The 43,574-nt window shown below is 64.7% G+C and carries 35 protein-coding genes, 3 tRNA genes and 2 pseudogenes; 20 read left to right on the top strand and 20 right to left on the bottom strand.

The annotated features are described in order from the left end of the window. From M7H45_RS08350 to tldD, 3 genes are all read left to right on the top strand, one after another. The coding region (locus tag M7H45_RS08350) for a COX15/CtaA family protein (RefSeq protein WP_298216001.1) at positions 1–1,004 on the top strand (1,004 nt) is incomplete at its 5' end. Continuing rightward, positions 1,001–2,047, top strand: coding sequence for a COX15/CtaA family protein (locus M7H45_RS08355; RefSeq protein ID WP_298216003.1), 1,047 nt, complete (start codon positions 1,001–1,003; stop codon positions 2,045–2,047). The genes M7H45_RS08350 and M7H45_RS08355, both read left to right, overlap by 4 nt. Positions 2,048–2,057: 10 nt before the next feature. Continuing rightward, entirely contained in the window at positions 2,058–3,494 is a 1,437-nt protein-coding gene (gene tldD / locus M7H45_RS08360; RefSeq protein WP_298216005.1) for a metalloprotease TldD, read from the top strand. A gap of 7 nt (positions 3,495–3,501) precedes the next feature. Here tldD and M7H45_RS08365 read toward each other — a convergent pair whose 3' ends face one another. The 3 genes from M7H45_RS08365 to M7H45_RS08375 form a co-directional block, all read right to left on the bottom strand. Next, positions 3,502–5,028: a methyl-accepting chemotaxis protein gene (locus M7H45_RS08365; RefSeq protein WP_298216007.1), complete on the bottom strand. Its 1,527-nt coding sequence runs from the start codon at positions 5,026–5,028 to the stop codon at positions 3,502–3,504. A 72-nt stretch (positions 5,029–5,100) separates the two neighbouring features. Beyond that, positions 5,101–6,849, bottom strand: coding sequence for an acyl-CoA dehydrogenase (locus M7H45_RS08370; protein ID WP_298216009.1), 1,749 nt, complete (start codon positions 6,847–6,849; stop codon positions 5,101–5,103). Between the two features lie 60 nt (positions 6,850–6,909). After that, complete coding sequence (locus M7H45_RS08375) at positions 6,910–7,818, bottom strand: helix-turn-helix transcriptional regulator (RefSeq protein ID WP_298216011.1); 909 nt, start codon at positions 7,816–7,818, stop codon at positions 6,910–6,912. Between the two features lie 161 nt (positions 7,819–7,979). Here M7H45_RS08375 and hslV point away from each other — a divergent pair, with 161 nt between their 5' ends. From hslV to M7H45_RS08395, 4 genes are read left to right on the top strand one after another with little or no spacing between them, the layout of a single operon-like run. After that, on the top strand, positions 7,980–8,531 hold the full coding sequence (gene hslV / locus M7H45_RS08380; protein WP_298216013.1) for an ATP-dependent protease subunit HslV: 552 nt from the start codon (positions 7,980–7,982) through the stop codon (positions 8,529–8,531). Then, positions 8,532–9,848 carry an ATP-dependent protease ATPase subunit HslU gene (gene hslU / locus M7H45_RS08385; protein ID WP_298216014.1) on the top strand — a complete coding sequence of 439 codons (1,317 nt, stop codon included), beginning with the start codon at positions 8,532–8,534 and terminating at the stop codon, positions 9,846–9,848. 51 nt (positions 9,849–9,899) lie between these two features. Continuing rightward, positions 9,900–10,376, top strand: coding sequence for a disulfide bond formation protein B (locus M7H45_RS08390; RefSeq protein WP_298216016.1), 477 nt, complete (start codon positions 9,900–9,902; stop codon positions 10,374–10,376). Continuing rightward, a complete protein-coding gene (locus tag M7H45_RS08395; RefSeq protein ID WP_298216018.1) occupies positions 10,373–10,882 on the top strand; it encodes a demethoxyubiquinone hydroxylase family protein in 510 nt (169 codons plus the stop codon). Before M7H45_RS08390 ends, M7H45_RS08395 begins: the two co-directional genes overlap by 4 nt. Before the next feature lie 19 nt (positions 10,883–10,901). Here M7H45_RS08395 and M7H45_RS08400 read toward each other — a convergent pair whose 3' ends face one another. From M7H45_RS08400 to M7H45_RS08410, 3 genes are read right to left on the bottom strand one after another with little or no spacing between them, the layout of a single operon-like run. After that, complete coding sequence (locus tag M7H45_RS08400) at positions 10,902–11,114, bottom strand: ribbon-helix-helix domain-containing protein (RefSeq protein WP_298216020.1); 213 nt, start codon at positions 11,112–11,114, stop codon at positions 10,902–10,904. Next, complete coding sequence (locus M7H45_RS08405; protein WP_298216022.1) at positions 11,098–13,677, bottom strand: MMPL family transporter; 2,580 nt, start codon at positions 13,675–13,677, stop codon at positions 11,098–11,100. Before M7H45_RS08405 ends, M7H45_RS08400 begins: the two co-directional genes overlap by 17 nt. A gap of 43 nt (positions 13,678–13,720) precedes the next feature. Continuing rightward, positions 13,721–14,029: a YggT family protein gene (locus M7H45_RS08410; protein WP_298216023.1), complete on the bottom strand. Its 309-nt coding sequence runs from the start codon at positions 14,027–14,029 to the stop codon at positions 13,721–13,723. A gap of 123 nt (positions 14,030–14,152) precedes the next feature. Between M7H45_RS08410 and M7H45_RS08415 the strand changes: the two genes are divergently transcribed. Both M7H45_RS08415 and M7H45_RS08420 read left to right on the top strand, forming a co-directional pair. Beyond that, a tRNA-Ala gene (locus tag M7H45_RS08415) sits at positions 14,153–14,228 on the top strand. 98 nt (positions 14,229–14,326) lie between these two features. Then, on the top strand, positions 14,327–14,941 hold the full coding sequence (locus tag M7H45_RS08420) for a hypothetical protein (RefSeq protein WP_298216026.1): 615 nt from the start codon (positions 14,327–14,329) through the stop codon (positions 14,939–14,941). Positions 14,942–15,019: 78 nt separating this feature from the next. On the opposite strand, the pseudogene M7H45_RS08425 reads toward M7H45_RS08420, so the two are convergent. Then, a pseudogene (locus tag M7H45_RS08425) lies at positions 15,020–15,244 on the bottom strand (ketopantoate reductase family protein); the annotation flags it as partial. After that, positions 15,243–15,344, bottom strand: a pseudogene (locus tag M7H45_RS08430) (ketopantoate reductase family protein); the annotation flags it as partial. The pseudogenes M7H45_RS08430 and M7H45_RS08425, both read right to left, overlap by 2 nt. A gap of 58 nt (positions 15,345–15,402) precedes the next feature. On the opposite strand from M7H45_RS08430, the gene M7H45_RS08435 reads away from it, so the two are divergent. After that, the gene (locus M7H45_RS08435; protein ID WP_298216028.1) at positions 15,403–16,632 is read left to right on the top strand and encodes a transcription antitermination factor NusB; all 1,230 of its coding nucleotides are present in this window, start codon (positions 15,403–15,405) and stop codon (positions 16,630–16,632) included. Positions 16,633–16,668: 36 nt separating this feature from the next. Here the strand turns inward: M7H45_RS08435 and M7H45_RS08440 are convergent, their stop codons facing one another. From M7H45_RS08440 to M7H45_RS08450, 3 genes are all read right to left on the bottom strand, one after another. After that, positions 16,669–17,565 (bottom strand): manganese catalase family protein, encoded by an 897-nt coding sequence (locus M7H45_RS08440; protein ID WP_298216030.1) that lies wholly within the window; start codon positions 17,563–17,565, stop codon positions 16,669–16,671. Between the two features lie 172 nt (positions 17,566–17,737). Beyond that, positions 17,738–18,493: a phosphoribosyltransferase gene (locus M7H45_RS08445; RefSeq protein WP_298216032.1), complete on the bottom strand. Its 756-nt coding sequence runs from the start codon at positions 18,491–18,493 to the stop codon at positions 17,738–17,740. 119 nt (positions 18,494–18,612) lie between these two features. Continuing rightward, positions 18,613–18,698, bottom strand: a tRNA-Tyr gene (locus M7H45_RS08450). A 66-nt stretch (positions 18,699–18,764) separates the two neighbouring features. Here M7H45_RS08450 and M7H45_RS08455 point away from each other — a divergent pair. Both M7H45_RS08455 and M7H45_RS08460 read left to right on the top strand, forming a co-directional pair. Further along, positions 18,765–19,640 carry an RNA methyltransferase gene (locus M7H45_RS08455; protein WP_298216033.1) on the top strand — a complete coding sequence of 292 codons (876 nt, stop codon included), beginning with the start codon at positions 18,765–18,767 and terminating at the stop codon, positions 19,638–19,640. Positions 19,641–19,740: 100 nt separating this feature from the next. Continuing rightward, the gene (locus M7H45_RS08460) at positions 19,741–20,103 is read left to right on the top strand and encodes a response regulator (protein WP_298216035.1); all 363 of its coding nucleotides are present in this window, start codon (positions 19,741–19,743) and stop codon (positions 20,101–20,103) included. 17 nt (positions 20,104–20,120) lie between these two features. Here the strand turns inward: M7H45_RS08460 and M7H45_RS08465 are convergent, their stop codons facing one another. Further along, on the bottom strand, positions 20,121–22,865 hold the full coding sequence (locus M7H45_RS08465; RefSeq protein ID WP_298216036.1) for an ATP-dependent DNA helicase: 2,745 nt from the start codon (positions 22,863–22,865) through the stop codon (positions 20,121–20,123). Positions 22,866–23,221: 356 nt separating this feature from the next. Between M7H45_RS08465 and M7H45_RS08470 the strand changes: the two genes are divergently transcribed. The 8 genes from M7H45_RS08470 (at position 23,222) to M7H45_RS08505 (ending at position 32,569) form a co-directional block, all read left to right on the top strand. After that, positions 23,222–24,796, top strand: a complete 1,575-nt coding sequence (locus M7H45_RS08470; RefSeq protein WP_298216037.1) for a 2-isopropylmalate synthase — start codon at positions 23,222–23,224, stop codon at positions 24,794–24,796. Positions 24,797–24,814: 18 nt separating this feature from the next. Beyond that, the gene (gene tehA / locus M7H45_RS08475; RefSeq protein WP_298216039.1) at positions 24,815–25,852 is read left to right on the top strand and encodes a dicarboxylate transporter/tellurite-resistance protein TehA; all 1,038 of its coding nucleotides are present in this window, start codon (positions 24,815–24,817) and stop codon (positions 25,850–25,852) included. A gap of 72 nt (positions 25,853–25,924) precedes the next feature. After that, positions 25,925–27,838 (top strand): molecular chaperone DnaK, encoded by a 1,914-nt coding sequence (gene dnaK, locus M7H45_RS08480; RefSeq protein WP_298216041.1) that lies wholly within the window; start codon positions 25,925–25,927, stop codon positions 27,836–27,838. Between the two features lie 88 nt (positions 27,839–27,926). Then, positions 27,927–29,057 carry a molecular chaperone DnaJ gene (gene dnaJ / locus M7H45_RS08485; RefSeq protein WP_298216043.1) on the top strand — a complete coding sequence of 377 codons (1,131 nt, stop codon included), beginning with the start codon at positions 27,927–27,929 and terminating at the stop codon, positions 29,055–29,057. 162 nt (positions 29,058–29,219) lie between these two features. Further along, positions 29,220–29,732: a glycine zipper family protein gene (locus tag M7H45_RS08490; protein WP_298216045.1), complete on the top strand. Its 513-nt coding sequence runs from the start codon at positions 29,220–29,222 to the stop codon at positions 29,730–29,732. Positions 29,733–29,844: 112 nt separating this feature from the next. Continuing rightward, positions 29,845–30,636 carry an energy transducer TonB gene (locus tag M7H45_RS08495; RefSeq protein ID WP_298216047.1) on the top strand — a complete coding sequence of 264 codons (792 nt, stop codon included), beginning with the start codon at positions 29,845–29,847 and terminating at the stop codon, positions 30,634–30,636. Positions 30,637–30,685: 49 nt separating this feature from the next. Next, positions 30,686–32,455 (top strand): single-stranded-DNA-specific exonuclease RecJ, encoded by a 1,770-nt coding sequence (gene recJ / locus M7H45_RS08500; protein ID WP_298216049.1) that lies wholly within the window; start codon positions 30,686–30,688, stop codon positions 32,453–32,455. Between the two features lie 38 nt (positions 32,456–32,493). Beyond that, a tRNA-Glu gene (locus M7H45_RS08505) sits at positions 32,494–32,569 on the top strand. A gap of 98 nt (positions 32,570–32,667) precedes the next feature. Here M7H45_RS08505 and M7H45_RS08510 read toward each other — a convergent pair. The 8 genes from M7H45_RS08510 to M7H45_RS08545 all read right to left on the bottom strand — a co-directional run. Next, positions 32,668–34,212, bottom strand: a complete 1,545-nt coding sequence (locus M7H45_RS08510) for an APC family permease (RefSeq protein WP_298216051.1) — start codon at positions 34,210–34,212, stop codon at positions 32,668–32,670. Between the two features lie 177 nt (positions 34,213–34,389). Next, positions 34,390–35,151 carry an enoyl-CoA hydratase/isomerase family protein gene (locus M7H45_RS08515; RefSeq protein WP_298216053.1) on the bottom strand — a complete coding sequence of 254 codons (762 nt, stop codon included), beginning with the start codon at positions 35,149–35,151 and terminating at the stop codon, positions 34,390–34,392. A 75-nt stretch (positions 35,152–35,226) separates the two neighbouring features. Then, a complete protein-coding gene (locus M7H45_RS08520; RefSeq protein WP_298216055.1) occupies positions 35,227–36,774 on the bottom strand; it encodes an AMP-binding protein in 1,548 nt (515 codons plus the stop codon). Positions 36,775–37,048: 274 nt separating this feature from the next. After that, positions 37,049–38,215, bottom strand: a complete 1,167-nt coding sequence (locus M7H45_RS08525) for an acyl-CoA dehydrogenase family protein (protein ID WP_298216056.1) — start codon at positions 38,213–38,215, stop codon at positions 37,049–37,051. Between the two features lie 153 nt (positions 38,216–38,368). Then, positions 38,369–39,166, bottom strand: coding sequence for an SDR family NAD(P)-dependent oxidoreductase (locus tag M7H45_RS08530; protein WP_298216058.1), 798 nt, complete (start codon positions 39,164–39,166; stop codon positions 38,369–38,371). Positions 39,167–39,325: 159 nt separating this feature from the next. After that, positions 39,326–40,183, bottom strand: coding sequence for an SDR family oxidoreductase (locus M7H45_RS08535; RefSeq protein ID WP_366145526.1), 858 nt, complete (start codon positions 40,181–40,183; stop codon positions 39,326–39,328). Continuing rightward, positions 40,180–42,114 carry an AMP-binding protein gene (locus M7H45_RS08540; protein ID WP_298216060.1) on the bottom strand — a complete coding sequence of 645 codons (1,935 nt, stop codon included), beginning with the start codon at positions 42,112–42,114 and terminating at the stop codon, positions 40,180–40,182. Before M7H45_RS08540 ends, M7H45_RS08535 begins: the two co-directional genes overlap by 4 nt. A gap of 94 nt (positions 42,115–42,208) precedes the next feature. Beyond that, the coding region (locus M7H45_RS08545) for an AMP-binding protein (protein WP_298216063.1) at positions 42,209–43,574 on the bottom strand (1,366 nt) is incomplete at its 5' end.

Here is a 43,574-nt window from a genome sequence, read left to right on the forward strand (position 1 = left end):
TCTCCGCCTGGCTCTACCTCCTCTGTTTCATGATCTGGATCATGGTCGGCATCGGCGGCTACACGCGCGAGACCGGCTCGGGCCTCTCCATCATGAACTGGGACCCCATCATCGGCGCCCTCCCGCCGATGACCGCCGCCGCCTGGAACGCCGTTTTCGCCAAGTACCAGACCATTTCGCAGTATCAGATCCTGCACAAGGGCATGGACCTCGCGGGCTTCAAGCAGCTGTTCTGGCCGGAATACATCCACCGCCTGTGGGGCCGGCTGATGGGCGTGGTGCTGCTGGTGCCGCTCATCGGCTTCGCGCTCACCGGGCGGATCGGGAAACGGCTGATCCCCTGGCTGATCCTGCTGTTCATCATGGGCGGGCTGCAGGGCGCCATCGGCTGGTTCATGGTCTCCTCGGGGTTCTTCGCGGGCAGCACGGCGGTTGAGCCGTGGCGGCTCTCGCTGCATTTCGGCGCCGCCATGCTGCTCTATGTCGCGGTGCTGTGGACGGCGCTGACCGTGCGCCACCCCACCCCCACCGACCCGTTTGAGCAGCGCGGCCTGCAGCGGCTGGCCAAGCTGGCCATTTTGCTGCTGTGCTGTACCATGTTCGCGGGCACCTTCGTCTCCGGCACGCACGCCATATCGGTGTTCGACCCCGCCAAGGATATCGGCATCGGCCTGCCGCCGCCGGGCTATCCGTATACCGAGTTCTTCGTCGACCGGGCGACCATCCTCTTCAACCACCAGGCGCTGGCAACCCTCACCACGCTGGTGCTGCTCATCACCGCCACCAAGGCCATGCGCGGCGGCGCCGACGCGCCGATCCGCGATGCGGGGCTGATGATCGCGGGGCTGGTGCTGCTGCAATTCACCCTGGGGGTGAGCGCCCTGGTCTCGAAGATGATCGATCTCGGCGTCGCCCACCAGATGAACGCGGTGCTGCTGCTGGCCGGGCTTCTGGTGCTGCTGTTCCGCCTGCGCGGCGCGGCGGGCAGAGCGGGCGCGGCATGAACCGGGACCGCGCGGTGGGCAATTGGCTGCTGCTGCTCGCCTTCATGGTTTTCGGCATGACGGTGGGGGGCGGCCATGCCCGCACCATTGGCGCGGGTTTCTCCATCCAGGTCTGGCGGCCCTTCACCGGCTTCATCCCGCCGCTCGGCCCGGGGGATTGGGGGCAGCTTTACGCCCTGTTCCAGAAAACGGCCCAATACCAGGCCCATCCCATCAGCCTCGCCCAGTATAAATCGCTCTTCTGGCCGATGTTTCTCGACCGCTGCTGGGGCCGGCTGATGGCGCTGGTCTTTCTCATCCCCTTCGCGGTGTTTCTCCTGCGCCGGCGCATCCCGCCCCGGCTCGCGCTATGGCTGGGGCTGATCTTCCTGGCGGGCTGCGCCCAGGCCGCCTATGGCTGGTACATGGTGCTGACCGGAATGCAGCCGGGGGTGGTTTCGCCGCCGCCCGGCTGGGCCGCGCCACACCTGCTTTCCGCCATGGCCATCCTGTTCCTGCTGCTCTGGACCGGCTTGACTCTGCGCAACCCGGAGCCAGAGCGGCTGGAGGGGGCGGCCACGCTGCGCGGCCTCGCCACCGCCACGGCGGCGCTCGTCTGGCTCACCATGGGGTTCGGCGCGCTGGTCGCCACCTCGGGCGCTCTCCATGTTTTCAACAGCTTCCCTACCATGGATGGCGCCTGGACGCCGCCCGGCCTTCTCGCGCAGAGCCCTCTCTGGACGAATTTCGTCACCAATAAAGCCACGGTGCAGTTTTGCCATCGGGGGCTGGCCACGCTGACGGCGCTGGTGGCGCTGGCCACCGCTGCCACCGGCTTGCGCATGCGCCTGCCCTCCGCCCTGCGCGATCTTTTTCTGCTGCTCGGCCTGCTGGTGGCATTGCAATATCTGCTCGGCATGGCCACGCTTGTCTTAGGCAATAACCAGCTCGGCTTCGTGCATGAGCTAAACGCCGTCCTGCTCTTCGCCACCGCCATCGCCGCCCGCCATGGGCTGCGCGGTGCCGTGGCGGCGCCCGCCCGGGCGCTGGCGGCGGCGGAATAGGAGATCCAACATGAACGACGCGCTCCGCAAGGCGGATGAGTTTTTCCATGGCGCCCATGGGCTGGATTTGGAGGCGGCGCACGCCAAGCTCGCTTTGGCGCTGGAAGGCGCCGATGACGGGGAACTCTATCTGGAATACCGGGAATCCGAGTCCATCTCTCTGGATGACGGCCATATCCGCGCCGCCAGCTTCGACACGCGGCGGGGCTTCGGCCTGCGCGCCGTGCTGGGCGAGGCCGCTTATTTCGCCCATGCGGGGGATTTATCCGCCCCGGCCCTGGCCCGCGCGGCGGAGACGATCCGCGCCGCCAAGGCCATGGAGCACAGCGTCACGGCGGCCGACCCGGCCTCGGCCCCGCCTCCTCTTTATGAGGGGGTGAACCCGCTGGGCGAGGCGCCGTTCGCGGCCCGCGCCGGGCTTCTCCGCGAGATCGACGAATTCGCGCGCGCCGCCGATCCACGCGTGGTGCAGGTGATGGCGAGCATCGCCGGCGAGTGGCAGGTGGTGGAGATCATCCGCGCCTCGGGCCTGCGCGTCGCCGATATACGCCCGCTCGTGCGGCTCAATGTCTCGGTGGTGATGGAGGAGAACGGCCGGCGCGAATCCGGTGGTCATGGCGCGGGCGGGCGGGCGGGTTATGCCCATTATGTCGCTCCCGAGTTCTGGCAGGCGGCGGTGCGCGAGGCGATCCGCCAGGCCGAGGTCAATCTGCGCGCCATTGCCGCGCCGGCGGGGGAAATGCCGGTGGTGCTGGGGCCGGGCTGGCCCGGCATTCTCCTGCATGAGGCGATCGGCCATGGGCTGGAGGGGGATTTCAACCGCAAGCAGACCTCCGCCTTTGCCGGGCTGCTGGGCAGCCGTATCGCCGCCCCCGGCGTGACGGTGGTGGATGATGGCACCATTCCCGGGCGGCGCGGCTCCCTCACCGTGGATGACGAGGGCACGCCCACCTCCCGCACCGTGCTAATCGAGGATGGCATCCTCACCGGCTTCCTGCAGGACCGGCAGAATGCCCGGCTGATGAACATGCGCCCGACGGGCAATGGGCGGCGGCAATCCTATGCCCACGCGCCGATGCCGCGCATGACCAACACGGTCATGCTGGGTGGCCACGATAAGAAAGAAGACATGATCGCCTCGGTCGAGCGTGGTCTCTACGCGGTGAATTTCGGCGGCGGGCAGGTGGATATCACCTCCGGCAAATTCGTGTTTTCCGCCTCGGAGGCTTACCTGATCGAGAATGGCCGGATTACCGCCCCGGTCAAGGGCGCGACGCTGATCGGCAACGGGCCGGACGCGCTGACCAAGGTTGAGATGATCGGTGACGACATGGCGCTCGACCCCGGCATCGGCACCTGCGGTAAGAATGGCCAGGGCGTGCCGGTGGGGGTGGGCCAGCCGACGATCAAGCTCTCCGGCCTCACCGTCGGCGGCACGGCGGCTTAGCGGCGCCCTATTCCGCCGCCATCCGCCGCCGCGCCGGGGTGGGCAGGCGGTTGAGTTGCGGCATGTCCACCGCCTCGCCGCCTTGCGGCAGCTTGAAGGTGGTGAGCGACCGGGCCAGCCGCTCGATCTCGCCACGCAGGGAATGAATCGCCGCCGTGGTCTCCTCAACGACGGCGGCGTTCTGCTGCACGCCGTTATTCATCTGGTTCAGCGCCTCGTTCACCTGCCCCAGCCCGCTGGACTGGCTGGCGGCAGCGGTCGCGATGCCCGAGATCAACGAATCAACCTGGCCGATGCCGCCGATCACCTCATCCAGCGCCGCGCTGGTCTTGCGCACCAGCTCCACGCCTTGGGAAACCTGGGTGGAGCTGGTGGAGATGAGCGATTTGATTGCCTTGGCGGCCTCCGCCGAGCGCTGGGCCAGAGCCCGCACTTCGGAGGCGACGACCGCGAAGCCCCGGCCGGCATCGCCCGCCCGCGCCGCCTCCACCCCGGCGTTCAACGCCAGGAGATTGGTCTGGAAGGCGATATCGTCGATCAACCCGATGATCTGGCCGATCTCGCGCGAGGAGGATTCGATCTGCCCCATCGCCGAGCCGGTCTCCGTCACCACGGTGCGGGAGCTCTCGGCGCCGGCATTGACCGAGTTGGTGGTTTTATTCGCCTCGGCCGCGCCATCCGCCATGCGCTTCACCCCTTCGGTCAGCTCATTGAGGGCGGTGGTGGATTCGAGCAGGCTCGCCGCCTGGTGCTCGGTGCGGCGGGATATGTTATCGGCGGCCTGGGCCAGCTCGTCTATGCTGGAATTGACCGTGCGGGCCGTGCCGAGCACCCCGCCGAGAGCACGGGCGAGGTTTTCCATCGCCTGGTTGAAATCCTCGCGCAGCTTTGCGTATTCCGGCGGCATCACGTCGCCGATGCGGTGGGTGAGGTCGCCCGCCGCCAGCGCCGCCATCGCCTCCCCCATCGCCTGCACCACGGCGTCGGCGTGCTCGCGCAGGCGTCTTTCCGCCCCCATACGGGTGCGGTTGGAAATCTCGCGATACACGTCCAGCGTCAATTCGAGATCGAACAGCCCGCCCTTGATCACGGCGGTGACTTCCTCGATCGCCTGGCGGCGCAGGGCGTTGCGGGCCTTGCCGAAGCGCGATTTTGGCCAGCGGGCTTCCAATACCGCATCGACCAAGATTCCCAGCAGAATGTTCTGACCCGCGATCAACCATTTGGGCTCGACGCCAGCGTTGATGTGAGTTTCGCCCACGCGCCGCGTCGCCATGAGATAGGCTTCGTCCATCCGCGCCTCGGAGATCAGACCCCAATGCGTATATTGCTTGGCGCGGGCGTGGCTGATCACCTCCTCCGAGGAAAAAAGCCGGGCGGTCTCCGGCGCGGCGCGGATCTGTGTATAGAGCGCGTCCAGCGCCCCGGGCAGCGCCGCCATGAGGATGGCCTTGGCGCCGCGCAACCGCTCCTGCAGGCGGTTGGTGTACCGGATGAAGTTCAGATTGGCGCCGAGCGCCTGGGGTTGGGACATATTTCTCCGCCTCGAAAAAGGGACGCGATCCCTTCTGTAGACGGAGAGATTTAAGAACGGATTAAACGGCGTTCAGAACAGCGCGGCGGGCAGCGCGACCAGCGGCGCGGCACCGCTTCTCACCGCCGCTCCCAGGGCTTGCGCCTGGGGCAGCATGCGGGTGACGAAGAAGCGGGCCAGAGCGGGCTTGGCCTCGCGGATTTCGGCCTCCTCCGCGCCGGGCGCGGCGGCGGCCATGCGTGCCCACATCCAGCCGAAGCAGACCAGGGCGAAGGCGCGCAAATAATCGGCGGAGGCCGCGCCGGTTTCTGCCGCATCCGCCGCGCGGGCGAGCACGGCATCCGTTAGGCCGCGCAACTCCGCCACTGCCGCGCGCACCGGGGCGGTGATTTCCTCCAGCCCCTCGATGGCGGCGAGTTCCGCCTCGACCCCCGCGAGGAAGCCGCGCACCACCTGGCCGTCATCCAGCTCCAGCTTGCGGCTGACCAGATCGAGGGCCTGCACGCCGTTGGTGCCCTCGTAAATCTGGGTGATGCGCGCGTCCCGCGCCAGCTGCTCCATGCCCCATTCATGAATGTAGCCATGGCCGCCAAACACCTGTTGTGCCAGCACCGCGCCCTCGAAGCCGAAATCCGTGAAGGCCGCCTTCACCACCGGGGTGAGCAGCGAGACCAGTTTCTCCGCCTGCTGGCGCGATTTTTCCTCGGCGTGGTGGCGGGAGATGTCGATTTGCATCGCCACCCAGATGGCGAGCGCCCGCCCCGCCTCGACGAAGGCGCGCACGGTGAGCAGCATCCGCCGCACATCCGGATGCTCGATGATCGGCGCCGGTCCCGTGCCGCCCGCGGGAGGCCGGCCTTGCAGGCGCTCCTTGGCATAGGCCGCGGCCTTGCCATAGGCGGCCTGGGCCACGCCCAGGCCCTGAATCCCGACGAACAGCCGCTCCGCGTTCATCATGGTGAACATCGCCGCCAGGCCGCGATGCGGCGTTCCCACCAGCCAGCCCTTGGCGCCGTCGTAATTGATCACGCAGGTCGGCTGGGCATGGATGCCCATTTTATGTTCGAGCGCCCCGACCGAGAACCCGTTGCGCGCCCCCAGCCCGCCCGTCCCGTCCGGCAAGAATTTCGGCACCAGGAACAGAGAGATGCCCTTGACCCCGGCGGGCGCGTCCGGCAGGCGGGCGAGCACCAGATGGATGATATTGCCGCCGAAATCGTGATCGCCGGAGGAGATGAAAATCTTCGTGCCGGTGATCGCGTAGGCGCCATCCGCCAGCGGCTCGGCCCTGGTGCGCAGCAGGCCGAGATCGGTGCCCGCGGCGGCCTCGGTCAGCGCCATCGCCCCGGTCCATTCGCCCGAGAGCATCTTGGGCAGGTAAACGCCCTTCAACTCATCATTGGCATGGGCGGAGATCGCCTCGGTGGCGCCGCGCGTCAGACCGGGAAACAGGCTGAAGGAAAGATTGGCGCCGGAGACCATTTCATCCACCAGCACCTGCAAGGTGTGCGGCAGGCCCTGGCCGCCATAGGCGGGCGCGCCGGAGAGCGCGCACCAGCCATTTTCCGCGTATTGGCGGTAGGCCTCGGCGAAGCCGGGCGGGGTCACCGGCTGGCCGTTCTCCAGCCTGCATCCCGCCTCGTCACCCTTGAGGTTGAGCGGCTCCAGCGTTTCGGCGCAGAAGCGCCCGGCCTCCTCCAGCAGCGCCAGAGCGAGCGCGGCGTCGAAGCCCTGTTCGGCGAAGAGGGCTTGCAGCGGCGCGAGGTCGAACACCGAATTCAAAAGAAAGCGAAGGTCGGACAGAGGAGGGACGTAGCTCATGCAAGGGGCTCTTCTTGGCTGGCGTGACTGGGTTTTGTATCCGTCCAACCGCCCCGCCGGTCAATCGCCCATCAGAATGGCGCCGCTCTTTTCTGCCGCGAGCCGGGCGAGCAGCATTCCGGCCAGCCCGGAGAAGGCCTCCTCCAGCGTTTTGCCGCTCGTATCGAACCCCATATCGGCCTTGGCGTAGAAGCCGGCCCGGCTTTCCAGGGTGAGGCGGATGTCGTCCACCCCGTTGCGGTTGCCCGGCAGCTGGCGCACATCGCCCTGGCTGAGAACGCGGTTGAAGTGGTCCTCCGGCGTTGCCCGCAGCCAGACGGTGAAGCAATGGGTCAGCAGCGTTTCGAAGGTCGCGGTGTCACCCACCAGCCCGCCCGCCGTGGCGATCACGCAGCTCGTATGGGTCTGCAAGGTCTCTTCCAGCGCCTGCCGCTCGTAGCGCCGGTAGGCGTTGGAGCCGTAAAGCGCCTGAATCTCAACCGGGGCGCAGCCCGCGAGGCGGGTGATCTCCGAGCGCAATTCGACGAAGGGGTAGCCGAGCCGGGCCGCCAGCATCTGGCCGAGGGTGGATTTACCCGCCCCGCGCAGCCCGATGAGGGCGATGCGCCGCTCCCGCAGCCGGGCGGCCTGGCCCACCCCGCCGCCGAATAATTCGGAAAGCGAGCGCAGGGCGCGCTCGATCTCGGCCGCGCCCCGCCCTTGCAGCAACCGGCGGATTGAAAGCCATTCCGGGGAGGAGGTGGTTTCGTCCCCCAGCAATTCGGCCAGCGGACAATTGAGCGCCTGCGCCACCTGGGCCAGCACCAGGATGGAGACATTGCCCGTGCCGGATTCGAGATTGGCGAGATGCCGCTCGGACACGTCCGCCTCGCCCGCCAGCACGCGGCGCGTCATCCCCCGCCGGGCGCGCAGCAATTTCACCCGCTGGCCCAGGCCGGAAAGCAGCTCGGTTTCGTCGGTCGGCGTCATGGACTCAAAGCTCATCCTGGCGGCTATCGGCGCGAATTAGCAGTTTTTTGCCGGAAGACAAAGGGGGCGCATGGCTGATTTGTAATATAATGCACAATTTATAGGCAGGCGCCCCTGAGCCGGCCCTTGCCCGCCCCTGGTGGCGGTGCCATGTCTGGCGCATGACAGAAAATTACGATCCGGTCGGCTGGCATGGCACGACCATTCTGTCCGTTCGCCGCAATGGCCAGGTTGTCGTGGCCGGGGACGGGCAGGTTTCTCTCGGCAACACGGTGGTGAAGGGCAATGCCCGCAAGGTGCGGCGCATCGGCAATGGGAGTGTGATCGCGGGGTTCGCCGGGGCCACCGCGGACGCCTTTACCCTGCTCGAACGGCTGGAGGCGAAGCTCGACCGCTTTCCCAACCAGCTGGAGCGCGCCTGTGTGGAGCTGGCCAAGGATTGGCGCACGGACCGCTATCTGCGCCGCCTCGAGGCGATGATGATCGTCGCCGATAAGGAGCGGGAATTCACCCTCACCGGTAATGGCGACGTGCTGGAGCCCAATGACGGCATCATCGCCATCGGCTCCGGCGGTAATTACGCCCTTGCCGCCGCGCGCGCCCTCATCACGCTTCCCGACCTCAGCGCCGAGGAGATCGCCCGCCGGGCGATGAAGATCGCCGCTGATATCTGCATCTACACCAACGAAAACCTGGTTATCGAAACAATCTAAATGGACACACCCGTTTTTTCCCCCCGCGAGACGGTCGCCGAGCTCGACCGCTTCATCATCGGCCAGAACGACGCCAAGCGCGCCGTGGCCATCGCCCTGCGCAACCGCTGGCGGCGCCAGCAATTGCCCGAGGAGATGCGCGACGAGGTGGTGCCGAAGAACATTCTGATGATCGGCCCCACCGGCTGCGGCAAGACCGAGATCGCCCGCCGCCTCGCCAAGCTGGCCCAGGCGCCCTTCCTCAAGGTCGAGGCGACCAAGTTCACCGAGGTCGGCTATGTCGGCCGCGACGTGGAGAGCATCGTGCGCGATCTGGTGGAGGCCTCCATCACCATGCTGCGCGAGCAGAGCCGCAAGGAGGTCGAGGCCAAGGCCGAGCAGGCGGCCGAGGAACGGTTGATCTCCGCCCTGGTGGGAGAGGGTTCCACCGCCGATACGCGGGTGAAGTTCCGCCGCATGTTGCGCAATGGGGAGTTGGACGACAAGGAAATCGAGATCGCCCTCACCGAGCCGCAAGGCGTGCCGGTCGGCATGATCGACCTGCCCAACATGCCGCCCGGCGGCATGATCAATCTCGGCGAGATGATGAAGAATATGTTCGGCCGCCAGGCCCAGAAGCGCAAGCTGCTGGTGCCGGAGGCCCGCCGGGCGCTCATCCGCGAGGAAGCGGACAAGCTCCTGGACACCGAGGCCCTCACCAAGGACGCAGTGCGTCATGCCGAGCAGAACGGCATCGTCTTCATCGACGAGATCGACAAGATCTGCGCCCGCAGCGAGCATGGTTTCCGTGGCGGCGATGTCTCGCGCGAGGGCGTGCAGCGCGACCTGCTGCCGCTGATCGAGGGCACCACCGTCTCCACCAAATACGGGCCGGTGAAGACCGATTTCATCCTGTTCATCGCCTCGGGGGCGTTCCATGTCGCCAAGCCCTCGGACCTGCTACCCGAGTTGCAGGGGCGGCTGCCGATCCGCGTCGAGCTGAATTCGCTCTCGCGGGAGGATTTCAAGCGGATCCTCACCGACACGGAGCATAGCCTGCTCAAGCAATATGTGGCGCTGCTGGCGACGGAGAAGGTGACGCTGGAATTCGCCGATGACGCGGTGGATGCCATCGCCTCGCTCGCCTTCGACATCAATGAGCGGGTCGAGAATATCGGCGCGCGGCGGCTCGCCACCGTTATCGAGCGGTTGCTGGAGGACATCTCCTATTCCGCCACCGACCGGGCGGGCGAGACCGTCATCATCGACGCGGCCTATGTGAATGAGAAGGTGGCGCCGCTGGCCGCCAAAGGCGATCTTTCGCGTTTCATTCTCTGACCAGGGGCGGGCGGTTTGGCGGCTGGGCGGAAAGGGAGCAGAAACCTGGGCATGAACGTTCGCTGGGCCGGTCTGGTCGCCATCTGCCTCGCCGCCGCCGGGCTGGCGGCGGCTTATGGCGCGCAGTACGGGCTGCATCTCGTCCCTTGCCCGCTCTGCCTGTGGGAGCGCTGGCCCTACAGGGTCACCCTTGGCCTGGGCCTGCTCGCTTTGCTGGCGGGCGGGCGGGGCGGGCGGCTCCTGCTGGGGCTGGCCGGGTGCGTCATGCTGGCGGGGGCGGGCATCGCCGGGCTGCATGCGGGTGTGGAATTCGGTTGGTGGCCCTCGCCCCTGCCGGAATGCAACGGTATTCTTGCCCCCGGCGCGGCCCTGCCCCTTGCCCCGGCGGTGCCATGCGACCGGCCGGTTTATCTGGTCAAGGGCCTGCCGGTTTCGATGGCGCAAATGGATTTCGTCTTCGCCCTGTTGTGCGGTCTGCTGCTGTTCGGCATGGCGTTTGGCGGTACGCGAAGGAGGCGGGGAAGATGAAAGAGGACATCAAGCGGTTCATCCGGGTGGATCACGCTGGGGAATACGGGGCCGAGCGGATCTATGCCGGGCAGCTCGCCGTGCTCGGGCGGGGCGCCAAAGGCGAGCTTCTCCGCCATATGCTCGCCCAGGAGACCGCGCATAAACAGGCCTTCGAGGCGTTGATGGCCGCCCGCCGCTCCCGCCCCACCGCCCTGCTGCCGCTCTGGCACGCCGCCGGTTTCGCCCTGGGCGCGCTCACCGCCGCTCTGGGCGAGAGGGCGGCGATGGCCTGCACCGTGGCGGTGGAGGAAACGATCGATGCCCATTATGCCCGCCAGCGCGACGCCCTGCCGGAGAGCGAGGCGGAGTTGAAGGACACGATCGAGCGCTTCCGGCGGGAGGAGCTGGAACACCGCGATATCGGCCTCGCCCATGGCGCCGAGCAGGCGCCGGCCTACAGGCTGCTTTCTCGCGCCATCCGGCTGGGTTGCCAAGCCGCCATCCGCCTCAGCGAGACCATTTAGAGTTAGAGCAACATCCGATCTAGGGCCTGCCGCCGCCGCTGCGCAGGGCAAAGACGCGCAGCGCCGAGGCCAAAGGCTGGTTAGGGGCGCGCCCGGCATCGAGGCGGGCGACGAGGACGGAAAGCGGGACGCCGTCCCGCGCGGCCACCGCCCGCAATACCGCCCAGAATTCCGGCTCCAGCGCCACGCTGGTGCGGTGGCCCGAGAGCGAGAAACTATGTTTTTCGAGCATTGCCGAGCGAATGCAGCAAGGCGGGCAGGAAGACGAAGGTGGAGATCAGCACCGCGCCGAGGCTGAGGAACAGCAGATCCCCCATGCTGGCGGTGCCGCGGTCGGCCGAGGCGGCGAGCGTGCCGAAGGCCGTGGCGGTGGTGAGGGCTGAGAACAGCACGGCGCGCGCGGTGGGCGAGGCGAGGAAAACCCGCACCCCGGCGCGGAAATTCATGACGAAATACACATTGAACGACACCCCGACGCCGAGCAGCAGCGGCAGGGCGATGATGTTGGCATAATTGATGGCGATGCCGGCCAGCTTGGTGAAGACGGCGGTGAGCAGGGCCGAGAGCGTCAAGGTCGCCAGCACCAGCAGGCTGTCACGAACATTGCGGAAGACCAGCAGCAGGATGACCGCGATGGCTACGAAGGCGAGCGACGCCGCCTCCCGGAACGAGGTCAGGATCGTCCCCGCCGTGGCGATGGTGGAAATGGCCGGGCCACCCGCATCTGGCACCACCTTGCGCACGGCATCGGCGAATTCGCGCATGCCCTTGGTGGTTTGCGCCGCCGCGGTGGGGAAGGCCTGCACCCGCACCCGCCCATCGGGCAGGAACCAATCCGCCTTGACCGAGGGGGGCAGGCTCGCCTCGGTGATGGGCTGGGCCTGGAGGCTATGGGCGAGGCGCTCCAATTCCATCGGCAGGAAGCGGGTGATGGCCCCGTTCATCGCCATCACATGCGCGTCATCCTCGCTCTGCAAATCGCGGAGCACGCCGGCGATTTTCAGCAACTCGCTATCCTTGGGCAGCTTGCCGGCGGCATCCTGGATATCCGCGATCGTCTTCGCCATGGCGTCGCGGATCTCTGCCGCCGTCACCGGTGTTTGCGGCGGGTTGGCGGCGGCGAGCAGAGTGGGGGCCAGAATGGTCTGGGCCTGGGCCAGCATCGCCAGCTTCTGGTCCTGGTCTTCGGGAACGAAGGTGGCGCCGGAGATGGCCTGCGCCACTTGCGGCAAAGCGCCGAGTTTATGCGCGGTCTCCCGAGCTGCTTCTAGATTGGGTGCGAGCGCCTCCGCGTAAAAGGGGTTGTTGCGCGGGTCGTTGAGCAGGCTTCTCAGCGTCCGCATGCTCTCGGTCTTCGGGTCTTTGGTGTCGAGCGGGTTGGCGTCGAAATTGAGCGTGATCGTGCAGGCGAGCCCCGCCAGCGCCAGCAAGGCGAAGAGCGAGAGCACGGCCCGGCGGTGGCGATGCAGGAAACGATCCGCCGCGGCGCCGCCCGGCAGGCTCACCGAGGCGGATTCCGGGCGTGGTTTGAACAGGCGCAGCAAGGCGGGCAGAAAGGTGATGGTGCAGAAAAAAGCGATGAACATGCCCACCCCGGCGATCTCGCCCAGCTCCGCCACGCCGATGAAGGCGGTGGGAACGAAGGCGAGAAACCCGCAGGCCGTGGCGGTGGCGGCCAGGGCGATCTGGCCCCCCGCCTCCCGCGCGGTTTCCTCAAGGGCGTCGCCCAGATCCGGCATTTGCAGCCGCACCGCGCGCAGCCGCACGCAATATTGGATGGCGAAATCCACCGCCAGGCCGATGAAGAGGATGGCGAAGGCGACCGAGATCAGATTGATGACCTTCACCGCCAGCGCGGCATAGGTCATCGTCAAGGCGAGGCCCATCACCAGGGTGAGCAGAATGGGCAGGATGAGCCGCCAGGAACGCAAGGCGAGATAAAGCCAAAGCGCGATGAAGGCGATGCTGATGATGGTGCCGAGAACGAGTCCATCCGTCAGCGAGGCGAATTGCTCATCGGAAAGCGGGATCTGGCCGGTATAATCCACCTTGGCGCGCCCGGCCTTCACATCCGGCAGGGTGGCGGCGATGCGCATCAGCGCCGCGGTGGCGGCGCCGCCCGGCTGCAAGGTGCCCTGCCTGAGCTTGGGATGGGCCAGCACGAATTCCGTGCCACCTTCCCCCATATTGCCCATGATGAGGCTTTGCCAGGAGAGCGGCGCGGGATGGCCAGCCGCCGCATCCTGCAAATTCTGCCGCACCCCGGCCAGGGCCCCGTTATAGGCGCTGATATCCGTCCCGGCCTGCACGCCCTTGGCGATCATGGAGAGGCCGGTGAACAGACCCACCGCCGAGGGCTGGGCCGCGAGCTGGCCAAGGAAAGGCTGCGCCGCGACGATCTGGTTGAGCAGGCTCGCCAGATCAGCGGGCGGCAGAAGCAACAAGCCCTCATCCTGGTAGAAAGGGTTTCCGGCCGGATAGGAGGAAGAGTAAAAATGGGCGCTATCGGCATTGAGGGCCGCGTTGAGCGCCGCCGCGGTTTCCGCCGCCTCCTCCGGGGTGGGCGCGCGCACCACCGCAACGATGAGATTGTTGAACTGAGGAAAATTACGGCTTTCCGCGATCTGCGCCTGCCGCCAGGGAAGCGTGTCCGCGAAGAGGTGGTCGGTATCCGTATCTATGGAGAGGTGACGGGCGGTATAGGCCAGCCCGGCGGCGGCCACCACGATAAACGCGAGAACGAAGCCTACGGCGTGGCGCCGCGCCGCATTAACGGTTCCAATTATAAATCGCACACTCACCCTCCGCTGGAACAGACCCCACATAGGTGGCGGGCGGCTAGTACGCCAGCCCCGACATGACGACGCGGGCGTAAAGATCGTTCAGGATCATCTGCAAGGCTTCGAGGAGGAGGATGGCGATCACCGGCGAGATGTCGACATTGCCAAAATAGGGCACGATACGGCGGATGGGGCGCAGGATTGGCTCGGTGACGCGGTTGAGAAAATCTCCCACCACATAAACGACCTGATTGCGGGGATTGGCGATGCCGAACGCCACCAGAATGCTGAGCACCGCCGCCGCGACGATGGCGAGAATCAATAAATGAATCACCTGGCTCACCAGCCAGAATATCGCCGCGACCATGATTTTCCCCGCAATGACGTGTCATCCCCACCTAGCGGCAGGCTGGGCCGGAGGCAATGTTGACTTCCCGGCGCAAATGCGCGACACGCCCCCGCACATGGAGCCGGGCCATCGCCAGGGGCCGGGGCTGTAGCTCAGTTGGTAGAGCGCATCGTTCGCAATGATGAGGTCAGGGGTTCGATTCCCCTCAGCTCCACCATGGCCAGACCTTTCAAGGCCGTTTAGGTTTGCGTGAACATCCGGGGACGGATATTGCGGTTTTGCCCCTCCTTCGAGGGTCAATAAAAGGAGATTCGCATGTCACGCTCCCTCTCAAGCCGCATGGTCGCCGGCGCTCTCGCCCTCTGCCTGGGCGCCCTGCCGGGAGTCGCCGCCGGCCCCGCCCGCGCGCAGCAGCCCCCTACGCTGCACAACGTCATACCGGGCTCGGAAATGGTTATGCTGCAGGCGCGCATCAAAACCATCGATCCGCAGACGCGGGCGATCACGCTGCAATCCCCGGATGGCCAGACGGTCAACCTCGTCGCCGGGCCGCTCGTGCGGCTCAACCTTCTCAAAGAAGGCGACATGGTCACCGCCCAGTATTACCGCTCCGTCGCCTTCATCATTCAGGGGCCAAAGCAAAGCAACGCCGCCCCGGCACCCGCCGATAGTTTCCGCGCCGTGCTCGCCCGTCCCGCTGAGGCGCCGGGCGGCATCGCCGTCACGGTCAAGCAGATTTCCGGCACGGTGATCGGCCTCAACCCGGCCGCGCATACTTTGGAGGTGGTGGACCCCTCCGGCGGCCCGGTCTACCGGATCGACGTGACCGATCCCGAGCGCCAGAACATTCTCAAAATGCTGAAAATCGGCGATACCGTCACCGCCGTCATCAGCGAGCAGCTGGCCGTTTCCATCACCCCGGCGAAGTGAGCGCGGGGGCGGTGAGGCTTCCACCATCCGCACGAGTGTGAGCAGCGCCTGATTGACGGGGGTGGGGATGCCCAGCTCCACCCCCAGCCGGACGACATCGCCATTGAGATAGCCGATCTCGGTAGGCCGCCCCCGCAATATATCTTGCGCGGTCGAGGAGATTTGGCCGGGCATGGCCCGGCCCACGGCCAGGGTGCGCTCCAGCTGGTCCGGCGGCAGGGCGATGCCGCAGGCGGCGGCGACCGCCGCCGAAACCGGATTGACGCTCAAGCGCCAGCCCCCGCGCCCGAGCCGCCTCGACATGGGCAGGCCGGGCGATCAGCTCCACCTCATGCCCCGCCTTGGCCAGCAGCGCGCCGAAATAGCATCCGACCGCCCCCGCCCCCATAACCGCGATGCGCATTCGCCCCTCCTGTCCAATCCCCTACCGCCCATGTTAAAGCCCCGATTTTGGAACCGCCATGCCCGACCCGACCCGCGACGCCGCCTTCTCACTTCTGCAAGCCGTACTGGCCAAGGGAAAGCCGCTGGACGCGGCGTTGGACGCCCTGCCGCGGCTGGAGCCACGCGACCGGGCGGCGGCGCACCGGCTGGCCGCCTGCGTGCTGCGCCATGCCGGTACGCTCGACGCGGTGCTGGAGCCCTATCTGCGGCGCGAGCCGCCGCCGGAATTGCGCAATATTCTCCGCATCGGCGCGGCTGGTTTGCTCTGTCTCGGCACCCCGCCCCATGCGGCCGTCGGCACCGCCGTGGAACTGACCCGCGCGCGCAGGCTGGCGCCCTTCGCGGGGCTGGTGAACGCGGTGCTGCGCAAGATCGCCGCCGCCGGCCCCGCAGTGCTGGAGGAGTTGGACATGCCCCGCCTGGACACGCCCGCCTGGGCCTGGGCGAGCTGGGGGGAAAACGCGCGCGTCATTGCCGCCGCCCATGCGCGGGAGGCGCCGCTCGATCTCTCACTGCGCCCGGGCGCCGCCCCGCCGCCAGGGGGAGAAATGCTGCCAACCGGCTCGCTGCGGTTTCCCCCCGGTACGGCGGTCACGGAGCTGCCCGGCTTCGCGGCGGGGGATTTCTGGGTGCAGGACGCCGCCGCCGCCCTGCCGGCCCGGCTGCTGGCGCCCGCTCCCGGCGAGCCGGTCCTCGACCTCTGCGCCGCGCCGGGCGGCAAGACCGCCCAGCTTTGCGCCATGGGCGCGGCGGTAACGGCGGTGGAGCGCGATGAGGCGCGCATGGCCAGGCTGCGCGCCAACCTCGCCCGGCTGGGCTACGATCCCGAGCTCGTGACGGCGGACGCGACGCTCTGGCGGCCAAGCCAGACCTTCCCCGCCATCCTGCTGGACGCGCCCTGCAGCGCCACCGGCACCATCCGCCGCCACCCGGAACTGCTCCATTTGCGCAAACCCCGCGACATAGCGGCGATGACCCGGGCGCAGGACGCGTTGCTCGACGCCGCCGCCGCCTTGCTCAGCCCCGTCGGGCGGCTGATCTATGCCGTGTGTTCCTTGCAGCCGGAGGAGGGGGTGGCGCGCATCGCCGCGGCCTGCGCCCGGCTCGGGCTGCGGCGCCAGCCCCTGGCGCTGCCCGAACTGCCGGAGGCGGTGACGCCGGAGGGCGATATTCGCACCCATCCCGGCCTCTGGCCGGAGCGCGGCGGGATGGACGGATTTTTCATCGCCTGTCTCACCCCCGGCTGAGTGCGCCCCGGCCTTTTGGCGAAGGCCCCGCCGAGTTCAGCCTTTTGTCTTGGTGGTGGCGCCCGCTCCCGGTCCCGCCCCGAGATCGGCTCCGGTCACCGGGTCGCTGGCCGCATCGGACATCGTGCGTTCCATCATTCTCTTCTCCAGGGCTTTATCGGCGCGGGTTAGCTTGACGCTCGCCGTGCCGTCTCCGCCATCCACCGCCATCTGCTTCTCGCGGTCATCCACGAATTCCCATTGCTCGCCCTCATTCCATGGGCCACGCAGATTATCCGGCCCCTGGGACATGTCGTAATATTTGTTGACGAAGGCGGGGTCGCCAGGGAGCTTGCCGGGCGGGAAATTGGCGGTCATCGAGTAAAGCGCTTTTTCAAAGGATTTTTGGTGCGCGATTTCGCGCGTCATCAAAAAGGTCAGCGCGTCCTTGACTCCGGGATCGTCAGCGACCGCGATCAGCCGCTCATAGATGATCTTGGCGCGCGCTTCCGCGGCAATGTTGGAGCGCAGGTCGCATGTGGGCTCGCCGCGCGTATCGATATAGGCGGCTGTCCAGGGAACCTCGGCGGAATTGGTCAGGGCGATCCCGCCGCCGTAAAGCAGGGCGGTGGTGTGGCTGTCCGTGCCGCCGCCCAGCGCGGCGAGAAGCTCGCCCGTCTGCACACCCTCGGCGACCGCGCTTTTCACGCCTTTATTGAGCATCACGATGATGCTGCCGACGACTTCCAGATGGCTGATTTCCTCGGTGGCGATATCGAGAAGCATGTCTTTGCGGCCAGGGTCGCTGTCAGCCAAGCCCTGGGTGAAATAACGCATCGCCGCCGCCAATTCCCCGTCCGGCCCGCCAAATTGTTCCAAAATCAGATTGGCGAGGCGCGGATTGGGCTCGGACACGCGAACCGTATACATCAAACGCTTATTATGCATGAACATGGCTATGACCTTTCCAAATTAACCTACGGTACGGCCTGAGGCCGTTGCGAAGTGGAAGGCCATATATTGGGCGAAGGTCGGCGCGGCGGAGTAAAGAAAGAATTAAAAATACCTCGCTAAGGCATTCGCTTCCATGAAGAAGTGGCAAGATTCATGGGCGAAATGTTACGATTCAGCACGTGTTCCGGGGGCTGAACGGCAGGCAGAGATCCGCGCCCAGCCCATGGGGCGGGATCGTCACTTCCCGGCGGAGCAGGGCGGCTGCGGGGTCGGCGGGCTGAACCTCCCCGGCCCAGGCCTCCCGCAACAGGCCGATCGTCTCCTCATCGGTGAGCTGGTGGAAATCATCGTAGAAACTGCCCACCCCATGGAAGCGGCGGGCAGGGTACAGGCAAACGGTATGGTCGGCATGGGCGGCCATTTCGGCCAGCGTGTCCACGGGCGCCACTGGGACCGCTAGGACCGTCTTGGCCGCCCCCTGGCGGCGCAGCGCATCGAGCGCGGCCTTGGCGGTGGCCCCGGTGGCCAGCCCGTCATCCACGATAATCGCGGTGCGCCCGGCCGGGCTGATCCGCTCCCGCCCTTGCAGGTAAAGGGCGCGCCGCCGCTCCATTTCCTTGAGCTCGTGTTGCTGGGCGCGGGTGAAGAAGGCGTCATCCGCCCCGGCATGCGCCATGATCTCGGAATTGCGCACGGTACCAGGGGGCGCGCCTTCGGCCACCGCGCCGATCGCCAGTTCCGGCGCGCCGGGCGCGCCGATCTTGCGCACCAGCAACAGATCGAGAGGGGCGCCCAACGCCTTGGCGATTTCAATGGCGACCGGCACACCTCCCCGGGGCAAAGCGTATATCACGGGGAGTTCCAGCCCCATTTCCCGCAGCCGCGCTCCCAGCTGGCGGCCGGCATCGGACCGATCGGTGAATCGCATCGAGGCAGACTCCTTGCGTGACCCGGATTTGTTTAGCCAAACAAGGACGAAACGGCCTTGATGCGAGTCAAGGGCCGATGAAGGCGGGGGGGGGACAAATCCGCTGGTTTTCGGGGGTATGGTGGAAGGGGTTGGATTCGAACCAACGTAGGCGCACGCCAACGGATTTACAGTCCGTCCCCTTTAGCCACTCGGGCACCCTTCCATGGGGCGCTCCATGCAACGGGGAGCGGCTTGTTGTCAACGCAAGGCGGCAGAGATAGTCAAAGCCATGAACCACAAGCGCCCGCTCTCATCAGGAAAGAGGAACCCGCCGGGGGGAGAGAGGTTAAGCCTGCCCGGTTCCCGCCAGGCGAGCCAAAAACATCCAGGGCCGCCCCGCGCGGGGCTGGAGCGCAAACGCTCCGGGGGAGCGCCTCCCGGCGCGGTGTGGCTTTATGGCACCCATGCCGTGGCGGCGGCCCTGAAAAACCCGGCGCGGTTGTTGCGCCGTCTGGTGCTCACCGAGGAAGGCCAGGCCGCCCTGGCGGCGGCATCCCCGCCGCCCTGGCCCCTCCACCCCGAGATCATGGGGCGCGAGAAGATTGACCAGCTCTTGGGCGCCCGGCCAGGGGCCGGCATTGTTCATCAGGGCATCGCCCTGCTGGCGGACCAGCTCGCCGCGCCCGCCTTACAGGAAGCGCTGAAACGTCCCGGGCCGGTTCTGGTGCTGGATCAGATTTTCGACCCCCGCAATATCGGCGCCTTGCTGCGCACGGCCCAGGCCTTCGGCGCCGCCGCGGTTGTCACGCAGGACCGCAACGCTCCGGAGGAAACCGGCGCTCTCGCCAAGGCCGCTTCCGGCGCGCTGGAAATGATGCCGCTTTTACGGATCACGAATATTTCCCGGGCGCTGATCGCGCTGAAAGCCGCCGGCTTCTGGGTGGTGGGGCTGGATGGGCACGCGCCCGCCCGGCTGCGCGGCGAGGCGTTTGCGGGGCGACGGGTCGCGCTCGTTCTGGGCAGCGAGGGGGAGGGGCTGCGACGCCTGACCCGCGAGACCTGCGATGAATTATGCGCTCTAGCCATGCCTGGCGGCATGGAGAGTTTGAATGTCTCTGCCGCCGGGGCGGTGGCGTTGTATGAGCTGACGCGTTCCTCTCCGTGACAATGTTTTTATTTCTTTTTCATTCCAAGAGGTGAAGCCATGACTTGCGTGCCTTCCCGCTTATGCCAATAAGCTGCGGGGGGAGTTGAGAGAGGACGAGATGACGCTTCGCCTGGAAGGAGCCGTGCTGGTGGTTGACGATGAACCGATGGTGCGCATGCTCGTCCGCGAAACCCTGGAGGATCATGGCTACGAGGTCATCGAGACCGGGGACGGGCAAAGCGCGATCGGCATTCTCGAATCGGACCGCCCCATTTCTCTTCTGGTCACCGATGTTTCTTTGCCGGGATTGAACGGCCGCGAACTGGCCGAGACCGCGAAACGCCTGCGCCCGGATTTGAAAATCCTGTTCATGACCGGTTACACCCATGAGATTGCTCTGGGCAGCGGCACGGAGCTCATCACCAAGCCATTTTCACTCGATAATCTGGCTCATACCGTTCAGGAAATCATGGCTGTTTGAGGCCGGCCCGCTGGCCATCATTCGCGTTCATCCGAATATTCCGCTTGGCCCGTGGCGGCTAGAAACCGCTCTATCCCCTTGACCGCCTCGGCCAGAGAGGACCGGATGACCGGCGCCTGCTCCGGAAAGGCGGTGAGCAGGCGGGAAGGGAATTTCCGGTCGAGCAGCACGAACACGCCCCGGTCATCCGCGCGGCGGATCAGCCGGCCAAAGGCCTGGCGCAGGCGCAGGCGCACGATGGCGTCGTCGTGGTCCTTGGGCGCGCCATGGCTGAGATGGGTACGCCGGGCGCGGTGGAGACTATCGGGGCGCGGCCAGGGCGTGCGTTCGAACACCACCAGCCGCAAGGCGTTGCCAGGAATGTCCACGCCGTCGCGCATCGCATCCGTGCCGAGCAGGCAGGAATGCTCCTCGGCCCGGAACACATCGACGAGGGTGGCGTTATCCATCGCGTCCACATGCTGGGCGTAGAGCGGAATGCCCTTGGCCTCCAAGGGCGCGGCGATTTTCGCATGCACGGCGCGCAAGCGGGAAATGGCGGTGAACAGCCCCAGCCCGCCCCCGCCCGCCGCCGCGAACAAGGCCCGGTACGCGCCGGCGAGCTGCCCCGTATCCTGCGCGTCCACGTCCGAAACCAGCACGACGCGGGTGCGCGCGGCGTAATCGAAGGGACTGTCAAAGGCGGCGCGGATGGCGGGCCGGGCGAGATGCGCGGCGCCGGTGCGGGCCTCCGCTATGGCCCAGGCTTCCTCCATGCCGGTATCGTCCCTCAGCGTGGCGGAGGTGGTGAGCAGCCCATGCGCGGGCGCGGCGATGGTCTGGATGAAGGCCTCGGTCGGGTCGAGCAGATGCGAGAGCAGGGCGATATCCTTATCCATCCCCGCCTCGCGCTCCAGCCGCAGGAATTCGATCCGCGCCGGACGTTCCCCTGGCGCGGCCTCGGTCTCCAGACCATCGAGGATGCGCCGCCAGCCGGCCAGCGGATCGAGGGCGCGGCGCTTGAGGGAACGGGCGGTGGCTTCCAGCCGCTGGCGCAACCCGGCTTCCAAATCGGGTTCCGTCTCCAGCCGTTCGAGCAGCCGCTGGCGCAACCCGGCCAGAGGCTGGCGCAACCGCGCCAGGGCCTGGGATAAATTCCGCGCCGCCGGGAGAACATCCGGGTTGAGCGGATGCAGATCGGTCTCGAAGCCGAAAGGCGCGGCGAGATCCGTCTCGCGGGCGCGGGCGCGAGCCTGGGCGCGCACGGCCCGCAGCCAGGCTTCGGCGGGGTTGCCATCCGGCGCGAGTTCCGGGTCCAGCCGGGTGGCGAACATCGGCGCGGCCAATACCTTCGCTTCCTTTATCGCCTGGGTCAGATACCGGGCGGTCGCTTCATCCGCGGCGGCCATGTCTTCCAGCCGTTTCGCCAGCCCCCGCGCGCGGGATCGCGCCCCTTCCGCCCCCAGCAGCCATCGGCGCAGCTCAGCCATCGCGATGCCAGACAGCTCGATGGCGAAGGCGGAATCCGCGGCATCGAAGATATGATGTCCCTCATCGAACACGTAGCGGGTCGGCACGTTGTCGTCATCCAGCCCGCCCCAGACGGCCTGCGCCATCACCAAGGCGTGATTGGCGATGACGATATCGGCCTGGCGGGCCTCGCGGATCACGCGTTCGATCACGCAGACGGAAAAATGCGGACAGGCGGCATGGATGCATTCGCCGCGCCGGTCGGCGATCTGCGCCAGCAGCCCCTGGCCATAAAGCTCGGCGAACCAGCCGGGCAGATCGCCGCCGAACAAATCGCCATCGGCGCTCGCCACTGCCCAGCGGGCAATGAGGCCAAGCGGCACGGCGCGGGGCTCGGCGGCCATCGCATCCTCGAAATTGAGCAGGCAGAGATAATTTTCCCGGCCCTTGCGCAGCACCACGCGGGTTCCGGGCGGCAGGCGCCGCGCCTCTTGCTCGATCTGGCGTTGGAGATGCCGGGTATAGGTGGAAACCCAGACAGCACCCTGGTTGCGTTCAGCCCAAAGCGAGGCCGGGGCGAGATAGCCGAGCGTCTTGCCGGTGCCGGTGCCCGCTTCGGCCAGGACCATCCAGGGCTGCCCCTCCGCCTCGCGCGGGGCGAAGGCGGCGGCGGCGGCGGAGGCGTAATCCGCCTGGGCGGGGCGTTGCTCGGCGGCGGGACCCAGCAGGGCGGCCAATCTTGCCCGGGCCTCCGCCGGCGAGACGGGGTGGCTGGCGGGGGGCGGGCGGGGCGCCGTCTCCTCCCATTTGGGCAGGCGTTTCCACAGCCGCATGGCCATGCCGTCCGGCCGCGCATCCGGCTGGCCCAGCGCCGCCAACACATGCGGGGCCCAGAGCCAGCCCGCCCGGCCCATCCGCGCGGCCAGCCCGGCCGCGTCGCGGTTGGCGGGCAGGTCCCGCCCGGCGGCAAGACGGTTGAGCAGGAGAGCCGCTATCTCCGGCAACGCCGCGGCGGCGGATTCCAGCGCGCGGGGCACCGGCAGGTCGAGAGCGCGGGCAAGACCCGCCGGGGTGGGGGCGAGGCTCCTGGCCGGATAGACGAAGGCAAAGAGCTCGAGCAGGTCGAGGAGTTGGATGGCGGGCTGGCCAAGCCGCCTCAGCGTCGCGGGGGCATGCACGGCGAGCGGCGCGGCCCCGGCGAGCTGGGCGGCGATTTTGCCGGGCTGAAGCGCCGAGATCTTTCCATCCGCTCCCCGCAGAACGGCGCGGCCATGGCCGGCGACGAGAGCGGGCAGGGCGGAGAGGCTTGGCATCGTCTTTCGCTTATAGGCAAACGTTCACCCTTTGTCTCGGGGCGTGCGGCATAACCTACCAGACGGCGATTGAGCGCCGCGAGGCCCGGTTTTTGGAAAAAAACCATCATAATCGTTACTGCCCGGCCCCTTCCGGGTATTTTCAACGCCCGCGCCCCGCTTTGATGTTTGAGGCTTGCGCGCGGGCAAAAATCGGGTTTAAACGGGCCATGGCTCACGCCGCGCTCCTTGGCTGTCTGCTCCTTCGACTTATCCGCCCCTGAGCGATAAGTCCTTTCCGCGCGCCCCACGCACCGCGCCCGCCGCTCAGGGGAACATCCAGCTAAAACCTGACAGCCCATAAACGGAGCAGAGACATGGCGATCAATCACCCCAATTTCGGCGCGATGGACGAGTCCCGCGTCATCATTTTCGACACCACCCTGCGCGATGGCGAGCAATCCCCCGGTTTCTCGATGAATATCGACGAGAAGCTGCGCATGGCCGAGGCGCTGGCGGCGCTGGGGGTGGACGTGCTGGAGGCTGGCTTTCCCATTGCTTCGCCGGGGGATTTCGAATCGGTATTGCGGATTGCGCAGAGCATCAAGGGACCGGTCATCACCGGGCTGGCGCGCTCCGGGTCGAGCGACATCATCCGCGCCGGCGAGGCGATCCGCCCGGCGGAACGCAAGCGCATCCACACCTTCATCTCCACCAGCCCGCTGCACATGAAGCAGAAATTGCGGATGGAGCCGGAAGCCGTGCTGGAAGCCGTCACCGCCTCGGTGACGCTGGCGCGCAATTTCACCGATGACGTGGAGTGGTCGGCCGAAGACGGCACCCGCACCGAGATCGATTTCCTCTGCCGCTGTGTCGAGGCGGCGATCAAGGCCGGGGCCACCACCATCAACATCCCCGACACGGTGGGCTATGCCATGCCGGAGGACATCACCCGCATGTTCACCACCGTGCGCGAGCGTGTGCCGGGCGCGGACCAGGTGATCTTTTCCACCCATTGCCATAACGATCTCGGCCTGGCGGTCGCCAATACGCTGGCGGCGGTGCGGGCGGGGGTGCGCCAGATCGAATGCACGATCAATGGCATCGGCGAGCGGGCCGGGAATGCCTCCCTGGAGGAGATCGTGATGGCGATCCGCACCCGGCCGGACGCCAACCCTTATAAGAACAACATCGAGACCACCCGCCTGCTGCGCACCTCCAAACTGCTGGCGACGATCACCGGTTTCGACGTGCAGCCGAACAAGGCGATCGTCGGGCGCAACGCCTTCGCCCATGAATCCGGTATCCACCAGGACGGCATGCTGAAAGATGCCGGCACCTATGAGATCATGACGCCGGAAAGCGTGGGCTGGCAGAAGACCTCGCTGGTGATGGGGAAGCATTCCGGCCGTGCCGCCTTCCGGGACAAGCTGAACGCGCTGGGCTATGGCGATATCGGCGATAACGCCTTGAACGACGCCTTCGCCCGCTTCAAGGTTCTCGCCGACCGCAAGAAGATCGTCTATGACGAGGATATCGTTGCGCTGGTGGATGACGAGGTCGTCCGCAGCCATGAGGTGGTGAAGTTCGTGGCGCTGGAGGTTTGGGCGGGTTCCAAGAGCAAACCTCGCGCCCGGCTGGAGCTGGATGTGGAAGGCGAGGTTAAAACCGCCGAGGAGCAGGGCGACGGCCCGGTCGACGCCGCCTTCAACGCGATCCGCGCGCTTTTCCCGCATACGGCCAGCCTGCAGCTTTTCTCGGTGGGCGCGGTGACGGAGGGCACGGATGCCCAGGCCCGCTGCACGGTGCGGCTGGAGGAGGAAGGCAAGAGCGTGGACGGCCAGGGCGCGGATACGGATACGATCGTCGCCGCGGTACGTGCCTATATCCATGCACTCAACAAGCTGGTGACGAAGCGCGCCCGCTCGGCGCCCGCCGCGCTCTCAGCCTGAACCATGGGCGGGGGCGCCATGGTTCCGCCGCGCCCCGCCCTAACCTCGCCGCGCGTGTCCGCCGGGCTGTTCGGCGTCGTTCTCGGCATTGCCGGGCTGGGCGGGGCCTGGCGGCTGGCGGCGCGGGCCTGGGGTCTCTTCCCCGCGGTGGGGGAATGCCTGTTCGGCCTCGCCGCGCTCATCTGGGCCGTGCTTCTTGGTCTCTATGCCCTGAAGTGGATTTTTGACCGCCGCCTGGCCCAAGCGGAGGCGGCGCATCCCGTGAGCGGATGTTTTATCAGCCTTGTCGGCGTGACGACCATGCTGATCAGCCTCGGCGCGCTCCCCTATAGCCGGGCGCTGGCTGAGCCGCTGTTCTGGACTGGGGCCTCTTTTACCTTCCTTTTCGCCCTTTGGCGTATCGGCGTGCTCTGGCAGGGGGGGCGGGAGGCGGCAGCCGTCACGCCGGTGCTCTATCTGCCCGCCGTGGCGGGCGGTTATGTCACGGCGATCGCCGCCACGGCTTTCGGTTATCCCGGCTTGGCGCGTTGCGCCTTTGGCGCGGCGTTATTGACATGGATCGCCATTGAATCCGTGCTGCTCCAGCGGCTCTATCACCTGCCGGCCATGGCGCCCTCGTTGCGCCCCTCCCTGGGCATTCAAATGGCGCCTCCCGCCGTTGGACTCTCCGCCTATCTCAGCCTTAATGGCGGCGCGCCCGACCTCCCCGCGCAGATGCTGCTGGGTTACGGGCTGTTTCAGGCCGCTTTGCTGGTGCGGCTGTTGCCGTGGATTTTGCGCCAGCCGTTCAACGCTTCTTATTGGGCCTTCAGCTTCGGCCTCGCGGCCCTGGCAGCATCGCTCATCCGCATGGATGAGGCGGGGCAAGGCGGGTTGGCGGCATGGCTCGCCCCGCCGGTATTCGTCCTCGTCAATGCCGTCATCCTGTGGATCGGCGCGCTCTCCTTGCGCTCTGGGCTGCGCGGCGGCTTTTCGCCGCCGTCAGGGCCGCGCCCGGCTGCAAGCAGCTCTGATCAGGTCTACGCCGCTCTTGTGCCCGGGCGGCTGAATGAATAAATACTGGCTCATCTCAAAGGGACCGCCCCGGTGCTTCGGGCTGGGCCGGTCCGCTGCAAAGGAGTTTCACATATGAGCAAAGTCATCGGTATCGATCTCGGCACCACCAATTCCTGCGTCGCCGTCATGGAGGGCAAGGATGTCAAGGTGATCGAGAATTCCGAGGGCGCGCGCACGACGCCCTCCATGGTCGCCTTCACCGATTCGGGGGAGATCCTCGTCGGCCAGGCCGCCAAGCGCCAAGCCGTGACCAATCCTTCCAACACGATTTTCGCGGTCAAGCGCCTTATCGGCCGCCGCTACGACGACCCCACCGTCGCCAAGGACAAGGCCCTGGTGCCCTATGCCATCGTTAAGGGCGACAATGGCGATGCCTGGGTGGAGGTGAAGGGCAAGAAATATTCCCCGTCCCAGATCAGCTCCTACATTCTCGGCAAGATGAAGGAGACCGCCGAGGCGTATCTCGGCGAGAAGGTGACGCAAGCCGTCATCACCGTGCCCGCCTACTTCAACGACGCCCAGCGCCAGGCCACCAAGGATGCCGGCAAGATCGCCGGGCTCGAGGTGCTGCGCATCATCAATGAGCCCACCGCCGCCGCCCTCGCCTATGGCATGGACAAGAAAAACGCCGGCACCATCGCGGTTTACGATCTCGGTGGCGGCACGTTCGATATTTCCGTCCTCGAACTGGGCGATGGCGTCTTCGAGGTCAAATCGACCAATGGTGACACCTTCCTCGGCGGCGAGGATTTCGACCAGCGGATCATCGATTATCTGGCGGGCGAGTTCCAGAAGGAGCAGGGCATCGACCTGCGCAAGGACAAGCTTGCCCTGCAACGGCTGAAGGAAGCCGCCGAGAAGGCGAAGATCGAGCTTTCCTCCTCCAAGGAGACGGAGATCAACCTGCCCTTCATCACCGCTGACGCCTCGGGGCCCAAGCATTTGGTGGTGAAGCTCAGCCGGGCGAAACTCGAATCTCTGGTGGATGATCTAATCCAGCGCACGTTGGAGCCTTGCCGCAACGCCCTTAAGGATGCCGGCGTTTCCGCCAGCGATATCAAGGAGGTCATCCTGGTGGGCGGCATGACCCGCATGCCCAAGGTGATTGACACCGTTAAGGACTTTTTTGGCAAGGATCCGGCCCGCAACGTCAACCCGGACGAGGTGGTGGCGATCGGCGCCGCGATTCAGGGCGGCGTGCTCAAGGGTGACGTCAAGGATGTGCTGCTGCTCGACGTGACGCCTCTCTCGCTCGGCATCGAGACGCTGGGCGGCGTGTTCACCCGGTTGATCGACCGCAACACGACCATTCCCACCAAGAAGAGCCAGGTATTTTCCACCGCCGAGGACGGCCAGACGGCCGTGACCATCAAGGTCTATCAAGGCGAACGGGAAATGGCGGCGGATAACAAGCTGCTCGGCACGTTCGACCTGACGGGCATTCCTCCCGCCCCCCGCGGCGTGCCGCAGATCGAGGTCACGTTCGACATCGACGCGAACGGTATCGTCTCCGTCTCGGCCAAGGACAAGGCGACCGGCAAGGAGCAGCAGATCCGCATCCAGGCTTCGGGCGGCCTCTCCGAGGCGGAGATCGAGCGCATGGTCCGCGAGGCCGAGGAGAACGCGGCCGCCGACAAGGCCCGGCGTGAGGCGGTGGAAGCCCGCAACCAGACGGAAAGCCTGATCAACCAGGTCGAGAAATCGCTCCAGGAGGCAGGGGACAAAGTGGCCCCGGCGGATAAGAGCGCGGCGGAAGCGGCGATTGCGGAAGCCAAATCGGCCCTTGCGGGCAGCGATGCCGAGGCGCTGAAAGCGGCTTCGGAGAAGCTGGCCCAGGCCGGGATGAAGCTGGGCGAGGCGATGTACAAGGCCCAGAGCCAGGAAGGCGCGGCCCAGCCAGGCGGTGAAACCGCCACCGGCCCGAATGGGGAGAAGGTGGTCGACGCCGATTTCGAGGATGTCGACGACAAGAATAAATCCGCCTGATCCGGATTTTGTGGTGGTATGAAACGATCCCGGGGCGTTGCCCCGGGATTTTTCAGTTTTCAGATAAATTAGGGGATTGAGCGCCGCGATGGCCAAACTGGATTATTATGCCGTGCTGGCGGTCGAGCGCAATGCCAGCGCCGAGGATTTGAAAAAGGCCTATCGCAAGCTGGCGATGCAGTACCACCCGGACCGCAACCCGGGCGATGCGCGCGCTGAGCAGAAATTCAAGGAAGTCAACGAGGCTTACGACATTCTTAAGGACGAGCAGAAGCGCGCGGCCTATGACCGCTATGGCCATGCGGCCTTCGAGGCTGGCGGTATGGGCGGGGGCGGGTTTGGCGGCTTCGAGGGCGGACTCGGCGATATTTTCGAGCAGATGTTTGGTGGCGGCCGGCGGGGCGGGGAGCGGGTGCAGACCGGCGCCGACATCAAGACGGCGGTGGAGATCGACCTGGCCGAGGCGTTTACTGGCGTCAAGAAAACGATACGGGTGAATACGCGGGTTGCTTGTGATGCGTGCGAGGGGACCGGCTCCGCCGACAAGAAACCCAGCGCGGATGCCTGCCCGACCTGCGGCGGCCATGGCAGGGTGCGCGCCCAGCAGGGTTTCTTTGTGGTGGAGCGCACCTGCCCTAATTGCGGCGGTTCAGGGCGGGTGGTGCGCAACGCCTGCCGGGTTTGCGCGGGCATGGGGACGGTGCCACGCGAACGCAGCCTGGCGGTGCAGATTCCCGCCGGGGTGGAGGATGGCACACGCATACGCCTCTCCGGCGAGGGTGAGGCCGGGGTGCGCGGGGCTCCCGCTGGGGATCTCTATGTTCACGTCGCGATCCGCCCGCACCCGATTTTCCAGCGCGATGGCGCCAATATTTTCTGCCGTGTGCCGCTGCGCATGACCCAGGCGGCGCTGGGCGGCGAAATCGAGGTTCCGGCTATCGACGGCACCGCCGCCAAGGTCAAAATTCCGGCGGGCACGCAATCGGGCGATCAGTTCCGCCTGCGCGGCAAAGGATTTTCGGTGCTGCGCTCGAGCGCGCGCGGCGATATGTATATCCAGGTGGCGGTGGAGACGCCCCAGAATCTCACCAAGCGCCAGCGGGAATTGCTGGAAGCCTTCGAGGCGGAATCCGCCGGCCATGAGACCGGCAGCCCGGAGCATGAAGGATTTTTTGCCAAGGTGAAGGACTTTCTCAAAGGCGTGGCGGAGGGGGCGTGAGCCATTGCCCGTCCGCGCCGCGGCCCCAAAGCTGGCGCGGCGCCTGGCTTTCGGCTAGAGCATTTCCATTCACTGCGGTTCAGGGCGAGTTCTAACTATCTGTTGCGGCAAGCACTTTTTTCCAAGGCTCCATTTGATGGGATGTTGCTCTAGGAGCGGGACATGAGACGGATCTTGGCTTTACGCCTTTTACCTTTGCTGGCCTTGGGTGCCTGTTCCGCGGCGGTGCCAACCGGCCCAACCGTGGTCGCCATGCCCGGCCAAGGCAAAAACTGGGACCAGTTTCAGGCCGATGACAGCTATTGCAAGGCTTACGCGTCATCTCAGATCCCCTCTGCGGGGCGGATTACCGCCGATACACAAAACAACTCCGCGGCCACGGCCGCAGCAGGCACGCTTCTGGGCGCCGGCCTGGGCGCGGCGATTGGCGCGGCGGCGGGAAGCCCGGGCATTGGCGCCGCTGTCGGCTCCGCCGCCGGACTGCTCGGCGGCACTTCCGCCGCTAGCAACGGCACCCAGGCAGCGGCGAATTCGCTCCAGGGCCGCTATGATATTTCTTATGCTCAATGCATGGCCGGGCATGGCGAGACGGTGACACCCCCCGCGGTTCCTGTGCCGGTTTATGGCGCGCCCATTTATTATTATGCGCCGCCGGTCTATTACGCGCCTTATTAACCCTGCGCCCGCCGAAGGCGAGGAGACCGCGCCGCTATTTGCGGGGGAACATCTCGCGCCGGCGCTGGAAAAGCAGCGCCGCGTTCCCTGGGCCTGGGGTGCGGCGCTGTTATTGCACCTGCTCGTGCTGGCCGCCGCCCTGCTGCTGCGGGTAAAGCCGCCCCATGAGGAGTTGCAGTCGCCACCCGGCGTCTCGGTGGTGTTCGAGAATAGCGGCACCGCACCGCAGGTGACCGCGCCCCCCACGCCACTAAAAAGTGCGCCCCAGCCCGCCCAGGCGCCTCCCATGCCGCCGCCGCCGCCGCCCGCGCCCTCCTCATCCCCTGCCGCCCGGGAGGAAGAGGTGCAGGTGCCGGACATGCCGCTTTCCGCTTTATCCTCACCGCCTCCCATCCCCAGCCCGCCCCCGCCCCGCCCCGCCCCGCGCCATAGCAGCCGCCCGGCCCGGCCCCGCCCCGTACCCCAGCAGAAATACGTCTTCCTGAACGGGATGAATTACGGCAACGTTTCGCCCGCCATGCCACCCCCGGTCCACGCGCCGGCGGGCATGAATTTCTCACTGCCAAGCTCCGACGCCCAGGCGGCGACCTCGTCCGATTTCGCGGTGAAGGGGAATGCAGGGGCGGATTGGGAAGCCGCCTTAACCAAATGGGTGGAGGAGCACGCCTATTATCCGCAAGCCGCCGTCGAGCAGAACCAGCAGGGCACGGCGACGGTGGAATTCACGGTGGACCGCAACGGCCATGTCACCGGACTGCGGTTGCTGAGTTCCTCCGGTTCGACCTTTCTCGACCAGGCCTGGGAACTGCTCTTCAGCCAGAACACGCTGCCGCCTTTTCCTCCCGACGCCAAGGATGATCACGTGGTGGTACGCTACACCGTTCACTACATTCTGATGCCCTGAGGGGAAGACGCGCTTGCGCCGAATCGTTTTCTCAGGCTGAACCGGCGCAATGGACACGCATGTATTTGGCGTTACCCAGAGCCTGAACGGCAAAAGCTGGGTCTGGCGGCCCGAGCCGCAGGAGCATCTTGGCCTCGGCCTCGCCCAGCAACTGGGCCTGCCGGAACTGATGGGGCGGCTATTGGCGGCGCGCGGCGTGGATGCCGGCCAAGCCGCCATATTTCTCGACCCCACCTTGCGCGCCATGCTCCCGGACCCATCCTGCATGGTGGATATGGACACCGCCGCCGCCCGCCTGGCCGATGCGGTGATGCAGCGCGAAACCATAGGAATATTCGGGGATTACGACGTGGACGGCGCTTGCGCCGCCGCTCTGATGGTGACGCTTTTGCGCCGGCTCGGCTGTCCCGTGCTGCATCATGTGCCGGACCGGCTCACCGAGGGATACGGCCCGAATACCGAAGCGCTGCGCGGCATGATCGAACGGGGGGCCGGGCTGATCGTCTGCGTGGATTGCGGGACGGCTGCGCATACCGCCTTCGCACCTCTGCATAACGCGGCGGATATCATCGTGCTCGACCACCATAAATCAGAAGGGCCGCCGCCCGCCATTTACGCCCTTGTGAACCCCAACCGGTTGGATTGCGCCTCTGGCCTGCGGCAGATATGCGCGGCGGCCGTCGCTTTTCTTACCGCCGTGGCGCTGCTGCGGGCTCTCCGCCGCCGGGATTTTTTTGCCGACCGGGCCGAGCCGGATTTGCGGGAATATCTGGACTTGGTGGCGCTGGCGACGATCTGTGACGTTATGCCCTTGACCGGGTTGAATCGGGCCTTCGTCATTCAGGGCTTGAAGGTCATGGCCCGCCGGGCGCGCCCCGGTATCGCCGCGCTGATGGATGTGGCCAAGCTCGCCGAACCCCCCACCGCCATGCATTGCGGCTTCGCGCTAGGGCCGCGCATCAACGCCTCCGGCCGTATCGCTGAGGCGGATATGGGGTTGCGGCTGTTGCTGGCTGAGGATGCGGAAATGGCCGCCGCCCTCGCCCAGACGCTGGACGCGGTGAACCGGCAGCGCCAGAGCGTGGAGGCCGGTGTGACCACGGAGGCGCTGGCCCGTGCGCAAGCGCAGGTGGCTGGGGGGCATGGTGTCATCCTCCTGGCGCAGGCGGGCTGGCATCCCGGCGTGGTGGGGATCGTCGCGGGACGGGTGAAAGAAAAATTCAACCGCCCCGCCCTGGTGGCGGGCATCACCGATGGCGTGGCCAAGGGGTCCGGGCGCTCCGTGCCGGGAATGGATCTCGGCGCCGCGGTGATTGCCGCCCGGCAGAGCGGTATTCTCACGACGGGGGGCGGCCACGCGATGGCCGCTGGTTTTTCCGCGCCGGAGACGGCGCTCTCCACCTTGCATGAATTTCTCAACGCCCGGCTGGCCACCGCCGCCTTATTACCGCCCGCCGCCGAGTTGGTGCTGGATGGCGTGCTGGGCGCGGCGGGTGCCAACGCGGCCCTGGCGCAAATGGTGGCCCGGCTGGGACCGTTTGGCATGGGCAATGACGAGCCGGTTTTCGTGCTGCCCCGCGCGCGGGTGGTGAAGGCCGACCGGATCGGCAAGGACGGCAACACGATTAGAATGATGGTGGAAGGGGAAAGCGGGGGGCGGCTGAAGGCGCTGCTATTCCGCGCCAAGGAGGGGCCACTCACCCAGGCCTTGACCCGTCCCGGAGGCGCGCCTCTGCATCTGGCAGGCTATTTGCGGGCGGAATCCTGGCAAGGCAGGGTTTCGGCCGGATTTTTTATAACCGATGCCGCCCCGGCTTGACGGGGCTGCCGCGGCGTCGTACCAGCCGCCTACCTTTAGTCCCCATCGTCTAGAGGCCTAGGACACCGCCCTCTCACGGCGGCAACGGGGGTTCGAATCCCCCTGGGGACGCCAATCTATGAATGACAAAACAAGCCCGCGCCGGAACCCAGCGCCCGCATTGGGTTGCGCGTGACTTGCTGCCGTTTAACCGGCAGCAAATCGTCATGAAGTCAGTCCATGGCGTCGCGTAAGGCTGCTTCCTCGGCGCTGATTTCGGCAGCCCTGGCAGCGACCTGCGCCGCGGTAATAGGCGGGCCGGGAAAGCGGGTCCGGGCGACGCCAAACCAAATCACAGCGATCAGCACCAACAGACCGATGAAATAGCTATCGAGAATGTCATTGGGCGGGCGGGTGCCGATATAGATGAGGAGGAGGCTGCCGACGGTGCTTATGAGCGCCAAGGGCTTGGAAAAGACGCCCAGACGGAAGGGCCCGAACTCCGTCCAGCTCCGCCCCTCCGCAAACAGGCCGGCAACCACCGGCATGGTATAGGAAATATACAGGAACATCGCGCAACCAGCCGCCAACGCCGCGAAGGCGGGAGAATACAGGGTGGCGGCAATGGTGACCACCACGACCGCCCAAATGGCGTAAATGGGAGAGCGGTGCTTGTGGTCCACGCGCCTTAAATATTTATGCCCCGGCAATCCTCCATCGCGGGCAAAGGCATAGACCATGCGGGAGGTGGAGGTGACACCCGCCAGCGCGCAGAGAAAATTAGCGAGAACAATGCCGATGTAAAGAACGTCCTTCAGCCATAGAGGGATCGCCAGGCTCGCCATGAGATTAAAAATAATGCTGCCGCCATCCCCCGCCGCCTTTATAGGGTCTGGCATGGCGAGGATAAAGGAGGCCGCCATGAACAGGCCGAACACGGCCGACCACACGATGGAGTTTATGATGCCACGCGGCACGTTGCGCCGGGCATCCACGGTTTCCTCGGAGGTGTGAGCCGATCCATCGAACCCTGTAACGGTATACAGCGGATATAGAAGAGCAAGCAGAAACAAATAAAATGGACTGTCGCTGTGCGGAACGACGTTCCCCCCCGGCGCGCCCGAAAAATTGTGGAAGGTGACAAGACGGGAGAAATCCAAATGGGGTGCGGCGAAGAGCATGGCGCCGGTCAGCAGAACGGCGATGACCAAGATGAGCACGCCGGAAAAATCGATGAGCTTGATGGTAGTGCGAATTCCAAAATGATTAAGCAACCCTTGCAATGCAAGGATCACGGTTACCGTGATGGTTTGCTGGGTAAATCCCCATGAGGACGTATCGACATGAAAAATATTGTTGAGAATAAGGCCGACGAAAAGATTATAAACGCCGACATCCACCGAGGCGATGACAAAGATGAGCCCGAGAAGATTGAACCAGGCCGTGGTCCAGCCCCAGCCGCGCCCGCCGAGAATGGACGCCCAATGGTATAGTCCCCCAGCCGTGGGATAGGCCGAGGCGATTTGAGCCATGGAAAGGCCGACCGTTAATGAGAACAGGCAGCCGACAACCCAGCCAATGATGGCGGTAAAGCCGCCACCCGTGCAGTACCCCACCTGGAAAGAGGTGATGCCACCCGCAAGAATGCAGATGATGGAAAACGAAACGGCAAAATTAGAAAAACCGTGCATTCGCCGTGATAGTTCCTGGGCATAACCCATTTTGTGTAAAACGGCGACATCTTCGGCCAATATTTGTTTTTCGGTATCTTGCGACATCCAATGCTCCCCGAGATTTTTGGCTGCTAGGATAGGTTACGAGTCCGAATCCTAGCGCCTCGGAGCGCATTCGCCAAGGGAAACTTAAATGCCCAAGCCCGGTTTGACGATACAGCCGCTATTATGGGCGGATGCATCAGTAAACGATTGGGACTCCATTATAGAGCGGAAGACAGCTTATTTGAAATTGGGCTTCCGCTTTTCCCGGAACGCGGCGACCCCTTCCTTGACATCTTCGGTCATAAAGAGGAAGGGAAACGCGTCGACGGCGTAACGCATTTCATCGCCGCCAAGCCCGCGATTATAAAAAGATTTAGCCATTTCTACGGCCATGCGTGGCTTGCCCGCCAATTTTTCAGCGAACTGCATGGCTTCATCTATCAGTTTTTCATGCGGTACGACCCGCAGGGCGATGCCGAGCCTGTGGGCTTCCTCGGCGCTGATCGGCTCGCCCAGCATGCTCATCTCTTTGGCCTTGGGGCGTCCGACGATTTCATGCAGCCGTACCACCGCGAAGCCCGGCAACAACCCGAGCTGAATTTCCGGCACACCGAATTTCGCTTTGTCCGAAGCCAGAATGAAATCGCAAGCGATTGCAAGTTCGAAGCCACCGCCAAAGGCCATGCCGTTCACCGCAGCAATCAGCGGCTTACGGCAACGCTCAGGCGCTTCGAGAAAGGGCAGAACGTGAGCGATGAAATCGCGCGCCTGTTCCGGCGTTTCGGGAAAGTTGCTGATATCGGCGCCGGCACAAAATGCTTTTTCTCCATTTCCGGTGATGATGCCAACCCGGATCTCGTCATCGGCCTCGATTTTAGCAAAGCTTTCGAGAACACCTTGGCGGATGCCGGTGGAAAGCGCGTTGAGCTTATGAGGTTCATCCAGGGTAATGAGGGCGATACGGCCTCGTTTCTCGAATTCGACACTACCGATTCGCATGAAATCGTTCTCCTCTAAAATTAAAATAGGAGTGTTTATGAGCCGAGGCCTCTGAGGGATCGCCTCGGCGGCAAGTCAGCCCGCCTTGGCAGCTTCTTTCTTATAAAGATCCTGATATTCATGACGAAGGACATGTTTTTGAATCTTGCCGGTGGCCGTCATCGGCAGAGCATCCACGATGCGGACCACTTTTGGAGTCTCGAAACCGGCGAGGTGCTGCTTGCAAAAGGCAAGAAGCTCCCCTTCGCTCACGCTTTGCTCGGGTTTGAGCACCACAAAGGCGGTCACGGCCTCGGTCCAATATTCATGAGGCAATCCGACCGTCGCGACATTCGCCACGGCCGGGTGGCGGAGCAGGGTTGATTCAACCTTCACGGAAGGCACGTTCTCACCCCCGGTCTTGATCATATCCTTCTTTCGGTCCTTGAAAACCAGTAATCCCTTATCCCACATGCCAAGATCACCGGTGTGATGCCAGCCAAAGGCGCGCGCCTCCGCGGTCGCCTCGGGATTCTTATAATAGCCTTCCATCACGTTGGGACCGCGGTGAACGATTTCACCGATTTCACCCTCACCCAGCAAACGGCCATTATCGTCCATGACGGCGGTATCGTCGAGGATCGAGGGAGCGCCCCAATAGGGGCCAATCCGTTTAAGTTGCTCCTCCGGCCGGAAATAAACCGTGAGGGGGTACATTTCCGTTTGCCCCGAAGCCAGCATAAATTGCGGACAAAAAGTATCGATAAGCCGCCGCAAAAGAGATTCAGGCATCGGCGCCATCGCGTAGAGGCAAAGCCGAAGGCTGGAGGTGTCATATACCCCCCGGTCTGGGTGCTCCAGCATCGCCTGATACATGAGGGGCAGCGCAAAGATGAAAGTGATACGCTCGCGGGCTATGTCATCCAGCATCCGCTTCGCATCGAATCCGACATCCAACACCGTCGTGGCGCCAGCCGCAAGATAAGAACAAAGGAAAGTATGCTGACCACAATGGAACAGCGGCAACACACCATTAGCGACATCGGTTCTGGTGAGTCCCAGCTCTATGGCGTTCGCCATGGCGGTGATGACAACCGAGAGGTGGCTTTGCATCACGCCCTTAGGGCGGCCCGTCGTGCCGCTCGTGTACATGATCTGCGCCACGTCCCGGTCCTGAATGGTTACATCCGGCTCGGCGGCGGGTTGTGCCGCCAGGGAGTCCGCAAACGGCGCAAAACCGGAAGGGAGATTGTTCCCGCCAACGACAAAGCCCTTACCGGGACGTTGGGAAACCAGGTCATGCAGATCCGGCCGGAGCATGAATTCATCATCAATGATGACGAAGCTCGCCTCCGAATGCTCAATAATATACCGGACATCATCCAATGCCAGATGAATGTTGACCGGCACCCAGATAAGCCCGGCGCGGTGAATGCCGAACATGCTGACGACATATTCAAGAGAGTTGGCGCAGAATGTCACGACTCTGTCGCCCGGATTGAGCCCCGCCGCAAGCAAAGCCTGTGCGCAACGGCTAACACGCGCATCCAGCTCGCCATAGGTCAGCCGGTCCTCATTGAAGACCAGCGCCGTTTTGCCCGGATCGCGCGCCGCGACACGGCGGAGAAAATCCCCGATCGTCACCCGGGCAATCACATTAGGCGGGGGTGGAACGTTTAGGCGTACAGAGTCGCTCGTCATTTTCGGTGATCTCCCGGCAATCCAAATCCTGATCGAAATCAGGCCGTCCCGTAATCATATCAGCTAGGACAGGCTTTTTTCTTTTGGACCGGCATTGCTTGTAAAATTTATTATCCCGTCGAGGAGATTAGCCTAATTTCAATCCGTTCTCAATATTTAAGAAGTGCGGCGCGGAAATAGGGCCCCAGCCGGCCGAGACCGGCTGGGGCTAATGGCTTTATTTTTTCACGTCGTATTGCAGAGCGATGCGGCCGACCTTCTCGCGGGCGATGACCAGTTTTTGGATTTGCGCGGTGCCGTCGCCGATCTGCAGGCCCAGCACATCGTTATAGCGCTGATGGAAAGGAAGATTGTTCGTATAGCCATAATGCCCGTGCAGGATAAGACAATTATGGATGATCTCGCAGGCGGTTTTTGGCACGTACCATTTGCACATCGCCGCCTCGGCGGTGTGGGGCTGGCCGCGATCCCTGCGGTCGAGCGTGTAATAGCAGAGCTGGCGCATCATGGTCAGCTGGGTCTCGGCCTCCGCCAGCGGGAAGCTAACCCCTTGATACTGAACGATCGGCGCGCCGAACGCCTCGCGCTGCTGCACATAGGCCCAGGTTTCATCCACCGAGGTCTGCGCGGCGCCCAGGCATTCAAGACCGATAAGGGCGCGGCTGTAATCGAACCCGTTCATGATCGTGCCGAAGGCCCGGTCCTGCTCGGCCATCATGCATTCAGCGGGAACGAACACGTCATCGAAAAAAACCGAGCCGCGCCCAACCGGGCGGGTGCCGATATCGTCGAAATGCGTGCGGGTGATCCCCTTCTGGTTGAGCTCTACGAAAAAGGCGCTCACCCCGCGCGAGCCGCCGCCGGGGCTGCCGGTGCGGGCGAAGACCACCGCCGCATCCGCCTGGGTGGAGAAGCTCATCGAGGTTTTCTCGCCGTTGAGCTTCCAGCCATTTCCTGATTTTTCCGCGCGCAATATGAGGTTGGCGGCATCCGACCCGCCCCGCGGTTCGGTGAGGCCAAGCCCGATCAGCGCCTCGCCCGCCACCACCTTCGGCACCCATTGCTGGGCGATTTCACGCGATGCGTATTTCGCGACCATGCCTCCCATCAGCGAGCCGAGGAGCTGGATATAGCTGACATTGAAATCAGCCTTGGCAATTTCCTCGGTGATCAGCCCGGATGTGACCGCGTTCTCGCCGAGCCCGCCATATTCCTCCGGCAGGTCGGGGCCGATCAAGCCAAGGGCGCCCATTTGTTTGAGCAGGCCACGATCCATGACATGGCCCTTGGCGCGCTCAAGATAGGTCGGGGCCAGTTTTTCCTGGGCGAAGCGGCGCGCGGTCTCGCGAATCGCCTCCTGATGCTCGGTGGGCTGAAATTGCATGTGTCCCTTCTCCCTCAAATATATAAACGGCGTTTGCGGCAAACCTAACAAACGTTAGAATATATGGCAAGCACGGCAAATGCCGACATACCGCCTTGAGGGGCGAGGCGGCCCGGCCTCTCGAAAGAGGCCGAACCATGGGAGCCAGACGGTTCAGCCGATCATACTGTAACCACCCGATACGGACAGAACCTGGCCGGTGACGTGGCCAGCCGACTTATTCGACGCGAGAAACGCCACGGCATTGGCGATATCCTGCGGCCGGCCCACCTTACGGAGCGGGAGCGCCTTGGCAACTTTTTCCAGTTGCTCGGGGGTGAACATGCTGCCCGCGTCGGACCACATGCTGGTGCCGCCCACCTCATCGCTGGATGACGGAATGGTCACGCCGGGGCAGACCACGTTGCAACGTATGCCATAACGGCCGTTTTCTTTAGCGATGGTCTTCATGAAGCTGTTCACCGCCGCCTTGCAGCCGCCATATACCGCCTCGCGCGGTTCGCCTTGCCGGCTCGCATCGGAGCTGATGGACACGATGGCGCCGCTATTGCGCGGCACCATCACCTCAAGCGCCGCATGCGTGCAGTTGAGCACGCCGACATAATTGATCTGAATGACCTTCTGCCAAAAAGAAGGCTCGGTCTGCGTAAAAAACATCAGCCTGTCCCAGCCGACATTATTAACGAGAACGTCCAGCGCGCCGTGCTTATCCGCGGCGGCTTTGATCAAAGCCTTGGCCTGGTCGTATTGCGTCACATCCGTCTGCTGCACTGTGGCGGAGGCGGCGCCAAGCTGTAGCGCCAAATCGGCGGTTTTTTGGGCCTGATTCGTGTCTATATCGCCGATGACGATGTTGGCGCCTTCACTGGCGAAGGCGAGCACAATGGCCCGGCCTATATTCGAGCCTCCTCCCGTGACGACGACTGATTTGCCCTTGAGATCCAGATCCATTGCAGGTCCTTCCGCGTGTTGTGTTTTTGCCGGAGAGGTTTGGGCGGCCTGTCGCGCGCCTCGTCAAACTTCCGATGGGCGGGAGATTATCTACCTAACGGTAGTTTGGCAAACGGCGGGCCATCCTGCTCAAGGCAATTCTACAAGCTGGCAAGCCGCTTAGTTTATAAAGGAACTCGCTTGCTCCTTGATAAAATCGCTAAAGCGGCGCGCGGGCCTGCCGAGCACTCGCGTCACGGTATCTTCAATACCGGCCAAATAGCCGCGTGGCGCGAGAGCCGCCAATTCCACCATCGCCGCAGCCACCTCCGGGTGCATTCCGGCCGCGATCATCCCGGCTTTGGCGTCCTCCGGCGGCAACAAAACCCAACGCACCGCCCGACCTGTCGCCTCGCTGACCAGTCGCGCGATGTCCTGGCCGGTCAGCGCCTCCGGTCCGGTCAAGCCGTAAGCCTGGCCTTCATGCCCGGGGCCGGTCAGGGCTTCGGCGGCCACATCGGCGATATCGCGGGCATCGATCCAGGCCACCGGACCGCCAAGATCGTCCTTGTAAACGCCCTCCCCAGCGATCGTTTTTGCCTGCCAGAGAAGATTCTGCATGAAGTAGGTGGGTTGAATGAATGTCCAGTCGAGGCCGCTGCTTTTCAGCAATTCCTGCGTCTCGGAATGCCATTTGCCGAAGGTCAGCCTGGCTTTGGGCGAGGCGCCCAGCCCGGTGGCGAGCACCACATGCCGCACCCCGGCCGCTTTGGCCGCGGCGATGGCATTGGCTTTCCATCGCCGCATATCTATATGCGCGGGCGTCACCAAATAAATCCGCTCGGCTTCTGCGCAAGCCCGCTCCAGCGAGGCCTGATCCTGATAACTGGCCGTAACCGCCTCGCAGCCTTTGGCGCGCAATGACTCTAATTTACCTGGGTCGCTGGTGGCGGCACGGATTGGCGCGCCTTTTCTTAAAAGCGCCTCCACCAGCGGCGCGCCAGTATTTCCCGTGGCTCCGAAAATGGTGATCATCATGCTTCCTTTCGTAGGGCCGCGATGGCGTCCATGGTTTCCGGATTGCTGATCGAGGATAGATCGCCGGGGCTCTCTCCTAAAAAGGCGGCCCGCACCACCCGGCGCATCGTTTTCATCGTCCGCGTCTTCGGTAAGGCCTCGACGAAATGGATTTCTCGCGGGCGAAACGGTTTGGAGACGATGTCCCCGACCCGGTCCTTGAGCTCTTCCACCAGCTTGTCATCCGGCGAGACGCCAGGCGCGGCCACGCATACGCACACCACCGCGACGCCCTTGAGATCATCGGGCGCGGCGATAGCGGCGGCATCGATGACCTTGCCGGTTTCCGTCAGCGCCGCCTCGATTTCCGGCGGCCCGATGCGCTTGCCCGCGATGTTCAGCGTATCGTCGGACCGGCCGAGAATATACCAGGTGCCGTCGGGGTCGCGGCGAACCCAGTCCCCATGCCGCCACTTGCCGGGAAACATCGACCAATAAGTTTCCAAATATCGCGCGCGATCCCCCAAAATGGCGGGGGTGAGACCCATGGAGGGCTGGGTGACCACCAATTCTCCCACCTCGCCCTCCGGCGCCTCGGTTCCGTCCGCCCGCAACACCTTCGCCCCCACACCGAGCGCCGCGCCGGAGAACCCGCCCGGCTTGTGCTCGTGCAGCACGGTGGAGAGCAGAATCGCCCCGAATAATTCCGTGCCGCCGGAAATATTAAGCGGCACGGCGCGGCGGCGGCAAATATGGTCGAGCTGCCATAGCCAGGCATCCTCCGTCCAGGGTTCCCCGGTCGAGGGCACGATGCGCAGCGCCGAAAGATCATAATCGGCGAGCGGTGCCGGGTCCCGCGTCATGAATTGCCGGACCAGAGTGGGCGAGAGGCCGAGATGGGTTACTTTCATTTCGGCGGCGATGCGCAGGAGGCGGAAATGATCATCAGGCAAGGAGGGCGCACCCTCGGCCAGCACCAGCGTGGCGCCCGCCAGCAGCACCGCGAGCACCGTAAGCGGCCCCATCACCCAGCCCATATCGGTCATCCAAAGATGCCGGTCATCCGGTTTCAAATCGAGGCAGAGCAGAACATCGGCGGCGGCTTTGGCCTGTACGCCGAGATGGGTATGCACGACGCCTTTCGGTTTGCCGGTAGTGCCCGATGTATAGGCGATGAGAAACAAATCCTCGGCGCCTACGGCACGCGCGGGAAAATTCGGGTCAGCCTTGCCCACGGTTTCGGCCCAATCGAGATCACGCGCCGGCTCGACCGGCTTGCCGCCAAAGCGGCGCAGGCTGATCACCGTATGCACGCTGGGCACGCCCTGCAGCGCCTCGGCCAGCGCGCTTTCCATCCAGACCGGCTTGCCCCGCCGTGGCGTGGCGTCGGCGGTGAGTACCGCGACAGCGCCGCAGTCATTCAAGCGGCTGGCGATGGCGGGGGGCGAAAAGCCGGAAAAAAGCGGCACCGCCACGGCGCCGAGCCGGGCGATTCCGAGCAGAGCCGCTTCGATCTCAGGGATCATCGGCATAAAGATGCCCACGGCGTCTCCGGGCCGCACCCCGCGCGCCGCCAAGGCTGCGGCGACGCGTCCCGTCTCTGCCGCCAGTTCGGCATAGGTCCAGCTCCGGCGGCTGCCATCCTCGCCTATCCAGTCGATGGCGATCTTCTCGCCTAGCCCGGCGGCGAGTTGAGCATCCAGACAGGTCTCGGTTATGTTGAGCGTCGCGCCCACGCCCCAGCGGACGGAGTCCGGGCCGCCGGAAATATCCCGCAATTTGGCATAAGGCGTGCGGAATTTCGTTCCGGCCAGTTTGAGCATTTCCGCCCAAAGCCAGTCGGGGTCGGCATCGGCGCGTTCCGCCAGCGCCTCGTAGCTCTCAAGCCCATGGCGGGCCAGAAAAGCGGCTAAAGTGCTGGTATCGCGGATATCTAGATCTGCCCTGAACATGGCTCACCCTATGCAAGCAAGGCCGCGGCGCGGCCGGGGGGAAAAGCAACTCCCAGCGCCATGCCGCGTCAAGCCCATAGGCCGGGAGAGACGCTCAAAGCCTGCCTAATTCTTTGAGCTGATCGCGCAGCTTGAATTTCTGAATTTTGCCCGAGGGGGTGGTGGGCATGGCGTCCATTATTTCCAGCCGTTCGGGAATGTACTGCATTGCCACCTGCTTTTCCTTCATGAAGGAGACGATATCCGCCAAGGTCAGGCTGTGCCCTGGTTTTAACACCACGACCGCGCAGCAGCGTTCGCCCAGCCGATCATCCGGGTAGCTCACCACCGCCGCGTATTGGATGGCGGGCATCTGGTACAGCAACTCCTCGACCTCGACGACGGGGATGTTTTCCCCGCCACGAATGATCACATCCTTGCTGCGGCCGGTGATGCGGATATATCCCTGCTCGTCCATGCGCGCGAGATCGCCAGTATCGAACCATCCCTCCTCATCCATCCCGTTGAGATGAGGGGATTTCAGATAGCCGGCGAAATTGCCGCAGGTACGGACGAGCAGCCGGCCCTCCGTGCCGGTGGGCAGCGTATGGCCTTGCGCATCGACGATCTTGAGCTCCGAGCCCGGCAAGGGCTTGCCATCGGTATTGATGGGGCGTTCGTCATCATCGTCGGGCATGGTCGTCGTCACCACGCCGTTTTCAGACATGCCCCAGCCGGACAGAATTTTCACGCCCAGGGTTTTCCGCGCTTCTTTCACCAGCGCGCCAGGAACCGGCGCGCCGCCGCAGAGAAAATAACGCAACGTCGGCACCGTTTTGCCGGTTTTCGCGACTTCCCGCGTGAGGTCTGAGAGAAAAGGCGTGGAAGCCATGGTGAAGGTGACATGCTCGGCGCGGATGATGTCGAGCGCCTTGTCCGGCTGCCAGATATCCAGCAATACCGCATGGGCATGAAGAAGAATGGGCATTACGAGACCGTAATAAAATCCGGTCTGGTGAGCCATGGGGGAAGCCATAAGGATGACATCATCCGGGCCGAGCTGAAGCCTCTCCATATAAGGAATTATGGCCGCCGTGTGCGTGTTGGAGCTGTGCATTACCCCCTTGGGATGGCCGGTGGTGCCTGAGGTGTAGATCAACTGGGTAATGTCATCACCATTCGGCCTGTTTGCCAGAATGGCGCTGGCGTCCGGCTCCTTCTCCCATTCCGGCCCGGAGAGCAGCGCCTCGAAACTATCCCTGCCCTCACCCTCCACCACCACCACATGGCGCAGCTCGGGCAACTCCTTCTGCAAGCCCTTGGCCATGCTCTCATGGTCAAAATTGCGAAACCGGCGCGGCACGATGAACAGCTTGGTTTCGGCGAAGCCGAGCATGAAGCGCAGCTCATGCTCGCGGAAGATGGGCATGAGCGGGTTGATGACCGCGCCGATGCGCGCGCAGGCGAGATAGGTGGCGGTG

The organism is Acidocella sp. (genome assembly GCF_027352905.1).
In the GTDB taxonomy this organism is placed as follows: domain Bacteria; phylum Pseudomonadota; class Alphaproteobacteria; order Acetobacterales; family Acetobacteraceae; genus Acidocella.

What these genes read in the sequence shown, in the direction of transcription:
- M7H45_RS08355 (WP_298216003.1), top strand. Translation starts at nt 1,001, where the DNA reads ATGAACCGGGACCGCGCGGTGGGCAATTGGCTGCTGCTGCTCGCCTTC.
- tldD (WP_298216005.1), top strand. Translation starts at nt 2,058, where the DNA reads ATGAACGACGCGCTCCGCAAGGCGGATGAGTTTTTCCATGGCGCCCAT.
- M7H45_RS08365 (WP_298216007.1), bottom strand. Translation starts at nt 5,028, where the DNA reads ATGTCCCAACCCCAGGCGCTCGGCGCCAATCTGAACTTCATCCGGTAC.
- M7H45_RS08370 (WP_298216009.1), bottom strand. Translation starts at nt 6,849, where the DNA reads ATGAGCTACGTCCCTCCTCTGTCCGACCTTCGCTTTCTTTTGAATTCG.
- M7H45_RS08375 (WP_298216011.1), bottom strand. Translation starts at nt 7,818, where the DNA reads ATGACGCCGACCGACGAAACCGAGCTGCTTTCCGGCCTGGGCCAGCGG.
- hslV (WP_298216013.1), top strand. Translation starts at nt 7,980, where the DNA reads ATGACAGAAAATTACGATCCGGTCGGCTGGCATGGCACGACCATTCTG.
- hslU (WP_298216014.1), top strand. Translation starts at nt 8,532, where the DNA reads ATGGACACACCCGTTTTTTCCCCCCGCGAGACGGTCGCCGAGCTCGAC.
- M7H45_RS08390 (WP_298216016.1), top strand. Translation starts at nt 9,900, where the DNA reads ATGAACGTTCGCTGGGCCGGTCTGGTCGCCATCTGCCTCGCCGCCGCC.
- M7H45_RS08395 (WP_298216018.1), top strand. Translation starts at nt 10,373, where the DNA reads ATGAAAGAGGACATCAAGCGGTTCATCCGGGTGGATCACGCTGGGGAA.
- M7H45_RS08400 (WP_298216020.1), bottom strand. Translation starts at nt 11,114, where the DNA reads ATGCTCGAAAAACATAGTTTCTCGCTCTCGGGCCACCGCACCAGCGTG.
- M7H45_RS08410 (WP_298216023.1), bottom strand. Translation starts at nt 14,029, where the DNA reads ATGGTCGCGGCGATATTCTGGCTGGTGAGCCAGGTGATTCATTTATTG.
- M7H45_RS08420 (WP_298216026.1), top strand. Translation starts at nt 14,327, where the DNA reads ATGTCACGCTCCCTCTCAAGCCGCATGGTCGCCGGCGCTCTCGCCCTC.
- M7H45_RS08435 (WP_298216028.1), top strand. Translation starts at nt 15,403, where the DNA reads ATGCCCGACCCGACCCGCGACGCCGCCTTCTCACTTCTGCAAGCCGTA.
- M7H45_RS08440 (WP_298216030.1), bottom strand. Translation starts at nt 17,565, where the DNA reads ATGTTCATGCATAATAAGCGTTTGATGTATACGGTTCGCGTGTCCGAG.
- M7H45_RS08445 (WP_298216032.1), bottom strand. Translation starts at nt 18,493, where the DNA reads ATGCGATTCACCGATCGGTCCGATGCCGGCCGCCAGCTGGGAGCGCGG.
- M7H45_RS08455 (WP_298216033.1), top strand. Translation starts at nt 18,765, where the DNA reads ATGAACCACAAGCGCCCGCTCTCATCAGGAAAGAGGAACCCGCCGGGG.
- M7H45_RS08460 (WP_298216035.1), top strand. Translation starts at nt 19,741, where the DNA reads ATGACGCTTCGCCTGGAAGGAGCCGTGCTGGTGGTTGACGATGAACCG.
- M7H45_RS08465 (WP_298216036.1), bottom strand. Translation starts at nt 22,865, where the DNA reads ATGCCAAGCCTCTCCGCCCTGCCCGCTCTCGTCGCCGGCCATGGCCGC.
- M7H45_RS08470 (WP_298216037.1), top strand. Translation starts at nt 23,222, where the DNA reads ATGGCGATCAATCACCCCAATTTCGGCGCGATGGACGAGTCCCGCGTC.
- tehA (WP_298216039.1), top strand. Translation starts at nt 24,815, where the DNA reads ATGGTTCCGCCGCGCCCCGCCCTAACCTCGCCGCGCGTGTCCGCCGGG.
- dnaK (WP_298216041.1), top strand. Translation starts at nt 25,925, where the DNA reads ATGAGCAAAGTCATCGGTATCGATCTCGGCACCACCAATTCCTGCGTC.
- dnaJ (WP_298216043.1), top strand. Translation starts at nt 27,927, where the DNA reads ATGGCCAAACTGGATTATTATGCCGTGCTGGCGGTCGAGCGCAATGCC.
- M7H45_RS08490 (WP_298216045.1), top strand. Translation starts at nt 29,220, where the DNA reads ATGAGACGGATCTTGGCTTTACGCCTTTTACCTTTGCTGGCCTTGGGT.
- recJ (WP_298216049.1), top strand. Translation starts at nt 30,686, where the DNA reads ATGGACACGCATGTATTTGGCGTTACCCAGAGCCTGAACGGCAAAAGC.
- M7H45_RS08510 (WP_298216051.1), bottom strand. Translation starts at nt 34,212, where the DNA reads ATGTCGCAAGATACCGAAAAACAAATATTGGCCGAAGATGTCGCCGTT.
- M7H45_RS08515 (WP_298216053.1), bottom strand. Translation starts at nt 35,151, where the DNA reads ATGCGAATCGGTAGTGTCGAATTCGAGAAACGAGGCCGTATCGCCCTC.
- M7H45_RS08525 (WP_298216056.1), bottom strand. Translation starts at nt 38,215, where the DNA reads ATGCAATTTCAGCCCACCGAGCATCAGGAGGCGATTCGCGAGACCGCG.
- M7H45_RS08530 (WP_298216058.1), bottom strand. Translation starts at nt 39,166, where the DNA reads ATGGATCTGGATCTCAAGGGCAAATCAGTCGTCGTCACGGGAGGAGGC.
- M7H45_RS08535 (WP_366145526.1), bottom strand. Translation starts at nt 40,183, where the DNA reads ATGATGATCACCATTTTCGGAGCCACGGGAAATACTGGCGCGCCGCTG.
- M7H45_RS08540 (WP_298216060.1), bottom strand. Translation starts at nt 42,114, where the DNA reads ATGTTCAGGGCAGATCTAGATATCCGCGATACCAGCACTTTAGCCGCT.